The sequence below is a fragment of the uncultured Algibacter sp. genome (genome assembly GCF_947487605.1).
In the GTDB taxonomy this organism is placed as follows: domain Bacteria; phylum Bacteroidota; class Bacteroidia; order Flavobacteriales; family Flavobacteriaceae; genus Algibacter_D.
The window spans coordinates 288,358-346,028 of record NZ_CANKXK010000002.1; the positions used below are offsets into that span (position 1 = coordinate 288,358).

48 protein-coding genes (2 of these 48 only partly in view) are annotated in these 57,671 nt (G+C 32.5%); 26 read left to right on the forward strand and 22 right to left on the reverse strand.

What is annotated here, in order from left to right; genetic code table 11:
* The 5 genes from Q0739_RS03570 to Q0739_RS03590 all read right to left on the reverse strand — a co-directional run.
* Positions 1-1,046, reverse strand: the 5' portion of a protein-coding gene (locus Q0739_RS03570) for a glycerol-3-phosphate dehydrogenase/oxidase (protein ID WP_298237321.1). 631 nt of this gene lie to the left of the window's left edge; only the first 1,046 of its 1,677 coding nucleotides appear in the window; its start codon is at positions 1,044-1,046; its stop codon lies off the left edge, out of view.
* Positions 1,047-1,051: 5 nt separating this feature from the next.
* Positions 1,052-1,891, reverse strand: a complete 840-nt coding sequence (locus Q0739_RS03575; protein WP_298237322.1) for an alpha/beta fold hydrolase — start codon at positions 1,889-1,891, stop codon at positions 1,052-1,054.
* A gap of 2 nt (positions 1,892-1,893) precedes the next feature.
* Positions 1,894-4,650 (reverse strand): PD-(D/E)XK nuclease family protein, encoded by a 2,757-nt coding sequence (locus tag Q0739_RS03580; RefSeq protein ID WP_298237323.1) that lies wholly within the window; start codon positions 4,648-4,650, stop codon positions 1,894-1,896.
* 85 nt (positions 4,651-4,735) lie between these two features.
* The gene (locus tag Q0739_RS03585) at positions 4,736-6,115 is read right to left on the reverse strand and encodes an OmpA family protein (RefSeq protein WP_298237324.1); all 1,380 of its coding nucleotides are present in this window, start codon (positions 6,113-6,115) and stop codon (positions 4,736-4,738) included.
* Positions 6,116-6,308: 193 nt separating this feature from the next.
* Positions 6,309-9,446: a UvrD-helicase domain-containing protein gene (locus tag Q0739_RS03590; protein WP_298237325.1), complete on the reverse strand. Its 3,138-nt coding sequence runs from the start codon at positions 9,444-9,446 to the stop codon at positions 6,309-6,311.
* A gap of 124 nt (positions 9,447-9,570) precedes the next feature.
* Between Q0739_RS03590 and Q0739_RS03595 the strand changes: the two genes are divergently transcribed.
* Positions 9,571-10,179: a superoxide dismutase gene (locus Q0739_RS03595; protein ID WP_298237326.1), complete on the forward strand. Its 609-nt coding sequence runs from the start codon at positions 9,571-9,573 to the stop codon at positions 10,177-10,179.
* A gap of 678 nt (positions 10,180-10,857) precedes the next feature.
* Here Q0739_RS03595 and Q0739_RS03600 read toward each other — a convergent pair.
* Together Q0739_RS03600 and Q0739_RS03605 are read right to left on the reverse strand one after the other, a co-directional pair.
* Positions 10,858-12,756, reverse strand: a complete 1,899-nt coding sequence (locus Q0739_RS03600; RefSeq protein WP_298237327.1) for an amidophosphoribosyltransferase — start codon at positions 12,754-12,756, stop codon at positions 10,858-10,860.
* Between the two features lie 123 nt (positions 12,757-12,879).
* On the reverse strand, positions 12,880-13,806 hold the full coding sequence (locus tag Q0739_RS03605; RefSeq protein WP_298237328.1) for a PfkB family carbohydrate kinase: 927 nt from the start codon (positions 13,804-13,806) through the stop codon (positions 12,880-12,882).
* 144 nt (positions 13,807-13,950) lie between these two features.
* On the opposite strand from Q0739_RS03605, the gene Q0739_RS03610 reads away from it, so the two are divergent.
* Positions 13,951-14,571 (forward strand): hypothetical protein, encoded by a 621-nt coding sequence (locus Q0739_RS03610; protein WP_298237329.1) that lies wholly within the window; start codon positions 13,951-13,953, stop codon positions 14,569-14,571.
* A gap of 3 nt (positions 14,572-14,574) precedes the next feature.
* Here the strand turns inward: Q0739_RS03610 and Q0739_RS03615 are convergent, their stop codons facing one another.
* Together Q0739_RS03615 and purN are read right to left on the reverse strand one after the other, a co-directional pair.
* Complete coding sequence (locus Q0739_RS03615; protein WP_298237330.1) at positions 14,575-15,219, reverse strand: ribonuclease H family protein; 645 nt, start codon at positions 15,217-15,219, stop codon at positions 14,575-14,577.
* Positions 15,220-15,786, reverse strand: coding sequence for a phosphoribosylglycinamide formyltransferase (gene purN / locus Q0739_RS03620; protein WP_298237331.1), 567 nt, complete (start codon positions 15,784-15,786; stop codon positions 15,220-15,222). It lies immediately after the preceding gene.
* 276 nt (positions 15,787-16,062) lie between these two features.
* Here purN and Q0739_RS03625 point away from each other — a divergent pair, with 276 nt between their 5' ends.
* From Q0739_RS03625 to pyk, 5 genes are all read left to right on the forward strand, one after another.
* Positions 16,063-16,296, forward strand: coding sequence for an acyl carrier protein (locus Q0739_RS03625; RefSeq protein WP_007647141.1), 234 nt, complete (start codon positions 16,063-16,065; stop codon positions 16,294-16,296).
* 13 nt (positions 16,297-16,309) lie between these two features.
* On the forward strand, positions 16,310-17,560 hold the full coding sequence (fabF, locus tag Q0739_RS03630; RefSeq protein ID WP_298237332.1) for a beta-ketoacyl-ACP synthase II: 1,251 nt from the start codon (positions 16,310-16,312) through the stop codon (positions 17,558-17,560).
* Positions 17,561-17,567: 7 nt separating this feature from the next.
* A complete protein-coding gene (gene rnc / locus Q0739_RS03635; protein WP_298237333.1) occupies positions 17,568-18,308 on the forward strand; it encodes a ribonuclease III in 741 nt (246 codons plus the stop codon).
* A gap of 116 nt (positions 18,309-18,424) precedes the next feature.
* Positions 18,425-18,910, forward strand: a complete 486-nt coding sequence (locus Q0739_RS03640; protein WP_298237334.1) for an IPExxxVDY family protein — start codon at positions 18,425-18,427, stop codon at positions 18,908-18,910.
* On the forward strand, positions 18,910-20,352 hold the full coding sequence (gene pyk / locus Q0739_RS03645) for a pyruvate kinase (RefSeq protein WP_298237335.1): 1,443 nt from the start codon (positions 18,910-18,912) through the stop codon (positions 20,350-20,352). The genes Q0739_RS03640 and pyk overlap by 1 nt, the downstream gene beginning before the upstream one ends.
* A gap of 255 nt (positions 20,353-20,607) precedes the next feature.
* Here the strand turns inward: pyk and Q0739_RS03650 are convergent, their stop codons facing one another.
* The 5 genes from Q0739_RS03650 to Q0739_RS03670 all read right to left on the reverse strand — a co-directional run bounded on the left by Q0739_RS03650 (position 20,608) and on the right by Q0739_RS03670 (position 23,148).
* A complete protein-coding gene (locus tag Q0739_RS03650) occupies positions 20,608-21,267 on the reverse strand; it encodes a pyridoxamine 5'-phosphate oxidase family protein (protein WP_298237336.1) in 660 nt (219 codons plus the stop codon).
* A gap of 2 nt (positions 21,268-21,269) precedes the next feature.
* Entirely contained in the window at positions 21,270-21,785 is a 516-nt protein-coding gene (locus Q0739_RS03655) for a GNAT family N-acetyltransferase (RefSeq protein ID WP_298237337.1), read from the reverse strand.
* Between the two features lie 2 nt (positions 21,786-21,787).
* Positions 21,788-22,078 carry a DUF1272 domain-containing protein gene (locus Q0739_RS03660; protein WP_298237338.1) on the reverse strand — a complete coding sequence of 97 codons (291 nt, stop codon included), beginning with the start codon at positions 22,076-22,078 and terminating at the stop codon, positions 21,788-21,790.
* Between the two features lie 30 nt (positions 22,079-22,108).
* Positions 22,109-22,609 (reverse strand): GNAT family protein, encoded by a 501-nt coding sequence (locus Q0739_RS03665; protein WP_298237339.1) that lies wholly within the window; start codon positions 22,607-22,609, stop codon positions 22,109-22,111.
* Positions 22,610-22,695: 86 nt separating this feature from the next.
* Complete coding sequence (locus Q0739_RS03670) at positions 22,696-23,148, reverse strand: pyridoxamine 5'-phosphate oxidase family protein (RefSeq protein ID WP_298237340.1); 453 nt, start codon at positions 23,146-23,148, stop codon at positions 22,696-22,698.
* A gap of 82 nt (positions 23,149-23,230) precedes the next feature.
* On the opposite strand from Q0739_RS03670, the gene Q0739_RS03675 reads away from it, so the two are divergent.
* Entirely contained in the window at positions 23,231-24,727 is a 1,497-nt protein-coding gene (locus Q0739_RS03675) for a PLP-dependent aminotransferase family protein (RefSeq protein WP_298237341.1), read from the forward strand.
* Here Q0739_RS03675 and dinB read toward each other — a convergent pair.
* Positions 24,699-25,799, reverse strand: a complete 1,101-nt coding sequence (dinB, locus tag Q0739_RS03680) for a DNA polymerase IV (RefSeq protein WP_298237342.1) — start codon at positions 25,797-25,799, stop codon at positions 24,699-24,701. The two genes, Q0739_RS03675 and dinB, sit on opposite strands and share 29 nt — an antisense overlap.
* Before the next feature lie 57 nt (positions 25,800-25,856).
* Here dinB and Q0739_RS03685 point away from each other — a divergent pair, with 57 nt between their 5' ends.
* The 3 genes from Q0739_RS03685 to Q0739_RS03695 are packed head-to-tail and all read left to right on the forward strand — an operon-like array spanning position 25,857 to position 27,476.
* Positions 25,857-26,459 carry a DUF2238 domain-containing protein gene (locus Q0739_RS03685; protein ID WP_298237343.1) on the forward strand — a complete coding sequence of 201 codons (603 nt, stop codon included), beginning with the start codon at positions 25,857-25,859 and terminating at the stop codon, positions 26,457-26,459.
* On the forward strand, positions 26,456-26,923 hold the full coding sequence (locus Q0739_RS03690) for a CYTH domain-containing protein (protein ID WP_298237344.1): 468 nt from the start codon (positions 26,456-26,458) through the stop codon (positions 26,921-26,923). Before Q0739_RS03685 ends, Q0739_RS03690 begins: the two co-directional genes overlap by 4 nt.
* 13 nt (positions 26,924-26,936) lie before the next feature.
* On the forward strand, positions 26,937-27,476 hold the full coding sequence (locus tag Q0739_RS03695) for a YciI family protein (protein ID WP_298237345.1): 540 nt from the start codon (positions 26,937-26,939) through the stop codon (positions 27,474-27,476).
* 51 nt (positions 27,477-27,527) lie between these two features.
* On the opposite strand, the gene Q0739_RS03700 is transcribed toward Q0739_RS03695, so the two are convergent.
* The 3 genes from Q0739_RS03700 to Q0739_RS03710 form a co-directional block, all read right to left on the reverse strand.
* Positions 27,528-27,989 (reverse strand): hypothetical protein, encoded by a 462-nt coding sequence (locus Q0739_RS03700; RefSeq protein WP_298237346.1) that lies wholly within the window; start codon positions 27,987-27,989, stop codon positions 27,528-27,530.
* Positions 27,990-28,046: 57 nt separating this feature from the next.
* Positions 28,047-30,398, reverse strand: a complete 2,352-nt coding sequence (gene pbpC / locus Q0739_RS03705) for a penicillin-binding protein 1C (RefSeq protein ID WP_298237347.1) — start codon at positions 30,396-30,398, stop codon at positions 28,047-28,049.
* A 64-nt stretch (positions 30,399-30,462) separates the two neighbouring features.
* On the reverse strand, positions 30,463-31,179 hold the full coding sequence (locus Q0739_RS03710) for a DUF2071 domain-containing protein (RefSeq protein ID WP_298237348.1): 717 nt from the start codon (positions 31,177-31,179) through the stop codon (positions 30,463-30,465).
* An 88-nt stretch (positions 31,180-31,267) separates the two neighbouring features.
* Here Q0739_RS03710 and Q0739_RS03715 point away from each other — a divergent pair, with 88 nt between their 5' ends.
* The gene (locus tag Q0739_RS03715; protein WP_298237349.1) at positions 31,268-33,112 is read left to right on the forward strand and encodes a T9SS type B sorting domain-containing protein; all 1,845 of its coding nucleotides are present in this window, start codon (positions 31,268-31,270) and stop codon (positions 33,110-33,112) included.
* A 222-nt stretch (positions 33,113-33,334) separates the two neighbouring features.
* On the opposite strand, the gene Q0739_RS03720 is transcribed toward Q0739_RS03715, so the two are convergent.
* Both Q0739_RS03720 and Q0739_RS03725 read right to left on the reverse strand, forming a co-directional pair.
* Positions 33,335-34,147: an NIPSNAP family protein gene (locus Q0739_RS03720; RefSeq protein WP_298237350.1), complete on the reverse strand. Its 813-nt coding sequence runs from the start codon at positions 34,145-34,147 to the stop codon at positions 33,335-33,337.
* A gap of 156 nt (positions 34,148-34,303) precedes the next feature.
* Complete coding sequence (locus Q0739_RS03725; RefSeq protein WP_298237351.1) at positions 34,304-39,874, reverse strand: MG2 domain-containing protein; 5,571 nt, start codon at positions 39,872-39,874, stop codon at positions 34,304-34,306.
* A 320-nt stretch (positions 39,875-40,194) separates the two neighbouring features.
* Between Q0739_RS03725 and Q0739_RS03730 the strand changes: the two genes are divergently transcribed.
* From Q0739_RS03730 to Q0739_RS03750, 5 genes are all read left to right on the forward strand, one after another.
* Positions 40,195-41,748, forward strand: a complete 1,554-nt coding sequence (locus Q0739_RS03730; protein ID WP_298237352.1) for an aldehyde dehydrogenase family protein — start codon at positions 40,195-40,197, stop codon at positions 41,746-41,748.
* A gap of 138 nt (positions 41,749-41,886) precedes the next feature.
* Positions 41,887-42,822, forward strand: a complete 936-nt coding sequence (locus tag Q0739_RS03735; protein WP_298237353.1) for an OmpA family protein — start codon at positions 41,887-41,889, stop codon at positions 42,820-42,822.
* A 21-nt stretch (positions 42,823-42,843) separates the two neighbouring features.
* The gene (locus tag Q0739_RS03740) at positions 42,844-43,374 is read left to right on the forward strand and encodes a hypothetical protein (RefSeq protein ID WP_298237354.1); all 531 of its coding nucleotides are present in this window, start codon (positions 42,844-42,846) and stop codon (positions 43,372-43,374) included.
* A 141-nt stretch (positions 43,375-43,515) separates the two neighbouring features.
* Positions 43,516-44,895, forward strand: a complete 1,380-nt coding sequence (locus Q0739_RS03745; protein WP_298237355.1) for a DUF1800 domain-containing protein — start codon at positions 43,516-43,518, stop codon at positions 44,893-44,895.
* Between the two features lie 2 nt (positions 44,896-44,897).
* Complete coding sequence (locus Q0739_RS03750) at positions 44,898-46,088, forward strand: DUF1501 domain-containing protein (protein WP_298237356.1); 1,191 nt, start codon at positions 44,898-44,900, stop codon at positions 46,086-46,088.
* Between the two features lie 130 nt (positions 46,089-46,218).
* On the opposite strand, the gene Q0739_RS03755 is transcribed toward Q0739_RS03750, so the two are convergent.
* Both Q0739_RS03755 and Q0739_RS03760 read right to left on the reverse strand, forming a co-directional pair.
* On the reverse strand, positions 46,219-47,352 hold the full coding sequence (locus Q0739_RS03755; protein ID WP_298237357.1) for an ATP-binding protein: 1,134 nt from the start codon (positions 47,350-47,352) through the stop codon (positions 46,219-46,221).
* A 39-nt stretch (positions 47,353-47,391) separates the two neighbouring features.
* The gene (locus Q0739_RS03760; RefSeq protein ID WP_298237358.1) at positions 47,392-48,150 is read right to left on the reverse strand and encodes an SDR family NAD(P)-dependent oxidoreductase; all 759 of its coding nucleotides are present in this window, start codon (positions 48,148-48,150) and stop codon (positions 47,392-47,394) included.
* A 256-nt stretch (positions 48,151-48,406) separates the two neighbouring features.
* On the opposite strand from Q0739_RS03760, the gene Q0739_RS03765 reads away from it, so the two are divergent.
* The 9 genes from Q0739_RS03765 to Q0739_RS03805 form a co-directional block, all read left to right on the forward strand.
* A complete protein-coding gene (locus tag Q0739_RS03765) occupies positions 48,407-49,513 on the forward strand; it encodes a DUF4382 domain-containing protein (RefSeq protein ID WP_298237359.1) in 1,107 nt (368 codons plus the stop codon).
* A gap of 191 nt (positions 49,514-49,704) precedes the next feature.
* Complete coding sequence (locus tag Q0739_RS03770) at positions 49,705-50,706, forward strand: MoxR family ATPase (protein WP_298237413.1); 1,002 nt, start codon at positions 49,705-49,707, stop codon at positions 50,704-50,706.
* A 75-nt stretch (positions 50,707-50,781) separates the two neighbouring features.
* Positions 50,782-51,648 (forward strand): DUF58 domain-containing protein, encoded by an 867-nt coding sequence (locus tag Q0739_RS03775; RefSeq protein ID WP_298237360.1) that lies wholly within the window; start codon positions 50,782-50,784, stop codon positions 51,646-51,648.
* 13 nt (positions 51,649-51,661) lie between these two features.
* Positions 51,662-53,329 carry a hypothetical protein gene (locus Q0739_RS03780; protein ID WP_298237361.1) on the forward strand — a complete coding sequence of 556 codons (1,668 nt, stop codon included), beginning with the start codon at positions 51,662-51,664 and terminating at the stop codon, positions 53,327-53,329.
* Positions 53,329-54,333: a VWA domain-containing protein gene (locus tag Q0739_RS03785; protein ID WP_298237414.1), complete on the forward strand. Its 1,005-nt coding sequence runs from the start codon at positions 53,329-53,331 to the stop codon at positions 54,331-54,333. Before Q0739_RS03780 ends, Q0739_RS03785 begins: the two co-directional genes overlap by 1 nt.
* Before the next feature lie 75 nt (positions 54,334-54,408).
* Positions 54,409-55,446 carry a VWA domain-containing protein gene (locus tag Q0739_RS03790; RefSeq protein WP_298237362.1) on the forward strand — a complete coding sequence of 346 codons (1,038 nt, stop codon included), beginning with the start codon at positions 54,409-54,411 and terminating at the stop codon, positions 55,444-55,446.
* A gap of 58 nt (positions 55,447-55,504) precedes the next feature.
* Positions 55,505-56,329, forward strand: a complete 825-nt coding sequence (locus Q0739_RS03795) for a tetratricopeptide repeat protein (protein WP_298237363.1) — start codon at positions 55,505-55,507, stop codon at positions 56,327-56,329.
* 53 nt (positions 56,330-56,382) lie between these two features.
* On the forward strand, positions 56,383-56,757 hold the full coding sequence (locus Q0739_RS03800; RefSeq protein WP_298237364.1) for a four helix bundle protein: 375 nt from the start codon (positions 56,383-56,385) through the stop codon (positions 56,755-56,757).
* 13 nt (positions 56,758-56,770) lie between these two features.
* Positions 56,771-57,671: the 5' portion of a BatD family protein gene (locus Q0739_RS03805; RefSeq protein ID WP_298237365.1), read on the forward strand. It continues 869 nt past the right edge of the window; 901 of the gene's 1,770 nt are visible here — the first part of the coding sequence; the start codon lies at positions 56,771-56,773; the stop codon falls past the right edge of the window.

Below are 57,671 nucleotides of genomic sequence, written 5' to 3' on the forward strand. Positions count from 1 at the left end.
TCATGAATAAGCGGTCTTAAACCAGCCCAATTAGATTGAATGTCATCAATAGTTAAATGTACCGTTTTAAACATGCTATTTATAGCGTTTAAAAGGTAGCTAGCATCCTCTTTTGTGGCAACAACTCGATCTAAACTTCCAGAATAATCTGTATCGGTAGTACCTACATAAGTAATTCGTCCTCTAGGAATTGCAAAAATCATGCGACCATCTGAAACATCAAAATAAATGGATTGTTTTACGGGTAGTTTTTCAAAAGGAAATACTAAATGTATGCCTTTAGTAAGGTGAAGGCGTTTTTTGTTTAAGGCGTTGTCTCGTTTTCGAACTTGATCTACCCATGGACCAGCAGCAGACACATAGTTTTTAGCTTTTACTATAAACGCATTTTTAGTGTTTAGGTCTTTACAATTTAAACTTTCTATTTTTGAATAGCTATCATAATTAAAAGACATCATTTCACAATAGTTGACTACAGTGGCACCTAAAGCCGTTGCTTTCTTTAAAATTTCAATAGTTAATCGTGCATCATCAGTTCTATATTCTGCATAAAGACCACCTCCAATTATTGTTTGTTTATCGAGTAAAGGTTCTTTATCTAATGTTTCCTCTTTATCTAGCATTTTACGTTTATCATCACCTTTTACATCTGCTAGAAAATCATATACTTTTAAACCTAAAGCTGTCATTAATTTTCCGTAAGTTCCGCCTTCAATTAAGGGTAATAACATTTTTTGAGGCGTTACTAAATGTGGTGCTAAATTGTGTACAATGGCACGTTCAGACCCAGACTCTCTAACCAAACTAATTTCAAAATTCTTTAAATACCGTAAACCACCATGTATAAGTTTTGTTGATTTATTACTGGTTCCTGAAGCAAAATCATTTTTCTCAACCAAACATACTTTTAAGCCTCTTGCCGAAGCATCTAACGCTATACCTGCTCCAGTTATTCCACCTCCAATAATAACTAAATCAAATATTTGAGTACTTAGTTTTTCTATTTGAGAAGGTCTATTTAAAACTGAAAAGGTTGTAGTATTCAAAATGATTATTTTATGAATGATACAATTAAGGAAATTATATGTTTTAATTGAATTGAAAGCTCTTCCTGTTGCCAAGGATGTTTAGTGTTAAATACATGGTCTGCCCCTTTAATAATCTCTAGATGGCTTTTTGGATTCCATTTATGAAGCTGATGTGCCTCATCAATTAATACACTAGTATCCTCATCTCCATGAATAATGAGGTATGGTATTTTTAAATTTGAAACTGCGCGTTTAATAGTTAGTCGTTCTTCATTTTCAATAAAATCTTCATAGAATTGATAAAAATGAGGCATTTGCTGTTTTGTGCGTCCGTTTAAAACATATTTAACACCGTCTTTTTTCCATTGTTCTAAATCCCCTGTAGTAGATGTTCTTTTTCCATAACTAGAAACTCCAGCAAGACTTACAACTTTTTGCACACGATTATCTTCTTCAGCCTTTATGGTTACAATACCTCCAGCTCTGCTATGTCCAATTAAATTAATATTACCAATATCTGCTTCGTTTTTAAAAGAGGCATTGGAGCAAATCCAATCTATTACACTTTCCAAATCGTCTAATTCTTTTGTGTAATTGTTATTACCAAAGGCGTCTAAATCTGGAAAATCCATGGGTTGCTCAAGAGTACCTCCGTTATGTGAAAAATTAAATTTTACAAAAAAGAAACCTGAATTAGCAAAAGTCTCTGCCATTAAGTTCCAAGCACCCCAATCTTTAAACCCTTTGTAACCATGACAAAATATAATAATTGGTTTTGTTTGAGAATTTTCAATATAAAACGTATCTACTACTATTGGTTTTATATGTTTCCCAGGAATAGCATTGTTTTTTAAAATCTTCATATTTACACTTCTTTTTCAGTGAAATCAATTTTTGGATTACAGATTTCCAAGATGAGTTTTTTTAATTCATTTTCAAAAGCAGTTAACGTATTATTGCTTATTAAAGAATCTTTACTTCTACTAAAAACGCTGTCTTTTTTGCTAAATTTCAAAAAACCAGAACTTAAGTTTTTAAATGAAATAATACCCGCTTCAATAGGCAATTGTACTTTCTTTTCTTTACACATCATGTAAGCATAAGTTAATACTTGAAAGCTTTTGCTGTATTTTTTATAATCCGTTGTAATATCTTCCCAATTAACAACTTCTACTTGGTTAGATTCTACTTTACCTGTTTTATAGTCTATAATTCTAATTGTTCCGTTACATTCATCAACTCTATCAACTTTCCCTTTAATTTTTATTGGAAATTTAAGTTCAGGAATATTGATTTCAATAACATTATCAGCTTCAATAGCCATAATTTTAATTTGATCTCCTGCTTTCAACCCTTTAATTTCTAAATCTAGAAAATTAGAAACATATCGTTTTGCTATTTCATAAATAATGAGGTTTTTACCTTTTGAAATATCGCCTTCTTTGTATTCATTTTTAAAATGATGCGTTACTGTTTCTTCAATCTGAGATTTGAGATTTTTTATACCTTCTATAGTTAAAAACTCACCTATAAAAGGAGTGTAAAAATCTTCAAGCGTATTATGTACCACTGTTCCTAATGTATTTGCAGCTACAGTTTCTTCTACATCATCATGATCTCTTATTTTTAAAATTTTCTGATAGTAAAAATCAATAGGATTTCTGATGTAGTTTGTTAATGAAGACGGAGAAAACCCTTTTTTTGCAATATCAATAATTTGTTTTTCTAATGATTCGGTTTTTTTAACAATATTTAATTGTTGCTCGACAACAGGAACGTAAGGTGCTATTATTTGATGCTTGATTTTATGTATGCCTTCTAGTTCTAATTGGGTAATAAATCTGCTTTTTTCACCACCTGTTAGTATATCTGCTTCGGTATTGTATAATATATAAATATTTTTAGCACGTTGTAATAGCCTATAAAAATGGTATGTGTAAACAGCATCCTTTTCTTTGAATGTTGGTAAATTGTTTTCAATTTTTACGTCAAAAGGGATGAATGAATTGTTGCTTTTTCCAGCGGGAAGTATCCCTTCGTTTACTGATGAAATAATAACAGTTTCAAAATCTAAAACACGAGATTCTAACATGCCCATTATTTGTAATCCTTGTAAAGGTTCGCCCTGAAAATCTAAAGTTTCAGTACTCAGTAATTCTTTATAAATGCTATATAAGGTTTGAATATCTTTTATGTGTTTATTCTCTGAATTTAATCTTGAAAGCTCATTAAAAAGTACATTAAAACGGAATAAATATTCTAGCGACAATAAGTTAGAGTCTTTCTCTTTGTTTAAATTGTTTTTTATCGCTAGTATTAATTGAGAACAATTTTTTAATATTTTTTCAATAGATTCAGACCAGTTTGAAAACAATAATTCAATAATACTCTTGGCTTCATTTGCTATCTCTATTAAACGACCCATATTTAAATATACTAAGTTATTGTCATTGATAGTGTCAATAAGTTTAGTAGCATAATCTACATTATTAATAAGTAATAGTGGGCGTATGAATTGATGTGATATAATGTTAATTATGTCTTTGTGGTAGTAAAGTCCAGTAGTTGTTTTATGTAAATGGAAAAGTGAATCAAAAAGGGGAGCTAATGGTATGGATTTTAAAGGCAACCCCATTGTGATATTTAGGGCTTCTATATTTGATGGTAAAGAGTTAAGTAAGGGCATCAATAAATTTTCATCGCCTAAAATAACTGCTGTATTTTGCAACAACTCCTTCTCCTTTTTTATTTTTTTTAAAAGTGAACCAATGTATTTAGCTTGACCTACATTTTTTGGAATACCAAACACAGAAATGTTTTTTTCTTCGGAATAATTCTTAGTTACCCAATTAAAATGATTACTCTCAAAAAAAGCCCAATTTTTTTTATGTCGACGCACGAAGAATGCAGCATCATGCCTTGAATTAGCCATAAAGTGCTTGTCTACATCCCAATATATTTGTGCTAGGTTGTTTTTAAGTAGTTTTTGTATTATGGTTTCTTCTGAAGTGTTTAACGCATTAAACCCTAAAAAAACATGTTGCTTGTTTAAATTATTTTGGAGATAAGATTCTGTGTTTTCAACGGCCTCTCTATAAATTAAACCTTGGTAACCAATACCTTTGTTTAATAGATGTGTGGTAAATTCTTTGTAATAGCTGTGGAGTTTATTCCAAAAGGCTAAGTAATTTTTAACGAAATCTGTTTTATTTTCCTCTAACGACCAATGATTTAAATCTTGTATAGCACTTAAATAATTAAATATGTATTCTTGTGGAATCAGATAGCGATCAATTTCATTAAAGTCTTGAAGTAGTACCTGTGCCCACTTGGAAAAGGAGTCAAAAGAATCAAGAGATTCTTTCTTGGTTAATTTAGAGTAACAAGTGTAAAATTCGAAAAGAAGTTCGGTATTCGAAATGCTTTTAAGCTGTGATAATTCTTCAACAAATTCTTCAATACTTAGAATATTTGGCGAGAATATAGGTTGTTTTATAAAATTAGAAAGTTGGTGTTTTAAAAATAGGCCAGCCCTTCTGCTTGGTAATATAAATGTTACCTCACTTAGGTTTATATCTTTTTTTTTTAGATTAGCTAAAACATCAAAAATAAAAGTTGTCATTATATAAAAGTAAAAAACGCTTCGGATATCCGAAGCGTTTTTTCTAAAAGTTTATTTTAATAATTAACTTCTAACTAAATCTAAATTATTTAGCTAAGTTAATTTCAACACGTCTGTTATTAGCTCTACCAGCTCTAGTTTTGTTAGTGTCGATTGGTTTAGATTCTCCATATCCAAGAGAAGAAAGTCTAAACTCATCAATACCACCTTTAACTAAGTATTCTTTTACAGCGTTTGCACGAGCATCAGATAATTTTTGGTTAGAGTCTTCTCTACCAACACTATCAGTATGTCCTTCAACTGTGAATTTAGAAGTAGGGTATTCTTTAAGAATTTTGATAATATCACCTAATACAGCTTCAGACTGAGATTTGATGCTAGATTTACCAGAATCAAATAAGATAGTTTTAGCATACTCATTTAAAGTATTTTGAATAGCTTCTGTAACTTCTGGACATCCGTTGTTAGCAACAGTTCCTTTAACGTCTGGACATTTGTCGTCTTTGTCTAAAACACCGTCACCATCACCATCAGGCCATGGGCATCCTTTGTTAGCAGCAGGACCAGCAGTGTTAACACAAGCATCATCAGCATCAGTAACACCGTCACCATCAGCATCTGGACAACCAGCTAAAGCTTTTAAACCAGCAACTGAAGGACAGTTGTCATCTTTATCAGCAACACCGTCACCGTCAGAATCAGGACAACCGTTAAACTCAGCAGCACCTGCTTCGTTAGGACAATCATCTTTACTGTCTTCGATACCGTCACCATCAGAATCAGGACAACCGTTGAAAGCCTCTAAACCAGCAACATCTGGACAAGCATCATCTTTATCGTATATACCATCACCATCTGTATCAGTTCCACCAAATTTGATAGAAAGACCAACTGTGTGTTGGAAATGTGTTTGTAAGTAATCTTCGAAAGCATGTTTGTAAGCTGTTTGTACAGTTAAACCAACATTGTCGTTAAACCATAAGTTAAAACCTAAAGTTCCGTTTAAAGTTCCAGCTCCAATTTCATCAATCCAAGTGTAACCACCACCTACACCTAAGTAAGGCTCGAAAGTGTTACAGTTAAGTAATTCAGCAAAACTGTACTTGATAGTACCATCTACACCATAGTATGATAAATCATCTACACTAATAGCTTCAGACGATCCTGGTACCTCTCCCCATTTTGTTATTTTGTTTAAAGAACCAGCAACTCCAAAAGAAAATCCATCTCCTATATATTTAGACACAGAAATAGTAGATAGAGAAGGTAAAATGTTGTAGTTATCAGTATCAACAAATTTGCTAAAAATAGTTTCACTAAATGGTACACCGTCTCCAGAAGGATAAGCGTCAACCGCATTTACCCCAATTGTAATTTGCCATGGGTTGTTTTCGTCTTGTGCATTTACGTTGCTATAACCAAGTACAAGCAACATAGCGAACAATAATCTGCTAAGATTTTTCATATTCAAAAGTTTAATTTTTAAGTGTTAATTGTGAACAAAAGTAAGTTGTTAAATTTTATTAACAAAGACAAATATATAAAAATATTGCAGATTCCTTTTGTTTATAGTTAGTTCAGAATGATTTTAGATAATTTTTGTATATCAACTTTAATGATAATTAGTTCGTAAAATATATTATTTGTGTTTTAGGCTTTTATAATTCTCTTATTGTTATTGAGTCATTTATATAAATAAGAATCTTATTTATAACTTTAATGCCCATGTTTTCTAATATATCTTGATAAACTTGTAATTGTTGCGCATGTTTCTTGTCTTCAGCTCCAGTTTTATAGTCAATGATTGTTGCTTCATTTTTATTATTTAAATTAATCCTATCGGGTCTTAGAATCATTCCATTTCTCGATATAATATCACGCTCATTATATATAGTGTAATTTGAGCTATAATATTCCTGTAGTTTGGGATGTTTAATAATATTTAAAATAGTTTTTTTAAGTAAGGAAGCTTGATTTTTATCGATGGTTGAAGATTTTAAATAGTTATTAATAACAAGTTCAACATCATCTTCAATATAAATTTGTGCCATGATATTATGAATAAGGTTCCCTTTTTCTATTGCTTCTTGCTTATTGGTATCCCATAAATAACCAGATTTTGTTACAACCTTAATATTATGGTCTTCTTTTGAAGTTGAAATAAATTCATGTGCTAAGTTTATATTATTTTCTATTTCTGCAATTGCTGAAACTTTTTGCTGATTTCCAAATGGATATGTTAACTCTAAATTATTCCAAAGGCCTAATTCTTTTAAATAATTAATTAACAAACCTGAATATTTTTTATCGTTTACAACACCTTTTGAAGATATATCTTTAGTAGAGATTATATATAATTGCTCAATAGCTCTTGTTAAGGTTACGTATAATAAATTAATATTGTCTAATTCTAATTCAGATTGGTGTCTATTATATATGTTCAACCCTTCTTCTCCAAAATACTTAAAATCTTTGTTGTAATTTAATAAGGCATAGGAAAAGCCATTGTGTTTTTCTTTATCTAGTTTAAACCATTCCTTAGGTTCTAGCTCGCGATAAATATCTAAATCGGCATAAGGAAATATTACTACAGGAAATTCCAAACCTTTAGATTTATGAATAGTTATAATTTGGATTGCATTTTGCCCTTTTGGAGATATAATACTTAAACTTTCTTTTTTCTTTTCGAAGTAATCTAAAAAGCTTGATATATCAGACCCTTTTTTTTGTGAAAAATCAAGAACTATGTCTAGAAAAAACTGAATATAAGCGTTAGAATTTTTAGCTAAACCGAAACTTCTAATAATAGTCTCTGTTAAATCGTAAAGCGAAAGTTGTAACAAACTGTCACTACTAATAAATATGTTATAATTTTCGAGGCTTTTAAATAATTTAGCTAATGGGAGATTTATGTGGTTGATGAAAAACTCATGCTTATCGTCAATATTGAATAAAGATGCTAGGTAATTTAAAACCTTTATTTTTATTTCATTTTTTTTTGGCTGATTTAAAAGCCCTAACAAGTCATTTATAAAAGTAACCTCTTGAGAATTATTAAGAAGCAGGGTTTCGGAAGATATAATAGGTATATTTTGTTGGCTCAAATAATTAGCAACAGCTACTCCTTCCTTTTTCTTTCTAACTAAAACACAAATATCTTCGAGCATAAACCCGTTTATAAGACAAGTGTTAATCTTGTTTAAAACCTGTTCTGGGAACAATTCGTTTCTATTATCTTCTTTCGAAATATCTAAAAAAGACAGCTCTACATAACCCTCTTTCTCTTCAGTAATATTTTGATGAGATGTTTTATAAAGGTCTTTGTGCGCGTCTTTAATTAGTGCATTATTCGCTAAAAATTTGAAGAAGCTATTATTAAAATGTACAATCTTCTTAAAACTTCTGTAGTTGTTTTTAAGATTTTCAACATTTTGCTTTACTTGAAAAGGGGATGTTTTTTTATTGAATAAATCTATAAACTGTTCTGCTTTACCACCACGCCAACGATAAATAGCTTGTTTTGCATCGCCTACCAACATGGTACTACCATTTATACCCGATAAGGAATTGTCTAGTAGAGGAATTAAGTTTTCCCATTGCATGATTGATGTATCTTGAAACTCATCAATAAAATAGTGTTTAAATTTTTCTCCTAAACGTTCATAAATAAATGGAGTTGGTTGGTTTTTTATTTCGTTACTTATAATAGAGTTAAATTCCGAAATAAGCATTTTGTTTTTCTCTTCTTTAAGTTCTTGTAATTCTTTATTTATCGCATTTAAAACAGATAGCGGTGTAATATTTCTGTAGAATGCTTTTAAGAATTTTAAATGATAAACATGCGTTTTAATTCTCTTGAATTCGACTTCAATTTCAGGTAATAGCAAATCTATAGTGTTTGCTAAGTCGAGGCTTAAGGTTTTATTGTAAATGCTTTTTCTTTCAGATAAATTTTCTTCTAGCTTGTTATCGTAAAGCTTATATAAATCTAATTTTAAAGCTTTTTTAAAATGATTTGGAAGTGTTCCACTAGTAAAATTGGTGTGTTCTAAGCCAGCTTCTGCAATTAAAGTAAGTACATTTTGAGCTTTTTCAATAATAGTTTGTTCTGTGCTTGAAATTTCTACTCGTAATTGTGATTTAAGTTCTTTAAAATTATTTAGCGTTTTGTCTTTTAAAGATGCTATAAAAAACATATCGTTTTCATTAACTAAAAGTTTCGCCATCTTATTAAAATCTAAAGACAGATCCCAACTTTTGTCTTCATCTGCTTTTTCAATTGCAAAATCCACAAGCGTTTTAGTAAGCATTTTATTTGTGCCAGCTTTAGCAATTAAACTTTCTACAGCTTCGTTAAGCAAAGCGTCTTGATCTAGTTCTACTTCAAAATTTAATGGCAGCTTTAAGTCGAAAGCGAATGTTCTAATAAGTTTATGCGTAAAACCATCAATAGTACTAATATCAAAAGCAGCATAGTTATGTACGATGGTATCTAATAACTTTTCTGATTTTTGATGAAGTAGCCCTGGCTCTATTTTTAATTCTTCACAAATTGTATCAAACATGCTATCATGCTGTGCCAGAATCGTTTTATCTGAAAACTTCTTTAATGTGTCAATTATGCGCTCCTTCATTTCGGCAACAGCCTTATTTGTAAAAGTAATAGCTAGTATGCGCTTAAAAATTTCATTGTTATTAGATTGGAATAAAATTTTTAAATATTCTTTTACAAGGGTATAGGTTTTCCCGCTTCCTGCTGAAGCATTATATATTGTAAAAGAATGATTTATTGACATGAAGAATAATTTGCATACAAGATAAAAACTATCGATGGTTTCATAGCAATATATTATTTTTAATTGACCCGTTTTATGTGTAAATTTGAATGAAAATAAATACTAATATTTAAAACAAAAAATTATGGCTTTTGAATTACCAAATTTAGGATATGCCTATGATGCCTTAGAACCTCATATAGATGCAAGAACTATGGAGATACACCATACAAAACATCATCAAGGATATACTAATAACTTAAATAATGCTATTGCTGGAACCGATTTAGAAGGAAAACCTATTGAAGATATTCTTGCAAATTTAGATATGAATAATGGTGCTGTTAGAAATAACGGGGGCGGATTTTTTAATCACTCATTATTTTGGACTGTTATGAATCCTGAAGATAGAGGCTATTTATCTGGCGAATTAAAAGATGCTATTGAAACTGCTTATGGATCAAAGGATGAATTTATTGCTGCTTTTAGTAAAGCTGCTGCTACACGCTTTGGATCAGGCTGGGCTTGGTTATGTGTGCATAAAGGTGGGAAGGTAGAAATTTGTTCTACAGCTAATCAAGATAATCCATTAATGCCAGGAGTAAGTTGTGGCGGCACTCCAATTTTAGGATTAGATGTATGGGAACATGCTTATTATTTAAATTACCAAAACCGTCGTCCAGATTACATTAATGCATTTTTTAGTGTTGTTAACTGGAATGAAGTTGAAAGACGCTACGCAGAGGCAAAATAAAACACAAAATCTTTCAGAGTATAGAATCGCTTGGATTTATCTAAGCGATTTTTTTATGTGCTTATTCCAAAATAATGAAGTAATATAAAATGAAAAAGCTGAACTTTCGTTCAGCTTTTTGCCCCAAATCTACCATAAACTTAACCTACTTATGTTATGGTGACAACAAATTTAGGTAGGAGGTACTGTTTAAAAAAATATTTTAGTTAAACTACTAATATATTGGCTTAAACGGGTTTTGATTAAATCTGTGAGTGCATTTAAAGGAAAAAGATGATATAATAACAAAAAAAAGGTGAACGAGAGTTCACCTTTTTAGCCCCAAATCTACCATGAACTTAACCTACTTATGTTATGGTGATTCGAATATATATTACTACTTAGATACCTTAAAATATTTTAGTTAAACGACTTAAATATCGGCTTAAAAGAAATTGGTTGTTTAGTGAAAGAGCTTAAAAAAAATGTTTTTAAGGGAAGTTTTATAAATAAAAAAAGGCGAACAGAAGTTCACCTTTTTTTGCCCCAAATCTACCATGAACTTAACCTACTTATGTTATGGTGATACCAATGTAGATGTATTTACAATAATTTGATTATTTTTTAGACAAACAGCATTTTTTTCAGATTAAATGTGATTTTTATGGATTAACTGACAAAAAATTTTGTTTTTTAAAATTAATAAGCACGTTCCTTATTACCTTCATAAAAATTGATAAAAGCCTTATTTACAACCCTGTTACCTCCCACTGTTGGATAGTCTCCAGTAAAGTACCAGTCTCCTTTGTTATTTGGACATGCTTGGTGGAGGTTTTCAACGGTTTGAAAAATTATTTTTACCTCTGCATTTATAGAATCATCACTTAATAATTCTGAAATCTTATCAGATATTTGTTCGTCTGTGAAAGAATTGTAAACTTCTTTTACAAAGTTCTTTACATCTTTGTCCTCTAAATTTTCTTGCGCTTTACATTTATTATAAACATCTTCTATAATATGATAAGTATTGTTATCTTTTAAAAGGGCCAATGCCGCCCTAAATGCTACTAAACTTTCAAGGTTAGCCATATCTATACCATAACAATCTGGATATCGTATTTGAGGAGCAGATGAAACAACAACTATTTTTTTAGGGTTTAAACGGTCTAACATTTTAAGGATACTTTTTTTCAGTGTAGTTCCTCTTACAATACTATCGTCTATAATTACAAGGTTGTCTTGGGGTTTTATTACACCATAAGTAACATCGTAAACGTGAGCTACTAAATCATCCCGACTACTATCTTCTGTAATAAATGTTCTAAGTTTTACATCTTTAATAGCAATCTTTTCAACTCTAGTACGTTCAGATAATATCTCAGTAACTTTATTAGCAGAAAGAGAACGTTGGCCATTTAATATTTGAGCTGTTTTCTTAATATTTAATAGTGCTTCGGCTCTTTCAATCATTCCGAAAAAAGAAGTTTCAGCGGTATTAGGGATATATGAAAATACGGTATTTTTGGTATCACTATCTATAGCTTCTATAACTTTAGGCATTAATAATTCACCAAGCTTTTTACGTTCTTTATATATTTCGGCATCACTTCCTCTAGAGAAATAAATACGTTCAAAAGAACAAGCTTTTCGTTCTAATGGGTCTAATATTTTCTTAATACTTACCTCTCCAGATTTCTTTGTAATTATGGCATGTCCAGGTTCAAGTTCTTTAACATCTTCAAAATTCACATTAAACACCGTTTGAATTACTGGGCGTTCTGATGCTACCACCACCACTTCATCATCTTGATAATAAAAAGTTGGTCTAATACCTGCTGGATCTCTTAATACAAAGGAATCACCATGACCAATAAGCCCTGCCATTGCATAGCCTCCATCCCAATTTTTTGCAGCTCTTTTTAATATTTTAGATACTTTTAAACGTTCAGCAATTAATGGAGATGCTTGTCTTTTATTATAGCCTTCTTTTTTTAAATCTTTATAAATTTTGCTTACTGCATCATCTAGGAAGTGACCAATCTTTTCCATAATGGTTATGGTATCGGTATATTCTTTTGGGTGCTGTCCTAACTCAATTAGATTACTAAATAATTCCTTAACATTTGTCATGTTAAAGTTTCCAGCCATAATTAGATTTCTGTGCATCCAGTTATTTTGTCTTAAAAACGGGTGTACACTTTCAACACTATTTTTACCAAAGGTTCCATAACGCACATGTCCTAATAAAAGTTCTCCTATATAGGGTAAATTTTTCTTTTGTGCAGCTACATCTTCTTTATATTCTGGGTGCGTTTCAAATTCTTTATTAACACGATTATTAATTTGAGCAAAAATGTCTTGAATAGGTTGTTGAGCAATGGATCTAATGCGACTTATGTAGCGTTCTCCAGGATTGGTATTTAACTTAATGCTTGCAAAACCAGCACCATCTTGACCACGATTGTGCTGTTTTTCCATCATTAAGTACATTTTGTTTACACCATAAAAAGCAGTTCCGTATTTTTCCTTATAATACTCTAGTGGTTTTAGTAGTCTAATTACTGCAATTCCACATTCATGTTTTAAAGCATCACTCATTATTAAATTTATTTGTTTTTAGATTCCTGCCTACGCAGCAATGACAAATTTTTGATTCCAAAATGGATTCATTTTGGAATTGTATTTTAAATTAAAAACGCACTCAATTTTGAGCGCGTTGGTTTATGCTAATTCTATTTCAAATTGCGTTAGTTGCTTAAACTGCAGCAATCGTTTATGCACTTCCTTGTCAGATAAATTTTGCATTCGTTCAGTTCCAAACTTCTCAACACAGAACGATGCTAAAGTTGAGCCATAAATGACTGCGTTTTTCATGTTTTCAAAAGAAGTATCACCTGTTTTTGCAATATAACCTGCAAAACCTCCTGCAAAAGTATCACCTGCTCCTGTAGGATCAAATACTTCTTCTAGTGGTAACGCTGGAGCATAAAATACATAATCATTATTAAATAATAAGGCCCCATGTTCCCCTTTTTTAATTACCACATATTTTGGACCCATTTCATGAATTTTCCTTGCTGCTACTACAAGAGAATATTCTCCTGTTAATTGTCTTGCCTCTTCATCGTTAATGGTAATAACATCTATTCGCTTTATAACGTTTAGCAAATCGCTAAGAGCACAGTCCATCCAAAAATTCATAGTGTCTAAAATCACTAGTTTAGGTTTAAGTTCCATTTGATCTAATACACTTGCTTGAACTAAAGGATGCAAATTACCCAACATAACAACTTCTGCATCTCTATAATTTACAGGAACTACTGGATTAAAATCTGCTAGGGTGTTTAACTCTGTAACGAGGGTGTCTCTAGAATTCATGTCATTATGATAACGCCCACTCCAAAAAAAAGTTTTGCCTTCTTTTACAATTTCGACACCAGATACATCAATATTTTTATCGGAAAGTAAATCTAAATATGCTTGTGGAAAATCACCTCCAACAACAGAGACAGCGGCAGTATCTACATTAAAATGTGAAGCGGCTAATCCTATAAAAGTTGCAGCTCCGCCTAGAATTTTGTTGGTCTTACCAAAGGGGGTTTCAATCGCGTCAAAAGCCACTGTTCCAACAATTACTAATTTACTCATGAAAAGGAGTTATATTTTTGTGCAAATATAATATGATTAAAATTAAAATGAGCATAAAAATCTAACTCTATCATATGCAAATTCTTATGTTATAAATTTTTTATATTTTCGTACGGTAAATTGTTTTATTTAAAGCCTCTCTCTATGAAATTAAGCACTATTATAGCACTTTTTATGTGTTTTAATGTTTCTATACTTTGGTCTCAAGTTGGTATTGGGACTACTAACCCTTCTGCGGAATTGGAAATAGAAACCACCAATGCGGGTATTCCAGCATTACAATTAAATCCACAAACGGCTCCAAATGGTGATTCTGATGGACAATTATCTGTTATTGGAGACAAGCTTTATATGTATGATTTAACTCGAGATAAATGGTTAAGTATTGAGGCTACAGCCTTGCAATTTGGTAAAAATGGTGGTGCAGATAATGAATTATTGCGCTTTGGAGGAGATGTAAGAAATAATTCAAGTGGCCCATTAATGCCTTTTGACGGGACTATAGTTTATATGACAATTCAATCTTCTGGAGGAGTTGCAAATAAACAATTTGACATCAAAATTAATGGAAGTGATGTTGGTAATAATGCAAATAATACTCTAGATGGTAGAATAAGTCTATCTAGTGGTTCTTTTACTGAAACCGATTATAACATTGATTTCGATGCTGGAGATTACATTAATTTAGAAGTTAGAAATAATGGAGGCGATCTTGAAGATACTGCAGCGGTAATTTGGGTAAAGTGGCGAATAGATAATCCATAAATATTATTTTCTGCCAAAATCTGCAGGAATTTCGCCCCATGCTTTAGTTTCCCATTTGACAATTACTGTTTTGTAAGAATTGTTTTTTAACCAATCTATAGCTCTATCTACCAGATTAAAAAGTGCTTTATTTTTGTCGTTGCGTTTTAATTTGGTGTTGCATTTTTTCTTTTTAACCCAACTTATTGCTGTTTTAGAATCTGTGTAAAGGATTCTGTCGCTATTATTTTTCTTTAAAATGGCTAAGCCATGTACAATAGCAAGAAATTCGCCTATATTGTTTGTGCCTTCTTCAAACGGGCCTTGAATAAATAATTGTTTTTTGGTTTTGGTATCAACACCGCGATATTCCATTTTTCCAGGGTTACCACTTGATGCCGCATCAACAGAGATAGAATTGTAATTGGGTAGTCCTATTTTTTTTAGCTGAACTTCGGATAATTCACTTTTAAATTTTGAGGTTTTTCCAATATAATCTTTGTAATTGCCTTTTAGAGCTATTTTAGCAGCCTCGAAAGTTGAAAACGATTTATAAATAGCGCCTTGAAAATCTTTTATTTGAGCTTTGCAGTCGTCCCATGATTCAAAAACACCAGTGTGATGTCCTTTCCAAACGGTGTAGTATTTCTTTTTCTTTTTAGATGTCATTTACTTTTTTAATAGTTCATCAACCACCTTCGGAAAATACTTCATTTCCAATTCATGAATTTTAGCCGCTACATCCTCTGCTGTATTATTTGGTAATACGTTACACTTTGCTTGAAAAATAATAGCACCTTCATCATAATTTTCATTTACATAATGTATGGTGATACCAGTTTCGGTCTCATTATTAGAAACAATAGCTTCATGAACATGCATACCATACATGCCTTTTCCACCATATTTTGGCAATAAAGCAGGATGTACATTAATTACTTTATTTGGGAACTCGTTCAAAATATGTTCTGGAAATTTCCATAAAAAACCTGCCAAGACTATTAAATCTGGATTAGATGCTTTTAGTATATTAAGCACATCATTGGTTTTTGTAAAAGCTATTCTGTTGAAATATAACGCACTAACTTTTAATTTTTTTGCACGTTCTAAAACTTTGGCATGAGGATTGTTAGTAAGTACTTGAATAACAGACGCATTATGGCTGTTGTGAAAAAACTTAATTAAATTTTCAGCATTAGTACCATTTCCGGACGCAAAAATTACAATACGTTTCATCTGTTGGTTTTTATTTTAAAATTAATGTCAGATGTAATTCGTAAATCGAAATTACCACAATGTTCAGCAAAATTCATAAGCTCATTTCATTTTATAGTCTATAGTGTCATTTTTATTCAAACAAAAAAAAGAATAAATATTAACAATTAGAAGGTAAAAACTAAATACTTAAAGGTTATTTTAGTAAATTACCAGCACATTTTTATAGTAAAGATGTGTTTTAAAAATAAAGTTTTTTATTTTTGCCAACTAATTAAAACTTAAAATTAAAAGATTATGTCAGACATTGCATCAAGAGTAAAAGCGATTATCGTGGACAAATTAGGAGTTGATGAGAATGAAGTTGTTACTGAAGCTAGTTTCACAAACGATTTAGGAGCAGACTCATTAGACACTGTTGAATTAATAATGGAATTTGAAAAAGAATTTGATATTCAAATACCAGACGATCAAGCTGAAAATATTGCTACAGTTGGTCAAGCTATTTCTTATATAGAAGCAGCAAAATAAGCAAAAATACTTTATGGAATTAAAGCGAGTTGTAGTCACAGGATTAGGGGCTTTAACACCTATTGGCAATACCAAAGATGAATATTGGGAAGGCTTAATTAGTGGAAAAAGTGGTGCTGCGCCTATAACATATTATGATACCGAGAAGTTTAAAACGAAATTCGCATGCGAATTAAAGAACTTCAATGCAACCGACTTTCTAGACAGAAAAGAGGCTCGAAAAATGGATAAATTTGCACAATACGCTATGGTAGCTGCAGATGAAGCTATTGAAGACGCCAAATTAAATCTAGAAGAAGTCAATAAGTTGCGAGTAGGTGTTATATGGGGAGCAGGAATTGGAGGATTAGAAACTTTTCAGCAGGAAGTATTAAACTTTGCTGATGGTGATGGATCTCCAAGATTTAACCCATTCTTTATTCCTAAAATGATTGCTGACATTGCGCCAGCAAACATTTCTATTAAGCACGGTTTTATGGGGCCTAACTATACTACGGTTTCAGCGTGTGCTTCTTCGGCTAATGCCATATTTGATGCTTTAAACTCAATTCGTTTAGGGCATTGTGACGTTGTTGTTACAGGAGGAAGTGAAGCGGCTGTTACTATAGCTGGTATGGGAGGTTTTAATGCGATGCACGCCTTATCTACAAGAAATGAAAGTCCAGAAACAGCATCTCGTCCATTTGATGGAACAAGAGATGGTTTTGTTTTAGGCGAAGGTGCAGGAGCACTAGTTTTAGAAGATTATGAGCATGCAAAAGCAAGAGGAGCAAAAATATATGCTGAAGTAGCAGGGGGTGGATTATCTTCTGATGCTTACCATATGACGGCACCTCACCCAGAAGGCATTGGTGTAATTGCAGTGATGAAAAACTGTTTAGAAAACGCAGGACTTAAACCAGAAGATGTTGACCATATTAATACACATGGTACATCTACTCCTTTAGGAGATGTGGCTGAGTTAAAGGCGATTTCTAATGTATTTGGAGAACATGCAAAAAATATAAATATTAATTCAACCAAATCAATGACAGGTCACCTCTTAGGTGCGGCGGGAGCTATTGAAGCAATTTCGGTTATTTTGGCTATGGAACACGGTGTTGTTCCACCAACAATTAACCATACTACCGTTGATGAAAACATTGATCCAGAATTAAATTTAACACTAAACAAAGCTCAAAAAAGAGATGTTAAAGTAGCTATGAGTAATACATTTGGATTTGGCGGTCATAACGCTTGTGTAGTATTCAAAAAAATTAATTAAATCCCGAATGAATCTCATTCGTAACATACTAAATTCCCGTTTTCAAAAAAACGGGAGTTTTTTTATGGAATTAACTAAAATACTAGGGTTTAAGCCTAAAAAAATAAAGGTTTACCAAAAAGCATTTACACATCGTTCAATGAATATAAAAGACAGTAAAGGAAATGCTGTTAATTACGAACGATTGGAGTTTTTGGGTGACGCTATGTTAAGTTCTGTTATTGCTTCGCACTTATATCTAGAAGTCCCAAGTGGTGATGAAGGTTATTTAACTAAAATGCGATCTAAAATAGTAAGTAGAGAGCATTTAAACGAATTAGGTAAAGATCTTAATCTTATTAACTTAGTCGAAAGTAAAATTCCTTCAGGACAGTTTGGAGACAATATACATGGTAATTTATTTGAAGCTTTGGTTGGAGCTATCTTTTTAGATAAAGGATATAAATATTGCGAAAATTTTATTTTTAAACGCGTTATTATTCCATACGTAGATATTGAAAAACTAGAAGGTAAGGTGATAAGTTATAAGAGCTTACTTATAGAATGGTGTCAAAAGGAAAAGAAAACTTTTGGCTATAATGTTTATGAAGACACTGGCAATGATGAAGCACGACATTTTTCTGTTAAGCTATCAATAGATGGCAAAATTGTTGCTAAAGCGAGAGCAACATCAAAAAAGAAAGCTGAAGAGAAAGCTTCAAAACGAGCGTTTTTCGTTTTTCAAAGTAGAATGTCTAAAATGATATAAATAATTTTTGTTATAATCATACTATAACGTTTTAGTTACATTTCTTCTTATCATTGTATCGTTGGTATCATCTATAAGTTTTAGAAGTACTATATTTACGCCGATAATTATAAGTTATGGCTGTTCACAAACTTATTCTTGATGATGTTTTTAATGAGGTAGATTATACCTTGATAGGAATACATTGTACCGTAGAAGATTATCGAGTGGCTTATCTTTTAAATAAATATTTAGGGATAAACTTAACAAGAAAGAAACACGATTTAGATTTTAATAATAGTAAATCAAATTATGCTATTTTTGAGTGGGAAGATAAAAAACATTTAACTACTTGGAACTTGGTTTCAAATATATGTAAGCGAGAAGAGTTACAAAATAACATTGCGGAATCATTATTTGATTTACATGCATCAATTACAAAAACTTTTAATTTAGTGCCTGAATATAAGCAGGTTAATTATTTTTTAAAAGTGGATAATGAGTTCAATCACACAAAAGAAAAATACATACTAAATCGAGTTTTAAGTATTCCTCAAATTGTAACAGCCTACTCTATTGACATAAGTCAATTAAAATCTAAAGACAATTTAATTTTTTACTAATGCCAAAAACAAAGAAAACCAAAATAGTAGCAACGTTAGGTCCTGCTTCAAGTACCCGAGAGGTATTAAAAGGCATGCTAGATGAAGGGGTTAATGTATTCAGAATAAATTTCTCTCATGCAGATTATACAGATGTTTCTCAAAGAATCGAAATGATACGTTCACTTAACGATGAATTTGGATACAACGCGTCAATATTAGCAGATTTACAAGGCCCAAAACTTCGTGTTGGAGTGATGAAAGAGGAAGTTGTAGTTAATCCAGATGATGAAATTATTTTCGCTACAGGCGAGCGTTTTGAAGGAACTAAAGAACGTGTTTATATGACATATGATCGTTTTCCTCAAGATGCAAAACCAGGAGAACGTATTTTATTAGATGATGGAAAGCTAATATTTGAAGTCGTTTCAACAGATAAGAAAAGTGAAGTAACGGCAAAAGTAATACAAGGAGGGCCTTTAAAATCTAAAAAAGGGGTAAACCTGCCAAACACAAATATATCACAGCCTGCACTTACAGAAAAAGATATCGAAGATGCTATTTTTGCAATAGGTCAAGATGTCGATTGGATAGCATTGTCTTTTGTAAGACATGCAGAAGACCTTATGCAGCTTCGTGATTTAATAAATGAACATAGCGATCATAAAATTCCAATTATTGCAAAAATTGAAAAACCAGAAGCTGTAGAGAATATAGATAAAATTGTGGCACATTGTGATGGTTTAATGGTAGCACGTGGTGATTTGGGTGTGGAAGTACCCGCTGAGGAAGTCCCATTAATTCAAAAACAATTAGTACTTCGAGCTAAAAAGGCTAGAATACCTGTTATCATTGCTACACAAATGATGGAAACCATGATTTCTAGCTTAACGCCTACTAGGGCAGAGGTTAATGACGTAGCAAATTCGGTTATGGATGGTGCAGATGCTGTAATGCTTTCTGGAGAAACTTCAGTAGGGAGTTATCCAGTTGAGGTTATCAGACAGATGTCCGATATTTTAAAAAGTGTTGAGGACTCGAACCTTATTCAAGTCCCGCAATTACCACCACACATTAGAACCAATAGGTATATTACAAAATCCATTTGTTATCATGCAGCAAATATGGCAAACGAAATAAATGCGAAAGCTATTTCAACCTTGACTAACAGTGGTTATACCGCATTTCAAATATCTGCTTGGAGACCGTCATGCCATATTTTAGTATTCACTTCTAACAAACGAATTTTAACAAGACTCAGTTTGCTTTGGGGTGTAAAAGCTTTTTATTATGATAAGTTTGTAAGTACAGATGAGACTATAGAAGATGTAAATGCCATAGCTTGTAAAAAGGGATATTTAGATGTTGGAGATATGTTAATTAGTTTAGCTGCAATGCCTATTCAAGATAAAGGAATGGTGAATACTTTAAGAGTTACCGAAATAAAAACCTGTAGTTTTTAAAGTTATTATAAATATATGGGCGCCTGCCTGCTAGTAGGCAGGTTACCACAAGGGTCGCGCTTTTATTCATGGTTTTTAATTTTAAATTAAGGGATTCATGAATATAAATGTTTCACTATATCTTTTAAATAGAAAAAAACTGCTTTTAGGCAGTTTTTTTCTATTTAAAAGGATAAGTTTATCCTGAGCGCAGTCGAAGGGTTTCAATCGCTAACGCATTTATTTGCTAACTTTTATTTCAAGCATCAAGCGTCATTATTTATTTTGCTGGTAATAATCTAAAACATGTTTCGGGATTTCCATCTTTTGAGGTAATCCTTTATCAGGTATTGGATATTCAGCTACCTGTTTTAAGGGTACTAAACCAGCCCAAACATCCAAATTATAATCTTCTGGTTCATCCCCAACACCAACATCTCTAATTTTTGCAGAAGCCGTTTCAATAGTCATTTCAACAACCATCGTTCTGTCTAACTCTTTTTTATGCATAGGCCTAATACCATCCCAACGCCCAGTCATCATATGTTCCATAAAACAAGCAAGAGCAGCTTCTTTTTCTTTAGGATTTTCAAGATTTTTAATAGAACCAAATAAAGTAGCTGAACGATAATTTACAGAATGATGTAATCCAGAACGTGCTAAAACTAAAGCATCTAAATGCATAACGGTCATACTCATTTGTTTTGCTTCTAATAAAGCCAATAACATGCGGTTAGCTTGAGAGCCATGTAAGTAAATTTTATCTTCTTTTCTTCCGTATGCCATTGGTAGCGTAATGGCCCTTTCTTGGTATATATAGCTTACATAGCCTATAAAACCTGCATCTAATATTGAATTGATTTTTTCAACATCATAGGTAGCTCTAATTTGTCCACGTTTTATTCTGTTCAGTTTTGATTTTGAATAGTCTTTCATTGTTATAATGCTTTAGCAAAAATTTGATTTGGGTAATTACTGTCTCCAACAAAATAATTAATGGTTCCAATATCTTTGAAGCCATTTTTTTTATAAAAATTAATGCCTCTTTTATTTTTATAATAAGCAGTTAACCAGATGTCTTTGTATTTTAAATCCATTGCTTTTTGTAATACAATGTCTTGTAGTTTAGAACCTATTTTTAAACCAATAAAATCATTCAGAATATAAAGTCTTTCTAGTTTGCAAGAATTAACATCTAATTTTAATGGATGTTTCATGTTCAAACAAAGTTTTGCAAAACCAATTGGTAATTCATCAGAAAAAACAATCCAAAATAAGATATCGTCATCATTCAATTCTTCTCTTATTTTAGAAACCGAATGGTGCTGATTAAAAAAATCAAGTAAATGTTTTTTATTCTCTATATATTCTCCGTGAGATTCTGAATAGGTAACCCTTCCTAATAAAGCAATATGAATTGCATCAGATGGTATTGCTCTTCTTATTTCTATCATTTCTATCTGTTTTCTGGAGGACTATTTTTAAATCTATTTGAATTTATTTTGGCTTTTTCTAAATCTTTTGGTTTAAAAATGCGTTTTATTGACGCAGGATTATTTTCAATTTCCTTTTGTGGTCTAATAGGACGTTCAACAAAATTTCCTGAACAACTCGGACATACATTTTCAAATATCTCAAGAGCACATGTTTTACAGTAAGTGCATTCAAAAGAACATATCATTGCTTCAGAAGATTTGTTTGGTAAATCTTTGTTACAGTGCTCACAATTTGGTCTTATTTCTAGCATACTAGAACTATTTATTTGGTGTTATTTTAACTATTCATCTTTTAACTTTACCCATATATAATCGTCAATTATTTTTCCGTTTTTTATAACAGCATTCTTCCTGATGCTTTCTAAATAATATCCATTTTTCTTTAACACCTTCATTGAAGGTTTATTAAAGTCAAAAACTCCAGCAACAATTCTTATAACATCAAAATGTTCAAATACATATGCTGTCATTTTTTTAACAGCTTGCGTAGCCAACCCCATTCCCCAGTATTTTTTTGAAATAAAATATCCAATTTCTGCATTTAAACGAAAAACATCATTTTTTAATGTAATTCCTATCTCTCCAGCAATCTCATTATTCCAATAAATAAGAAATCGTTCTTCTGGGGTTTTTCCAATAACTTCAGTTATAAATTCTACCGCGTCTTTTTCAGTATATGGATTTGGTGTACTATCATATCCGTTATCAAGTATTTCAGGCACATTTTTCAGTTTTGCAAACTCTTTTGCAAACTCAATTTTATGTGGTTTAAATTCCATCATAGGCTTACTTTTAATAAATCATTTCTTATTATGAGGTTTATTATAATTCATATTAAGCCTTAATAATACCTGTTTCTTTAACTTTTTTAAATCTTATATGCTTTTTTTGCACTTTCAATTTGTTCTTTTTCTGTTGTTTCAGGATACAAAATATATTTAGGTGCAATAATTGGTTTGACCTGTTCTACTTCGATTTCTGTAATAGTTTGGAAAGGAAATTTTCCTCCAGTCATTTCAGTTAATATTTGTTTCATTTCAAAAAAATTAAGATCAGTTTTTCTAATAATTTTTGCTTTTCCCTTCATTTGAAATCCTTTTTGGATTAGAATATCAATAAAACTAATACATACATTTTCGTTTTGTTTAATATTACTAACGGTTTGTGGCGAAGCGATATTTGCAACAATTATTTTGTTTTTCCTGTAATAGCTAAAAATTTCTTTTGGCGAAACATTCGGAATGTTTTCAGATGATACTGTAGCAAGCCAACATAAAACACTTCTATTTATATATTTTTTATTTTCTGTAGTTAAGTCCATTTATTTTGTGCTTTTACATTTCAAAAATATTATATTTATGGACTGTTGTAGTCATCCAGAATTAATATAATTAGTAGTCCAGATGTTTCCGTTTAAAACCAGTATTCAATTTAATAGAAAAAGTAATCAGGCATTGTATCTGCAGTTAGCAAATCAGATTATTCAATTTATTAAAAATCAAACTTTATCGCCTAATACTAAACTCCCAGGAAGTAGAACTTTAGCAGAACTATTAAATGTTCATAGAAAGACAATTGTGGCTTGTTATGAAGAATTATTGCTACAAGGATGGGTAGAAAGTATTCCTAAAAAAGGAACGTTTGTGCTTAGTAATCTACCCGTATTACATCAACAAAAGTTAGATGATTCTGTAGTCTCTGATTTAATAACACAAACTGGTTTTTCTTTTTATAAGAATAGTATTTTACCTGAAAAATCTGTTAAAAAGATTGATGGTTTTATGTATTTGAATGATGGAATTTCTGATGGAAGATTAACACCAGTTGATGAAATTGCAAGAACATACAGAAGAATATCCGCTAAAAAAAATGTGTTCGAACATTTGTCTTATGGCGCAACTTACGGTAATGAGTCTTTACGTGAAGTTTTAGTCGATTACTTAAATACTACAAGAGGCTTACATATTGCTAAAGAAAATATATTGATTACCCGTGGCAGTCAAATGGGAATATGGTTATCGTCGCAATTATTACTTAAAAATGATGATATTGTTGTTATTGGAAATACCAATTATGCATCTGCTGATTCTACTTTTTTATACCAAAAAGCAAAGTTAGAACGTGTTATGGTTGACGAAAACGGCATGGTAACTGATGATATTGAAAAGCTTTGTAAACAAAAGCAAATTAAAGCTGTTTATGTAACATCACATCATCATCATCCAACAACAGTAACGCTTTCTGCAAAACGAAGAATTCATCTTTTAAACCTTTCAAGAACATATAATTTTGCCATTATTGAAGACGATTACGATTACGATTTTAACTATAACCACGCTCCAATTCTACCATTGGCTAGTCATGATACAAACGGAAACGTCATTTACATAGGGTCTGTTTGTAAAACGGTTGCCCCAGTTTTTAGAATAGGCTATTTAATTGCCTCAAAAGAATTTGTAGATGAAGCTTCTAAGTTAAGAGGTTATATAGATAGACAAGGTGATGCTCTATTAGAATTAACATTTGCTAGTTTTATAAAATCTGGTGATTTAGATAGGCATATCCGTAAAGTGATGAAAATTTACAAACAACGACGGGATTTATTTTGTAAACTTTTAAAAGCGCAATTAAACGATTGTTTTGAATTTGAAATTCCAAAAGGAGGAATGGCCGTTTGGGTAAAATTAAACCCAAAGTATTCATGGAAAAACATTTCAGAAGAAGCAAAAAAGCACAACTTAGAAATTGGTAATTGGCAACGTTATGATAGTGCTAAGTTAAACCATAATTGTATAAGAATTGGTTTTGCAACATATAACGAAAAAGAAATTCATGAATTGATAAATCGATTTAAGAAAACAATAGACGGTATTAAAACTCAAACCTCAACTGCACACTAACATGCTTTTTTGCCTCGGGTTTCTTCTTTTTTTCAGTATTCAAATTAGACATAGAAATCCCTAATAAACGCACAGAATTATTCAACTTTTCTTGATACAATAAATCTTTTGCAGTTTCTAAAATAACGCCTTTATTACTTATATAATATGGCAATGTTTTACTTCGTGTTTGTAACGTAAAATCACTGTATTTAATTTTTAAAGTTACCGTTTTTCCAGCTACGTTACTTTTTAATAATCTACGCGAAACCTCTTCAGCAATATGCTCTAATTTTTCAAGCATAAATATTTCAGATGATAAGTTTTCACTAAATGTACGTTCTGCAGCTAAACTCTTTCTGGTTCTGTGTGGTTTCACTTCACTATTATGAATGCCTCTAACAATGTAGTAATAGTAGCGTCCTGATTTTCCAAAGTTTTCATCCAGATATTCTAACGATTTCTGTTTTAAATCCAACCCAGTAAAAATGCCTTTTTGATACATTTTTTCGGCAGTTACTTTACCAACGCCATAAAATTTTCTAATATCAAGCTGTTCTAAAAACTCTAGGACTTCTTCTGGATTAACGGTTTTTTGGCCGTTGGGTTTATTATAATCACTTGCTACTTTGGCTATAAATTTATTAATTGAAATTCCAGCAGAAGCGGTTAAACCTACTTCGTTAAAAATACGAGATCTAATCTCCTCTGCTATCATAGAAGCACTTGGGTTTCCTTTTTTATTTTTAGTGACATCTAAATAGGCTTCATCTAACGATAATGGTTCTACCAAATCAGTATAATCATAAAAAATACTTCTAATTTTTTTGGATATTTCGGAGTATCTATCAAAATGAGGACGTACAAAAATTAGTTCTGGACACAATTTTTCAGCTAAACGTCCAGCCATAGCACTTTTTACACCAAATTTTCGCGCTTCGTAACTTGCAGCACTTATAACTCCTCGCTTTCCACCTCCACCAACAGCAATAGGTTTTCCTTTTAAATCAGGATTATCCATTTGCTCTACAGACGCATAAAACGCATCCATATCTACATGAATAATTTTCCGTATTGGTGAATTGATAGACATTATTGATTGTTGTATCTACCAAAAATAAGATATCTTTGATAGAGATTATCCCAATAAATGAAACTAATTTATACACTTCTTGCTTTAATCATATTATTACTTATTTGGTCTGCAATCAATCCTTTTGAATACTTTACATGGTTTTTAGAAGTCTTGCCAGCTATTATTGGCATATTGGTTTTAGCATTCACTTTTAATTCCTTTCGGTTTACAAATCTTATTTATGTTTTAGTTTTTGTGCATTGTATCATATTAATAGTTGGTGGCCACTATACATATGCAGAAGTGCCATGGTTTGATTGGATTCAAGAAACATTTAATCAAACCCGAAATAATTATGATAAACTAGGACATTTTGCCCAAGGTTTTGTTCCAGCTATGATTACTAGAGAGCTACTATTGCGTAAAAACGTTGTAGAAAAAAAAGGGTGGTTACATTTTATTGTAGTTTGTATTGCTTTAGCCATTAGTGCAGCTTATGAATTTATAGAATGGGGCGTATCTTTATCAACTGGTGAAGGCGGAGATTCATTTTTAGGAACTCAAGGCTATATTTGGGATACCCAATCCGATATGTTATATGCAACCATTGGAGCAATAACAGCATTAGTTTTGTTAAGTAAAACGCATAATAAACAATTAAAAGAAATCAAAAATTGATAGAAATAGAACGTAAATTTTTAGTGCTTTCTAATGGCTTTAAAAAAGAGGCTTTTAAATCGACTAGAATAATTCAAGGGTTTCTAAATACTCATAAAGAACGAACGGTTCGCGTTAGATTAAGAGGAGAAATGGGGTTTTTAACAGTAAAAGGAAGATCTTCTACAGATGGGTTATCTCGATTTGAATGGGAAAAAAAAATTAGCGATACAGAAGCCAAGTCGCTTTTAAATTTATGTGAAAAAGGAATTATTGATAAAATAAGATACGAGATAAAAGTTGGGTTTCATATATTTGAAGTTGATGAGTTTTTTGGTGATAATGAAGGGTTGATAATTGCTGAGGTAGAATTGAATGCTAAAAACGAAACTTTTAATAAACCTGATTGGCTAGGAGAAGAAGTAACAGGAGATATAAAATACTATAATTCACAGTTAAGTAAACAACCTTATAAATATTGGTAATAAATGTAATATTATGAAAAAATTGATTTTCCTTTTAGTCTTTTCTATGATTCTTTTTTCTTGTAAGGAAGAAGCCAAAGCAGTAACCCCCGATTTAAATGACATTGAAACAGCGACTATCGAAGAAAATGATAGTGATGTAGTTAAAAATCAAGAGATTAAAAAATCAACAAAACAAATAAAAGAAGCGCTTACTCAAAAGGGCTTCAAAATATTTGATTATGTTGATGAAGAAACCAAGGATACTATTTTAATGCAACAATATTTTATGGCTTTTTTAAAGAAAGGACCAATTCGAGGGCAAAATGAAGAAGAATCAGCTGAATTACAAACACAACATTTAGCACATTTAACTAAAATGTATGAATTAGGGTATGCTGATATTTCTGGACCTTTTGGGGATGATGGCGACATTCGAGGAATTACCATTTACAATGTGCCAACTTTAAAAATGGCGGATAGTCTAGCAAATTCAGACCCTATGGTAAAAGCAGGACGTTTGGAAATAGAAATTCATCCTTGGTGGGCTGCAAAAGGGTTTCCTTTACGATAATCTATATGTAAAATATAATTCTACAATTATAAAAACTTTAATTTACAGTAATTACTTAGTAATTGTTACTAAATAATTCCAAGTATCAAAATCTTCTAATGTTTGGGCTATACCATTATAATGAGCAGTATTTGGTTTAAAAAAAATGCTGCCACATGCCTCTGATCCAATAAATTCGCCACTTAAATTTAACGAAAGGATATCCGTTGTAGAATTAGATAATTGAATTTCATATGTATTATCTCCCTCATTACCTACAACTGTTACTAAAATAAGATTTTCGAATTCTGGATTGTTTTTAAAAAAAGGATCTGGATTTGTATAACCATTAAAAGTAACTTCAATATCGTCGGAATTGTAGGTTCCATTTTCAATTAAATTATTACCATCGTTATCAACTAAATTAATAAAAACGATTCTAGATGGAATGGGGTCGCCATAGCAAATTATATCATCATTCGTTTTACAAGATTGTACTAGCAGAAAACAGAATAGTAAAATAAAATATCTCATTATTTTTTATTTTATAGATAAGTATTTCTTTTTAAGGTTGCGTCTAAAATCAAATTATTATTCCGAAATCTCAAACCAACGCTTCGCCTCATTACCAAATTCATCTACCACAGTAATTTTATGTTTTCCTTGTTTTGGCTTCACAGCCAATTCATGAATCTCTTTTGTGCTACCAACATATGTCTCGTCAACATACCAAAACACTGTGCTTTCCCGTTTGGAGTGGGCAATTTTTAAAATAAGATCATTTGTTTCTCCATCAAAATCTTTAGGTAAGAAAATAGTGTTATTCGCTTTGGGATAAATAAACTCAATTGAAACGGTATGTTCACCTAAACAGTCATTTCTAAATTTTGGTAAAGGTTTGTAAAAAGGGTTTTTAGTTTTGTAATAATAAGCCATTAAAGGAGGTAAAACAAACCATGATTTATGCCTTATATTTGATAAATCTTCGCATGAAGCATTCACTTGAAAGTTTTCATTTTTATCCACATGAACTAAAATATGAAACGGACAAGGTTTCGTTTTTAATCCGCTAAGTTGAATATATTTTTCTTCAACCTCATCACAATTCTGTAATGCACGATAACCACTTTGTTTGCATATTGAAACCTCCTGCATCTCATCAAAAGGTTTTGCAAACCAATCGCTATTTGGTAATACATCAAACACATCAAAAAGTATAGGAGCGGCCGTTTGTACGCCTACCAATCCTGGTCGTCCTTCACCATCTGCATTTCCTACCCAAACACCAACAACATAATCTTTGGTGGTACCAATAGCCCAAGCGTCTCGAAAGCCAAAACTGGTGCCAGTTTTCCAAGCAATTTGTTTAGAGTCATCAAAAAAGGCCCAACTCTCATCGCTTTCAGGACGGTTTACTTCTTTTAAACTTTCATAAGTCAAGTATATGGAAGCAGCATCAAAAAGAGTTTTATCGGAGGTTTTCTTTCCAAAATCAATAGTTTCCGAAGCCAAAAACGTAGGGTCGCAAAATTCATTTGAAAAATATTCACTAGAATTTTCAGAAAAATGATTTAAGGTTGAAGAGAGTGCTGCATAACTTTTGCATAAATCCCACAAGTTACTTTCAGCGCCACCCAAGGCTAAAGATAAACCATAATGATTGGCATTGTATTTTAAATCTTTAAGATTTAATTGCTTTAAATAATGATAGAAACGATCCAAGCCAAATTCCTGTAACATTCTAACCGCAGGAACATTTAAAGACCGCGATAAGGCACGACTTGCGGGCACCGCACCCGCGTAACTTTTATCATAATTTTCTGGATTATAACTTCCAAATTGTGTGGGTATATCTGCTACTAAAGTATTTGGTAATAAATCGCCACTGTCTAACATGGCAGCATATAGAAAGGGTTTTAAAATACTCCCCGTGCTTCTTGGTTTATCAATAATATCAACATCTTTTTGATGGCTTTTATCAGTTGGTGTATTACCAACATAAGCTAAAACATGTCTTGTTTTTACATCTAAAACTAAAACCGAAGCATTATAAATTTCATTTTGACTTAATTGATTGTAATGTGTTTTTACAATACGATTAACACGCTCTTGAAGGCTTTTGTCTATAGTTGTTTCTACGTATTTTCCATTATGAGTTTGCGCTACTTTATGCAATAAATGCGGAGCTATTTGAGGTAACGGATAGGGTTTTTGTGGTAAACCTTCTGCTATCGAAAGCTGATAAGTAAGCGAATCTATAATCGTGTTTTCTAAAAGTTTCTTTAAGAGTCTGTTTCGTTTTTTTAATAAACGCTCTTGGTTTTTCCCTGGATATATTAAACTTGGTGCATTGGGCAATACAGCAAGAGTAGCACTTTCTGCCCAAGATAAATTGTTAGCATTCCTATTAAAATAACGCCATGAAGCAGCATCTAAACCAACCACATTTCCCCCAAAAGGGGCATTGCTAGAATAATAGGCTAGAATTTCATCTTTAGAATCTCGAAGTTCTAGTCTGGTGGCCAAAATAATCTCTTTTATTTTTTCAAAATATGTTCTAGATTGCCCTTTTCTAGACAAGCGAATTACCTGTTGAGTTAAAGTACTGCCACCACGCTTTACGCCCCCAGACTTTAAATTATCTCGTAACGCCTTAAAAATTGAAATAGGATTAAACCCAGGGTGTTTGTAAAAATAAGCATCTTCAAACTGAATGATACAGGTTTTAAATTTTTTAGGAACACTATCATTATGCGGAAATCGCCACTGTCCATCTTTGGCAATTTGGGCACCTAACAATTCATTCTTTGAACCCGTAATAACGGTTGCTGTGGGGTCTTTAAAAAGTTGATTTGGTAAGCAGAATAGATAAACAATAAACAGAACAACAATAATTGCTGATTTAACCTGATGCTTTTTTATGTAGTTAATTAACCTTGCCACTTAAAATATATACTCGAAGCATTTATGTTTAGATGTATTTTAAGATAATTTTATAATAGTGCGGTTAATATTTTTTCTTATCCCAAGTTAATACCTGAACACCACTAGAATAATGAACCTTGTCGGGTTGATTATTTATTAAATGACTAAATCTAGGATAATTCAAATTTAGGCTCTTAATATTTATTTTTAGCATGGGCCATTCCACATGATGCACATCATATTCAATTAAATAATTTTTATAATCTTGAAAAACCGCATAACGTTCTGTAAGCCATAAATCGACGGCATCTTTTTTAACAGGGGCATTTATTAATTCGTATTCGATATTAAATGTGTCTTTAAATTTATTATTTTCTGAATTAAAAATAAACTTAGTTCTCCTCATTTTTGAAAAACGATAAGGAAACTTAGAAAGTGCTTTTAAAATAGTACAAGATGCTTTTTTACTCCCCTCCATACTCAAAAAATAAACACTAGGCTTTCCTTCACTAACAATATAAACGCGGATGTTTATCTCTTGAAAATCTGAAATATGGGGTATTTTAGGTAAGCTTCTAACGCCAATGTTGTTCATGTTAAATGCCACTAAACTAACCCAAGTTTTCTCGTTAATAATATCTAGTGTAATACCTTTTGGAAGACAAGGTTCAATTAATTCTGGAGCGACTTCCCAATGTAAAAAAATGGCTTTATTCCATTCTTGGTAGAACTTCCATGATCGTTTGGGGTAATCAAAAGGTCTGTGTAACTTATGTTCTAATATTTGAGTCGAATTCATAAATTAAACGCTATATTTCACTAATATAGTAGATTCTATTATTTAAAGCATCATTAATAAAAAGGTAAACATACTATTTTTTGTCTTTTTGTGCATTTCAGTTTCTCAATTGAATGCACAGTTAGGGTTTTGTACAGGGAACTCTGGGGATCCTATTTTTACAGATAATTTTGGGGCAGGGACAACCAGTACACAATTACCTGCAGGAGCCACAAGTTATATCTTTAATCCAAACGATCCATTTGACGGACAATATAAAGTATCAAACAACACGAATTCTTTTGGATGGTTCGATATTAACGATCATACACCCAACGATACCAATGGTAAGATGCTTATTATTAACGCAGATTTTACTGCTGGAGAGTTTTACAGGACAACAATTAATAACCTTTGCGAAAACACTTCCTATGAGTTTTCATCTTGGATGATAAACTTATCACCTTCTTTTGATTGTAGCGGATCTCCAATTCCTATAAATGTTAGATTTGAAATTTGGGATATAACAGACACCAATTTATTGGCAAGTGGAGATACTGGAAACATTAATGGCACATCAAGCCCCAATTGGCAGCAGTATGCTTTGGTTTTTCAAACGGTTGTTAGCCAGTCTTCAGTTATTTTAAAAATGCGAAATAATGGTGTTGGAGGCTGTGGAAATGATTTAGCTTTAGATGACATTGTGTTTAAAACTTGTGGAGACACAATAACAATTCAAGATACTATGGGAGTTAATTCTATTTCAGTATGCGAAAACAATGTGCCATATTCAACCACTTTAATAGCCACACCAGATTTTACAATTTTCTCATCCCATTTTTACCAATGGCAAGAAAGTACAGATGGTGTTAATTGGATTGATGTGATTGGAGAAACTAGCGACACATACACCACAACTCCAGTAAATAATACAACATATTATCGCGTAAAAGTAGCAGAAGATGTAGTTAATGTAAATAACGATTCTTGTAATTCTTCTTCAGAAATTTTCGAAATAAATATCATCCCAATCCCTAATGCACCAATAAGTAATGGTGATTTAACAATTTGTGAAAACGACACAACACCGCTTTCTGTTACTGTGCCCAATACTGTTTTAGTAAATTGGTACGATGCACCTGTTGCAGGTAATCTGCTCCTAGCAAATAGCACAACTTTTAATCCAACAACTTCAGGAATTTATTATGCTGAAGCAGAAACCATAAATAGTGCTTGTCTGTCAATTTTAAGAACACCTCTCGAAATTACATTTTTTGAAACACCAGAAGTGCAAGATGAAACTTTAGATTTTTGTGAGAATACAACCACCACTATAAATGCAGATGTTACTAATGCATCATCAATTAACGAAGCCTATTTTTGGAGAGAAACCCAAGAAATAACTGAAAGCATCGATGTTTCTATCGCAGGTACTTACACCGTTGAAGTCTCAAATGGAAGTTGTATAGTAACCAAAACAATTGTGCTTTCTCAAATAGATAATCCTATAATTGATTCTGTTGAATCTGATGGTAAAGATGTTATAATTACAACCACTAATTCTGGAGATTTTTTATATTCCTTAAACGGAATTTCATATCAGTCGAGTAATATTTTTAAAACTGTTGAGGGCGGATTGTATACAATTTATGTGAAACACCGCGATTGTGATGAAGTAATAAGAACAAATCATATTCATTTTTACATTCCTAAATTCTTTACACCAAACGGCGACCGTATTAATGATGCATTTAACTTAAAAGGTATTGAGTTTTATAGCACATCAAGTGTTTCAATTTTTAACCGCTATGGCAAATTATTGAAAAGCACTGCTAATAGTGCCTTTTCATGGAGCGGAGTGTTTAACGGCGAGCGTTTACCAACAGACGATTATTGGTATGTAATTGTTATTGATGGCCAGAAGTTTACTGGGCATTTTACATTAAAACGCTAAATTATTTGGGCGTTTCCTCAAAGGTCGGGCTTTACTCATTGGCTTTTACTTTAAACTAATGAATTCATGAATATAAATATTTCATTACTCAATCCCTCCTGCGTCGCGGATTTCAAACATGCCGTTCAATCCCTAACGCGACTTATCTACTAAATTGTTTTATATAATTAAAGGTGGATTTATTTTTTGAAAAAGTTCGTTTCCCCCCATTTATATGAACAATTAATAATCTGAATATTCGGTAGGAAAAAGGAAAGTTATATCAAATTTAGAAACATTGTTTTGGTATTTAGAAATATCTTTCATTTCCTTCCATTCAGGAGAAGCAACAAAATCTTCCCAATGTTTATCCCTACTTACTTGATTAGAGAAAGTAGTCATGTACATTAAATTTGGCATTATAGAGCCCGAAATGACCTCTCCATAAAAAACTGCATTAAACTCGAGACGCTCAAAGAGTTTTATTTCTCCAGCATCATTAAACATTTCGACTTTATTTTTCAAGTATGTTTCGGTAGGCGATCCATAACTCCGTAATTCATAGATTCGTTCTGCTCTTGGATTATTCAATGTAGATGGTCTCATTGCTGGAAAGCCTTTAAAAGCAAACATTATTGTTGACTCAATTCGTTCATAAGGTTCTTGCTCATAAGATGCATTTAAATAATCGCTTCCAGCTATTAAATATTGTTCATCGCTATTAAGTTCATCTTCAAGGTTAATTAATTGTTCAATCGAACTAAAAGGAGTTAATACATACGTTTTTTGAATAGTATCAGTATCTGTAGGTCTTAATTTGAATACACCAATATTATTTATGCCCAACCTTTTTACCCCAGGCAAATAAGCTTCTTTAAGGTACTTATCAGTTATAATTACTTGGTCCTCTGAATCAAAGGTGTAGACCTTAAGTTGATAATACTCTCTATTAGTCTCTGGTGGTTTGTTTTCTGTGACCTCTTTAGAATTCCAATCCTCACAGTTTGTAAGAACTAAAATGAAGAGCATTAGCGGAAGAAGTTTGATTATTTTCATTTTTTTGTGTTTTATTAATGACCGGTAACTAAGCGAATATGCGTTGTTTTAATGACTTAATCCAACGGCAAACGAATTTATCTCTTTTTTCTGACAAATTCAAGTTAATTAATAGTATAATACTTTGGGTAAGATTCCTGCATTTGCAGGAATATATCACTTCTCAACCACAACCCACTTCCCTTTAGTCCGTACCAAAAACTCATCATCATACATCGCTTCCGCTTGTACGCCTGGTAAATAATACGTTCCTAAATACGAGGCATTTAGCATCACATTAAACGTTTTGGTACTATGTTTGCCTTTTGCGGGTAAATCAAAATAGAAATTCACGCGGTCGTCTCTAATATCGGTATGTCTTGCGGCACTTGTGGTGGTATTCCCAAAAGCTGTAAAACGCGTATTTACAATTTCCCAACCCGATGGAAAAATTTGTGTTAACGCCACATCATTAACCGATGCATTTTTTAAGTTACTCACGCTTACCGTAGCTACAAAATCTTGACCTTGCATCAATTTTGAAATATCAATTTTGTTCCCTTTTAAATCTTTGTATTGTACAGAAACACTTAATCCACGCTGTTCAACCAATTCTTGTCCAAGTGGTAATTTTCCAGAATTCAATACGCGAACATAAACCACGTTATCTTTAGTATTTGTAAAGATTAAATTATTAGTACCGTCAACAATTTGTAATTCACGTTGCGCAATCGCACTTTTAGTATCTATACTTTCGGTTTTTCCGTTAATAGTATAATTCACTTTTAAAGCTTTTCCGCCATTAGCGTTTACTAGTTTTGCTATGGCTAACAAACTATAAGCTGTGGTTTGGGTACTCATCCATCGGTTGCCTGATAAATCTCTAGCAATACTTTCAGCCAGTTCTCTGGTTTTAGAATTTTTAGTTAACACCATAGTTTCTAATGCCATTGCTCGGTTTCTATCTACTGAGCCATAGGTATAATAATTATAACGCTGCGGCTTAAAATTGATGTTGGCCGATTGCGAAATGATATCACTTGCTTCTTTCTGCCCCGCCAAAGCATAAGCTGCAGCTAATCGCCATTTGGCTTCGTTTGAAATTTCAGAGAATTCTCTAAGTCGGTTCATACTTGCTAAATCTGGACTGCCAGCCAAAGCCAAAGTATATAATCGATACGCTTGTGCTAAATCAGAATTATAAGTTCTATAACTCGGTCGCCAGTTTCTAGCGGCTTGTTTTTGGTATTTCAACCAATTACTTTTAAACGTTAATGGTAACACATAACCTTTCTTTTCGGTTTCAATCATAAAATGCCCCGCATAACTGGTACCCCAATCGTTGGCACTAGCTTCTCCAATCCAATAGCTGAGTCCGCCATGTGCGCGCTGAAAATGTCCTAAACGTTTGATGCCATTTTCAACATTCGTCTGGATTTGTTTCTTTTTATCAGAGGTTAAATCAAAAATATCTGCTAAAAATAATTGCGGAAACACACTTGATGTGGTTTGTTCCACACACCCATGAGGATAACGGATTAGATATTGTAATCTTCTGCTAAAATCCATCGGAGGCAATGTTGAAAACTCAACGGTTGCCGAATTTGTTCCTGCAACTCCAAAGGTTGAAAAGTCTAGCATTTCAGATGCATTTGCAACCAAGGTTTTATCCAATACTTTTGAGGTTATTGGATTAGTATTTATTACATCCAACTCCACTTTATAAGTCGATTTCTCGCCATTACCTGTTGCAATTACTTCAACGGTATTAATACCCTTAGCTTTACTAACATCCAATTCAAAATACGCCATTTGCTCATCAGGTTTCGCAAAACTCAACACTTTTGATTTCTCTCCAACAACCGAAATACCATCACTTAATTTCAAACTGATATTAACATGCTTCACTTTGGGTTCCATAGCAAAAACAGTAACAGGTAAAGTTACTTTTTCACCTGGACTTAACTTCCGCGGAAGCGTTGCTAAAACCATGAGCGGTTTTTTTACTTCAACAGTTTTATCGGTACTTCCGTAAGCTTCATTAGTGTTGTTTCCCGCAACCACCATAGTACGTACCGAACCAATATAATTTGGTAGTTTAATTTGATGCGTTTTAGTTTTTCCTGCATCCAATTTATAAGGTCCTAAATAAGTAACTACAGGTTTAAAACGGTTTGCTTTTTTGTTTTTACCTCCTGTGGCACTTCCATCGCCTCCAATAGCAAATACTTGGTCGATGCTTCCAGAATACGCCCCAATAACATCATCAAACACATCCCAAGTTTTTACTCCAAGTGCTTGACGTTTATAAAACTCATGCCATGCATTTGGGGTTTTAAATCGGGTTAAATCTAGCAGCCCTTCTTCAACCATAGCAATAGTATAAGTCATGGCTTTGTTGTTTTTTTCAGAGACTTTCACTTCAAAAGTTTGCTCAGGACGTAATTTATCTGGCATGCTTAATTCAGGGTACAATTTTGTATCTGGGTTTTCAACCATAATAGGAATAACGCCATATAAACGAATAGGTAAATCGTTTGCAGTAATGGCATGTGGTTGTAATAATGAAATATTTACAAACACATTTGGTGCCATTTCTTTGGTAATAGGAATGTCAACCGTAGTTTCGCCTTTACTTGTTTTTACCCATTTATAATCCAAAACTTCGGTGCCGTTTTCAATACTAACCAAAGCACGACCTTCATTTCCAGAAGCAAACGTTACTTTAGCAGTTTCGCCAACATTATAGTTTTCTTTATCCGCAGAAAAGACCAACATTTTAGCAGCTTCTTTATCAGAAGATGGTGCTTTTTGCCACCAGTTTTTATAGAAATATGCTGTTCTTCCAGTAGCGTGTCCACTTACTGGGTCAACCACCCTAATGAGGTAACGTCCTCGATCATTATCTGGAATTTTCACATTGAAGATAGCTTTTCCAATAGCATCTGTATTCACTTTTAACGATTTGTAGGGTCTGTGATAACTACTAGATACATAACTCGCCAAATCATCGTAAGACGAATTCCACCACCAGCGCCATTCTACTTTATAAATTTTTACTTCGAGATTATTACGCTTAATAGGTTTCCCATTTTCATCAACCACAACCACATCAAAGGTTTGGTTTTCATCTGTAAAAAATGAGCCATAAGCATTTCCTTTAGGTGATTGCAAACCAACAAACGAGCTGTAGGGCGCATATTTTTTGGTAAACGCATCCATAGAGAAATCACCACCATTTTCGAAAGCACGGACTAAAAATTGCACATTAAGCATCCCTGGAGCGTTTTTGCCTAAGTTTAGTTTTTTGTTTATTGATGCTAAGCCTTCTTCATTCACTTTACCTTCAAACACATTAATTTCTTCAGTATTAAATTTCCGTGTTGGGTCATTAAACGTGTGATTTTTATAATTCTCAAAAGCGGTATAAGCGGAAGTGAATTTCGCTTTAATTTCAGCTTTTAAGTTTTTTCCTGGAGCGCCATGAAGCCATTTTACATCTAAATCGCCTTTTAAAAGAGCGTTATTTGAAAGTATTTCATTTTCAAAATCAACCTTAATTTTTAAACGATTTGGCTTTACGGTTTCAATTTTTAAGCCTTTATAAAAGTTGGCACCACCAACAGAAATTTTGGCATTGTAATTTCCTGTTTTACCTTCTGAAGATGTGGGAACCGTAAACTTGTAGAAGTTATTTAAGTTATCAGCAGTTACATTTTTGTAAACCAATTTCCCATTAGGATCGGTTATTTCTAGTTTTACAGGATGCCGTTTTGGAAGTTTGTTCGCCTTGTCATTCAACATAAAGGTTAGATGCAAGGTGTCTCCAGGTCGCCAAACACCACGTTCGCCATAAATATAGCCTTTCAGTCCGCGTTGTAGGCGATGTCCAGAGACATCAAACTTACTAAGCGACAACGAATTCCCATCATGAAGTTTTACATACGTAGTGTTTTTTCCTTTTGAAACAATGGCAAATGCAGCATTTTTATCAGAATCAATTAATGTTAAGCCTTGTTCGTCTGTAGTTCTACTTGCCAGTTCTTGCTGCTGAAAATTGTAAATAGCAACTTTTGCACCTGCCTCTGAATTGGTATTTAAAATATTGGTAACTGCAAAATAATACGAGTTATTTGCCCCTTGTTTAGCAATAACACCCAAGTTTGAAGCGAGTAAATTTTGAGACACTATTTTACGCTCATTGTAATAAGCATCATGACATGGGTTTTGCTCTTCGCGCCAATTGTAAACATAATTTTTGTAACGATAGGCTTTATTATCCCAATAGGCTTCCTCTCGTAATTCTTCATCTTTACTATCTATTTCGGTATAATCGCCTTCATAATAATCTTCCTCGTAATAGTCATCGTAATCATCATTTTCAAAATTTGAAATACTTGCATTGGCTTCACAATCGTATAAGGAATACCCTTTGGTGTAGCTTAATTCCACGCGATAAATGGCTCCAGCATCTGCTTTAAAAAATTTGGATAAATCGATACTATACGCTTTCCATTTTCCTGTGTTTTCTGCTGCAGTTTGAAGTTGAATGGTTTGTTTTGCAATGCGTCTGCCAACTTTTTTGATGTCGTATGTATTATTACTGTTTAAGTTATTGTCTTGCAAAAATTGAAGCACGTTATCTTCAAAAATCTTAATCACACGAACATCAACCGCACTTAAATTAACCGCTTCAAAATTAAATTTTAATTGCTCAGAATTTGGTAAAATAGTACCGTTACTAATTAGTTTTACTTGTGGTTTTAAATCTTCAAAAGCAATGGTTTCAGAAAATGGTTTTTTCAATTTATAACCTTCTGTATTTTTTATGCCTTGAAACACATCTACTTGAATATTGCCCACCAATTTGGCATCGGGATACACTTTCAACACATTTCCATCCACAACATATTTAGGGTTTTTAATATTTTGAATAGACACCAACCCATCAAAATTTTGCTGTTTTTTAAGCGGGTCTGAAAAGTTGATGGATAAATGTTGTTCGGGAGATTGCGTTACGTTAGTTTCAACAATCGTGAAGTTATTTATCCCTGGAATTAAAACAGTATTTTCACCTTCATTATCTGCTTTAATGGCTATTCCGTTCCATTTTACAAGGATTTTATCGTCTTCAATTTTTCGATTAATGCTGTCAATTTTAAATTCAAAAAGCTTTGAGCTTGTGTTTGCTTCATTAAAAACCAGTGCTAATGTTTTACCATTTTGGGAGGCTTCAACCAATGTTTTTGCTTCTTTAATTGAAATAACATCTGCCGATTTTATAACTCCTTCAAGGTATTGCCAATTTTTACTATACGATTGTAAATGGTTGGTTTCAATATTAAAACTTGGTGTAATGGTTTTAAACTGAAAGGTATAATCTTTAAACCCATCTGGCATGTTTTTATAAATATCGTTTAGCTTCACAATAACTGTGTATTCCGTATTCGACTCTAAATGTTCATCAGGTTTAAATAGTAATGTATGTTTGTTGCCGACCGTTAGTTTACCTTCAACATGAGGTTTAATGCTCACGATGTTATCTGTGATTTCTTGTCCCATTTCCCAGCCTTCAACTTCGTTTGCTAAATTAATTTGAATAGGACTTGCTACAGAAGTTATTCCTGATGTGGTGTAACTTATATAATCTCGGAATTTGAAAAGATTATCGGTTTCTACGGCTTTCTTTTTACACGAAACAGCCAACGCAATAAACACTACGAAAGCAAAACACTTTTTTAATGACATGAAGATGAAATTTAGAATGAACAAATTACTTAAAAAACGAAAGCGTAGGTAGAATCTCGTTAATTAATTTACGCTAGAACAATGTTCTTTAGATTCTCAGGACTGTTAAAGTGTTCTTAAAAAACAAGTCTTCTAAAGTTGTATGATGTTCATGGTAATTATTGTCTAGGATGCCTAGAACAAATACTTGATTTAAAAAAGTCTAACACAATATTTAACAAGCTAAGGAGCCTATTTAAAAATATATAAATTTTAACAAAAAATACTTTTAATTAGTATATTCGCAAATAATTTCGATATAAATAACAAATCAATAATTAATGAATACGATAGCGACTGGTTTTGGTATAGATAAAGCACTTAAAGTTTTAGGGATAAAAGCTGTAAATGAAGGCACCTCTACAGGGGCAAATAATTTTTCTAGTGGAGAAATTATTGAAAGTTATTCACCTGTTGATGGTCAATTAATAGCGAAAGTAAAAACGACTACCAGAGCAGATTACGAAAAAGTTATGGATGCTGCTAGTAGCGCATTTTTATCTTGGAGAGATATACCAGCACCACAACGTGGCGAAATAGTACGTCAATTTGGAAACAAATTAAGAGACTTAAAAGAACCACTAGGGAAATTAGTCTCTTATGAAATGGGGAAATCTCTACAAGAAGGTTATGGCGAAGTTCAAGAAATGATTGACATCTGTGATTTTGCTGTTGGTTTATCAAGACAGCTAAACGGGCAAACCATCCCATCAGAGCGTCCAGGACATGTTATGAGAGAACAATGGCATCCCATAGGCGTTGTTGGTATTATATCTGCATTTAATTTTCCTGTAGCGGTTTGGGCGTGGAATACTGCTTTAGCATGGATTTGTGGTGATGTATGTGTTTGGAAAGCTTCTGAAAAAGCACCTTTGTGTGCTGTGGCTTGTCAAAATATTATTGCAGCAATCTTAAAAGAAAATAACTTACCAGAAGGTATTTCATGTATTATCAATGGTGATTATAAAGTTGGAGAAATGATGACGACTGATGCTCGTATTCCTTTAGTGTCGGCTACAGGTTCTACAAGAATGGGACGTATTGTTGGTGCTACTGTAGCTGAACGTTTTGGGAAATCGTTGTTAGAATTAGGAGGAAATAATGCTATTATTATTACACCCTCTGCAGATTTAAAAGTGGTTGTTCCTGGTGCTGTATTTGGTGCGGTTGGAACTTGCGGACAACGTTGTACGTCAACAAGACGATTGATTATTCACGAATCTGTTTACGATAAAGTAAGAGATGCAATTGTTGGTGCTTATGGACAATTAACAATTGGTAACCCCTTAGATGAAAAAAATCATATTGGGCCTTTAATTGATACAGATGCTGTAAACACCTATTTGGCTGCTATTAAAAAAGCAAAAGATGAAGGCGGAAATGTATTAGTTGAAGGTGGTGTTTTAGAAGGTGAAGGTTATGAATCTGGTTGCTATGTAAAACCAACAATTATAGAAGCAGAAAATCATTTTGAAATTGTACAGCACGAAACTTTTGCGCCTATTTTATACTTAATGAAATATTCAGGTGAAGTAGAACATGCTATTGCTAAACAAAATGGTGTTGCTCAAGGCTTATCCTCAGCCATTATGACTAACGAAATGAAAGAGGCTGAGAAATTTTTATCTTATGCTGGTTCAGATTGTGGGATTGCCAATGTAAATATAGGGACATCTGGAGCCGAAATTGGAGGTGCTTTTGGTGGCGAAAAAGAAACAGGAGGCGGTAGAGAATCAGGCTCTGATGCTTGGAAAGTCTATATGCGCAGACAAACAAATACAATTAATTATTCTGATGAATTGCCTTTAGCTCAAGGTATAAAATTTGACTTATAAGATTAAGATAAGTTACGAGTATTTTAAAGTCACATTTCAAGAAATGTGACTTTTTTAGTTTTTATGGTTCTTATTGTGTGAGCTTAAAGTGTTATCTCGTAGGCACTTATATTTTCATTAACCATAAACTATAATAAAATGAGTAAAAAAACATCCTATCTTTTAGGAATTCTGCTCACTATTATTCTCGGTACAATCTTGTATTATTTTCTATGTTGCAGTGTTTGCTGTAGTGAAGAAAGTTGTAAACACAAACAAGATGAGACTAAAAGTGTTTTAACACCAAACATTAAAGAAGCCACTAAAAATGCATTCATGATTAGTGATGCAAATGGCAACTTTAATTTAAAGTTAAATAACAACTTCAACTTTAAAACATCAAATTTTTCAATTTTAGAGCCAGTTTCTGGAGATGTAGAAAATGGGGTTTTAAAACTTAAAGATTATTTATTTGCAAACCCTTCAAAAACACTAAAAATAACAGGGTTTTATAAAAGTGATGAAGTCAATAATTCAGCCTATCCAAATTTAGGGTTAGCACGAGCAAATTCGGTTAAGAATTATTTAGTTTTACACGGTGTAGCTTCTAAACAAATTGATACTTACGGCAAATTAAACGATGCCATTAATCCAGATAATAATCGCACGCTATTTGGACCACTTGAATTTGGGATGCTTACTACTGATGCATCAGATACTTCATATATCGAAGCTCTAGAAAAAAGTTGTGACGCTGTTAGAGCAAACCCATTAGTACTTCATTTTAAAACAGGAGAAGCTGCAATAGCATTAACTTCTGAACAACGTCAAAAAATAGCTGACATTTCACATTGTGTTGATAAATTAGGCGTAAAAGTTCAAGTCGTTGGGCATACAGATAATACTGGAGATGCAACAAACAATGTTGTTCTTGGTCAACAACGTGCAGATTTTGCCAAAGGTTATTTAATTAAAAACGGCATTTTAGAGGGCAACATAGAAACATCTTCTAAAGGACAAGCAGAACCCATTGCCGATAATGCTACAGACGAAGGAAAGTCACAAAACAGAAGAACAGTAATTACAATAAACTAACAACTTAAAAAATATAAAATTATGAATTGGTGTATATTAATCCCATTATTAGTCGGTGCTATTTGCGCATTATTAGGTTACTTATTAGGAAAACTTTTAGGAGGTGGAGATCATGACGATTACAGTAATAAAATTGGAAAACTACAAACAGAATTAGACGCCTGCAAACTAAGTAAAATCTCTTTAGAAGGCGATTTAAAATCAGCGAAAGCCTCATTAGCATCATCATTGGCATCTACCTCGGTAGCTTTATTACCTTTTGATGCCGCAGCAGCAAAAGCAGTTTTTGGAAAAAGCATTAAAGAAAATGACTTAACGGTTGTTGAAGGTATTGGCCCAAAAATTCAAGAATTATTCCACAATCATGATGTAAAAACATGGAAAGCGCTATCAGAATGTACAGTTGATAAATGTCAAAGTGTATTAGATTCTGGAGGAGAACGCTTTAAAATCCATAACCCAGGCACATGGCCAGAGCAAGCTAAAATGGCTTACGAAGGTAATTGGAAAGCTCTTCTAAAATGGCAAGACGAATTAGATGGTGGTAAATAATTACTTAAATCTAAAAGTTAAATATCAAAACCGTTTCAATTTAAGAAACGGTTTTTTTGTATCTTCAAAACTCAAATTAAACCTTTTTACTAAAATGTAGTCCAAGTAAGCAAACCATCCCTCTTTCCTAAATTTTAAAATATGAAGCGCAAACACATTCAACATTTATATTGGCGGATAGGTTTTGGTATTACCCCCACTAAACTTGAAACCCTTTCAAAAAAAAGTAAAGAGCAGGTTGTTAATCAACTTTTTAAAGTTTCAGAAACCATAACACCTTTAGAGTTAGATACTACTGAATTTGAAGCATTAATGGTTGACTCTTATGAAGCGCGAAAAGCCAACAGAAAAAAAATTCAAACGTTAAGTAGAAGTAAGACCAAAGAATTAAATGCAGCATGGATTGAGAGGCTTGCAAAACCAAAAGAATTATTGAGAGAAAAAATGACTTTGTTTTGGGCAAATCATTTTGTTTGTGAAGACAATAATTACATCTACACCCAGCAGTTTCATAATACATTACGCACACATGCCTTAGGAAGTTTTAGAGATTTTGTTGTAGCTATTTCTAAAGAAGCAGCTATGACTAAATATTTGAACACCAAACAAAACAAAAAGCAAAAACCTAACGAGAATTTTGCTAGGGAATTGATGGAGTTATTTACTTTAGGCGTGGGTAATTATACCGAGCAAGATATTAAAGAAAGTGCCAAAGCCTTTACAGGGTATGGTCATAACTTAGAGGGAGAATTTAAGTTTAGGGAACGCCTTCATGATACAGGACTTAAAACATTTTTTGATAAAACAGGCCATTTTAAAGGGGATGATATTATTGATTTCATTCTAGAAAAAAAACAATGTGCGAAGTATATCTGTGGAAAAATATACCGCTATTTTGTAAATGACACTATTGATGAAAACCATGTAAATGGCATGACAGAAGTGTTTTATGCAGATTATAACATTGAAAACCTTATGCGCTTTATATTACTTTCAGACTGGTTTTATGAAGAAAAAAATATAGGTACAAAAATAAAATCGCCTATTGAATTTTTGGTAGGTTTAAAAACATTTGTTCCTGTTAAATTTAATAACCCAAAACAATTATTATACCTACAAAAAGTACTGGGGCAAATATTGTTTAACCCACCCAATGTAGCGGGCTGGAAAGGTGGAAAAAACTGGATTGACAGTAATACCATTGTTATGCGTTTAAAATTACCATCCATCCTTTTAAATAATGCTTACATTTCTAAAATACCAAGCGGTAAAGATGATAATATGATGGCTATGCAAAAAGCAAGGTTTGAAAAAGGCGCAGGCAAACGTTTTAAAACTGAAAGTAACTGGAGTTATTTTAATAAGCAGTTTAAAAATGTTAATATAAATGATTTAAAGCATCATATATTGGCTTGTCCATTAAGTGAAAATGCAAGTGCGTATTTAGATGCCTTGAACAAAACTTCTAAACAGGAGTATTGTGTACAACTCATGTCGTTACCTGAATATCAAATGTGTTAATTATGGACAGAAGAAAATTTTTAAAACAGTCATCCTTAGCCAGTAGTTTATTTTTTGTTCCAAGCTTTGTTAAAGCTTTTGAGCAGGTAGCAAGTAAAAGTCTAGGCTACAAACGATTAGTAATTATACAATTATCTGGAGGAAACGATGGGCTAAATACTGTAATTCCTTTTCAAAACGATTTATATTATAAAGCACGCCCAACTATAGGGCTAAAATCCAATAAACTCATCAAACTTACCGATGAGGTTGGTTTAAACAATAGCTTAACCCCTTTAAAACGTTTGTATGATAACGGGCATTTAACCATTATTAATAATGTAGGGTATCCAAACCCAAACCGATCACATTTTAGATCTATGGATATTTGGCAAACCGCTGTTGATTCTAATGAGTATTCTCAAAGCGGATGGATAGGACGTTATCTAGATAGTTATGGAAAACAGCCACATACCGCTATAGAAATAGACGATAGTTTGTCTTTAGCCATGAAAGGCGAAACCAAAAATGCCATGGCTACCCAAGACGCCAATGTGTTATATAAGCTATCAAAAGACCCCTATTTTAAGAACATCCATAAGCATCAAACCGATGCCCATTTAAGCGAACATAATTTAGGATATTTATACAAGTCTATGATTGCTACGCAATCTTCTGCGAAATATATCTATGAAACCAGTAAAACGGTTAGAAGTAAAAAAGAATATCCAAATAATGCGTTTGGCAAACAATTAAAAACCACCGCACAGTTTATCAATTCAGGCTTAGAAACCAAGGTGTTTTATGGATCTTTAAATGGATTTGACACACATACTTCGCAACATAACAGACAAGCAAAATTGCTTTCAACCTATGCAGAAAGCATTGAAGCTTTTGTTCAAGACCTAAAACAAAATAATATGTTTAAAGATACGCTAATTTTAACCTTTTCAGAATTTGGGCGTCGTGTTAATCAAAATGCTAGTTCTGGTACTGACCACGGTACAGCAAACAATGTATTTATTATAGGCGATCAATTAAAAAAACAAGGTTTGTACAACAATATGGCAAACTTAAACGATTTAGATGCAAATGGCGATTTGAAATTTGAAATAGATTTTAGAACCATTTATGCCACCGTTTTAGACAAATGGCTAGAGGTAGATGATAAAAAAGTGCTAAATAAATCCTTTAAACATCTCGATTTTATTTAAAATGAAAAAACCTTGCTTTAAATTCAGTTTCCCAAAATTAGCAAGGTCTATCTCATAAAAGATTAATAGCAATACAAATGTAAGTATAATAAATTAACAAATGTTAATTTAATGTAATATTACTGTAAAACTAACTGTATTTTACTTTTCTTAGTATGCGCATGGTTTCTTTATAAAGATTATATATAGCTTCACTATGAGTTTTCAAATATGGTTTTGCTTCATTAAGCTTGTCAATAGCATTAGGAAAAGAATTGAGGTAACAAATTAAATAGGTTATAGGTAAGTTGTTTAAATCCTTTTCTTCATTTTTTGTAAAAACTAACCCCTTTTTCAATTTATTAAGAATGGCGTTATTATTGTTATAAATATGAAAAAGTGTTTTTTTATCAAATTGCGGTGCTTCAAATAAAAGCTTTGTTTCAATATTGTAATTAGCATTATTCTCAAATTTTATAATGGTTTCTTCTAATTGATAATATTTATTCGTGTTTTGAAGACCTAGATTTACATACTCAACAATTTTAAATGTATCGTCATTAAATGAAATTGAGACTTCATCTAGCGCAGAAAAAAATAATCTTACTTGCTCATTTATTAATTCAATATCTACCCGGGAGAAAAAAGTTTCATCTTTTACTTCTTTTTTTTGACCAGCCCAACATACAACAAAGTATTCTTTAAAAACTTTGTATTGTGGATTGTAATCCACCCGTTTGTTCATAAAATCAAAAACACCATTTAAAGTATGCTCTATATTATTTTGAGCATGATTTTCTATAGCTGAAACAATACTGGAATTGATGTCTTTAATTTCAATATCAAAAACTTTAGGCATGCTCATGCTACCATCTCTAAAAAAAACCGAACCTCCATAATATTTCCATATGTTTTTTCTTAGCGAGGTTATTTCATCAATTGGTCTAATAGTAACTAGGCCAACTACTTTATCGTCAGGTAGATGCGGAAATGGGATGTTTTCGTATTGTACAATTGGCGGATTTGATAAATAGGCGTTAATGAGGTTTTGAATTTTACTATCATCAAAAAAATCAACCCCTATAATGTTGTTGTCTTCATCTTCAACTCCTATTACGATATAAGAATTGTTTTTTGGGTTACTATTAGAGAGTGCACAAATATGTTTTAAGAATTTAGCCTTACCTTCTTTATGGCTAATATCTATTTTACGCTTTTTATCATAAAAACTGTTCTCGTCATTATGAGCTAAGAGGTGTTTAATAAGTAGGCGTTTGTTAATCATAATTGTCATTCCTGCTAAGGCAGCAATCTCATCTTAATATTATTCCTTTTTCACAATTATACTATTAGCTTGAGCAGTACAGAACATTAAAACATCGGCTATATTTACATGTGCTGGTCGCGACACAGCAAAGTAGATTACTTCTGCAACATCTTGTGCTTGTAATGCTTTAAAACCTTGGTATACCGTATTGGCAATTTTATCTCCTTTAAATCGAACTTTTGAAAATTCAGTTTCTACCAATCCTGGGTTTATAGCGCCAACTTTAATACCATATGGATTTAAATCAAGGCGCATCCCTTCGGTTATAGCTAGAACAGCATGTTTACTACCACAATACACATTGCCTTTTGGGTAAACTTCTTTTCCAGCGGAAGATCCAATATTTATTATATGACCAGATTTTCGAGCAGTCATTCCTGGTATAATAGCCCGACTTACATAGAGTAGTCCTTTTACATTTATGTCCATCATGGCATCCCAATCGTCAATACTTCCTTCATTAATAGGGTCTAATCCATGAGCATTACCTGCATTGTTAATAAGAATGTCTATACTTTTGAACTTATCGGGAAGTGATTCAATAGCTTTAAAGGTGTCCAGTTTATCTCTTACATCAAAATTTAAGATATGCACATTAGCCAATTTGCTTAAAGCCTTTTGTATAGTTTCTAGTCTATTTAATCTGCGTCCGCATAGCACCAAATCTATTCCTTGCTTAGCAAATTCGAATGCTGTAGCATGACCAATACCACTGGTTGCGCCTGTAATTAGGGCTACTTTTTTTGTTTTCTTCATCGTAATAAATTACTCTTTATCGATAGGCTTTGCGACTTATATATTTTTTTATACCATTCACATATAAAAATACTTTAAGCAACTATTATTCAGTATCATTGTTTATAATATATTGTTGTTCTTAATAGTGGAATATTAATTAAAATCTTGAACAATAAAGTTACATTTTAATAGTTAATATTTGGACTTTTTTCTGGAATTAGTAATCCGAATGAATCAATTTAAACGTAAATAGAAGTATATAAAAAATTAAACTATGAATATGTTAAGCAAACTTAAATTAATTGTACCGTTACTATTTCTTTCATTTTTAATTTCTTGCAACGATTCAGAATCTTCAAGTGTTAATCAAGGTGCTCCAACTATTTCCGTGAGATTAGTTGATAGCCCAGGAGATTACGAAGCTGTGAATGTAGACGTTCTTGATGTTATGATTAAAATGGATGATGATAGCGATGATGATAACGGTTGGATGTCTCTAAAGGCAGAAGGTGATATTGTTAATTTACTCGAGTTTACTGGTGGTGTGAGTAAAGTTTTAGTAGAAAGATTTCCTATTCCAGCAGGAACCTTAAGCCAAATGCGATTGGTGTTAGGAGATAGAAATACTATTGTTATTGAAAATGAAGAAGGCGAAGATCCTTCAGAATATGATCTTAAAACACCAAGTGGACAACAGTCTGGATTGAAAGTAAAAATTGATGCCCTTATTGAAGAAGGATTTACTTATGATTTTGTTCTAGATTTCGATGTCGATAAATCTATTGTTCATGCAGGTAATTCAGGGAATATTATTTTAAAACCTGTGCTTTATGCAAGTGCTGAAGCAAGCTCTGGAATTATTGAAGGAACAGTTTCTCCTACAGATGTGCCATCTATAGCTAAAGTTTTGGTAAGCGATCCAGATGGCAATTTCGAAATCACAGCTTATACCAATGATTTAGGTGCTTTTGCTTTGTGGGGTGTTCCAGCAGGAACTTATGACGTCATTGTTATGCCAGAAGATGATAATTCAATTTATAGTTATGGCAGTGCAACGGATGTTGTGGTTTTTAATGGTGAAATTACCACTATAGCAGATCCTATTGAACTTATGCTTAAACCAGGTTCTATTACTGGAAAAATTACTAATGAAGGCGATGCAGTGGTTACAGCTTCCGTTGAGGTTGGCGGCGAAACTTTAAGTGCTACTACCGATGAAAATGGTGTTTTTCTTATTGAAAATGTACCTCCAGGATCGTATATTGTTACTTTAACACCTGCCGAAGGGTCAGGTTTAGAAACATATATGATGAATAATGTTGAAGTAAAGCCAACAGAAGTTACCGATTTAGGAAATATTGAACTTCAAATGACGCCTTAATTCTAGAGAATTAAACATAAAAAATGCTAAAGAGTTGTATCATACTGATGCAGCTCTTTTTTTTAACCTAGAATTAACGGGGTTGATGAAATATTTTAACCAAATGTTAACAAGATTTGATTAAAAATTTTAACAATTTGCAATGCTCAAATATGGGCAGTATATTCGGGCTTTGAATTAAAAAAATAATGATGGAAGAAACAGGTACAATTGATATTAAGACAATTAACGAGAAAATTGAAAAGGAGAGTGCTTTTGTTGATTTACTTACCTTAGAAATGAATAAAGTAATTGTTGGCCAAAAACATATGGTCGAACGTTTACTTATTGGGTTGTTAGGACAAGGGCATATATTATTAGAAGGTGTGCCAGGATTGGCAAAAACACTAGCAATTAACACACTGGCTCAGGCAGTAGACGGGAGTTTTAGTAGAATCCAGTTTACACCAGATTTATTACCTGCAGATGTTACAGGTACATTAATCTATAACATGAAGGTTAATGACTTTTCCATTAAAAAAGGGCCAATTTTCGCAAACTTTGTATTAGCAGACGAGATTAATAGGGCACCAGCAAAAGTGCAATCGGCTTTATTAGAAGCTATGCAGGAAAAACAAGTGACTATTGGAGACGAAACATTCACTCTTGATAAACCATTTTTAGTAATGGCAACTCAAAACCCAGTTGAGCAGGAAGGAACATACCCTTTGCCAGAAGCACAGGTTGACCGTTTTATGTTAAAAACCGTAATTGATTATCCTAAAATAGCAGAGGAACAATTAATTATGAGAGCCAATATGAAAGGTGCTTGGGAAAAAGTAAACCCTGTGGTATCTATAGCACAAATACTTAACGCCCAAAAGGCAGTGAGAGAAGTGTACATGGACGAAAAAATTGAAAAATATATACTGGATATTATTTTCGCAACGCGTTATCCTGAAAAATATAAACTTGCCGATTTAAAACCATTAATATCATTTGGAGCATCACCTCGTGGAAGTATTAATTTAGCAACTGCTGCTAAGTGTTATGCTTTTATTAAACGACGTGGTTATGTTATACCAGAAGACGTTAGAGCTGTGGTATATGATGTTTTAAGACATAGAATAGGTATAACCTATGAAGCAGAAGCAGAGAATGTCACTTCAGAAGACATCATTAATAAAATTGTGAACGAGATAGAAGTACCATAGGATTTTAGATTTTAGAATAGCGAATAACGATTTCTGAAATCGTAAATCAAAAATCTACAATCGATAATTGAATAGATGGATACTAAGGAATTACTAAAAAAAGTACGAAAAATTGAGATTAAGACACGGCGCTTGTCTGATCATATTTTTGGAGGAGAATATCATTCTACTTTCAAAGGACGCGGTATGACTTTTAGCGAAGTGCGCCAGTATCAATTTGGTGATGATGTAAGAAGTATCGATTGGAATGTTACAGCTCGCTATAGCGAACCTTATGTAAAGGTTTTTGAAGAAGAACGAGAGCTTACAATGATGCTTATGGTAGATGTTTCTGGTTCTGAGTTATTCGGAACATCTATTCAGTTTAAAAATGAAGTAGTTACCGAAATAGCTGCGACTTTGGCGTTTTCAGCTACTCAAAATAACGATAAAATTGGACTCATCTTATTTTCAGATCAAGTCGAGCTTTTTATTCCGCCAAAAAAAGGACGTTCTCATGTACTTCGAATTATTCGAGAACTTATAGAATTTAAGCCAGAAAGTAAACATACTAATGTAGCCGAAGCCTTAAAGTTTCTAACCAATGTTATGAAAAAGAAGGCAATTGTATTTGTACTATCAGATTTTATTGCAGATGATTACGAACATACCATGAAAATTGTTTCAGGAAAACATGACGTAACAGGCATTCGAGTTTATGATAAGCGAGAGGAAGACATTCCAAATTTGGGAATGGTACAAATGCAAGACGAAGAAACAGGCGAACTTATGCTAGTAAATACATCATCTAAAAAGGTGAGACAAAATTATGGCAAATTTTATCAAGATAAAGTAGTTTATTACAAGGAAAGTTTTTCGCGTTCAGGAGCTGGAACTATTGACTGTAGAGTTGATGAGAGTTATGTGAAAAAATTGTTAGGATATTTTAAAAGAAGAGGGTAAAAAGATTTTTAGAATGACGAATAACGATTTTAGATTTATGAATTATACATCAAAGAGAGATGAAAGTTTTAAAAGGAACTTACTTCTGTCTTCTATCTTCATACTTCTGTCTATATTTTCATTTTCCCAAGTAACATCAGTAATCGATTCAACAGCCATAAAAATTGGAGAACAAATTACTTATAGTATCCAAGTAGAAATAGATACAACTAGTTTGGTGGTTTTTCCAGAGGGACAAACATTTTCACCTCTAGAAATGATTGAATCTTATAAAACAGATACTTTAAAAAATAATGATAAGTATAACCTTATTAAAAAGTATGGATTAACCCAGTTCGATTCTGGTGCGTATACTATTCCGCGTCAAAAAATAATTATTGGAGATAAAACCTTTTTTACAGATTCTCTAAAAGTAGAAGTTAATAATGTTGTTGTAGACACTGCCAAACAAGGACTTTACGACATCAAACCAATAATTGAAGTAAACAAAAAAGGGAGCGATTGGTGGAAATATTTGTTAGTTACTCTTTTAATAATAGGCGTTATAGCTTTTATTATGTATTGGTTTATTTGGAGGCAAAAACCATTAACAGAAGCCGAACAAATAGCCTTACTCCCTCCTTATGACAGGGCAAAATTAGCATTAAAGAAACTAGATGAGTCCCATTATTTAGAGCATCAAGAAATTAAAGAATATTATTCTGAGCTTACGTTTATTATTAGAAAGTATCTAGACGAAAAAGTTTATGATCGTGCCTTGGAAAGTACGACAGATGAACTTATTTCACGACTTAAACTACTTAAAGAAGGGAATCAAGTTGATATTAGTAAGGATGACATTAAAAACTTAGAAAGCATTTTAAAAAGAGCCGATTTAGTAAAGTTTGCTAAGTCTGCTCCAGATATTGAGTTGGCTAAGTTAGATCGAAATACGATTGATGTAGAAATTGATCATGTAAAAGAAGCGTTGCCTGAACCAACTGAAGAAGAAAAGCTTCTAGATGAAAAGTATAGAGAAGAGCTAGAACGTAAAAAGAAGCGCAAAAAAACCATTATTACCATAGTTATAGGCGTGCTTTTACTTATGATGACTTTTGCTGGCTTCTCAATAAAATATGGATTTAACTATGTAAAAGACACAATTATTGGGCACGATAGCATTGAGCTTTTAGAAGGTGATTGGGTTACGAGTGAGTACGGATTTCCTCCAGTAACCATCACTACTCCAAAAGTATTGAAACGTACAGAATTACCAATGCCTGATCAAATGAAAGGTCAGGTAAAAATGTCTTCATTTATGTATGGAACATTACTAGATGTTTTTAGTGTTACAGTTAATACAACAACGTATCCAAATTCTGGTGATAATAAATTAAATCTTGAAGCTATCTCTGAAAGTGCTATTAAAAACATGGAGGCTGTTGGAGCAAAAGATATTGTTGTTTTAAGAGATAAATTTACGACACCTAATGGTGCTGAAGGTTTAAAAACATCTGGAACAATGAAGATACCAGGAATTGCTTCAGAAGAATTACGCAATGCAGAATATGTTTTACTTCAATTTGCTTCAGAAAATGTACTGCAACAAATTATAATGACTAGTCCAGAAGATGATGTGTATGCCGATCAAATAATTGAACGTATTATAAATTCAGTAGAACTTAAACCTGCAGAAGAATGATGTTAGAAGGGATTGAATTTTTAAATAAGGAATTTTTCTGGTTATTTTTAATACTACCATTAGTTGTAGTTTGGTATTTATTTAAATACAAAAAGCAAACAGCAGAACTTAAAATACCTAGTTTAAAAGGATTTAAACTTACAAATTCATTGTTGCCTAAATTCAGACATGGCTTATTCGTTTTAAGATTATTAGCTTTGGCTTTATTAATTATGGCATTGGCAAGACCTCAAACGGTAGACGTATCCACTAAAACCAAAACAACTCGAGGAATAGATATTGTTATGGCAATTGATGTTTCTGCAAGTATGCTGGCTAAAGATTTATCGCCAAACAGGTTAGAAGCGTTAAAAAATGTAGCTGCAGATTTTATAAAAGGACGACCTAACGATCGCATTGGGCTAGTAGAATATGCTGGAGAAAGCTACACAAAAACGCCAATAACAAGTGATAAGGCAATAGTACTTCGCTCACTAAAAAGTATAAAGTATAATACCATTATAGAAGGTGGAACTGCCATAGGTATGGGTTTGGCGACTTCGGTAAATCGACTAAAAGATAGTAAGGCAAAAAGTAAGGTTATTATTTTGCTTACAGATGGGGTTAATAATTCTGGTTTTATAGACCCCAAAATTGCCAGTGAACTAGCTTTAGAATATGGTATAAAAACATACACTATTGGCTTAGGAACTAATGGTATGGCGCTTTCTCCTGTAGCGATTTTACCAAATGGCGATTTTCAATATAGCCGTGTGCAGGTAGAAATAGACGAAGCATTGCTAAAAGAAATTGCTGAAGTTACAGGCGGTAAGTATTTTAGAGCGACAAATAATAAAAAATTAGAAGAGATTTACGAAGAAATTAACAAACTTGAAAAAACAGAAATAGAAGAGTTTAAGTTTTATAATTATGAGGAAAAGTATAGACCATTAGCCATTTTAGCTGGTTTGTTATTACTTTTAGAACTGCTTTTACGTTTCACCTTTTTTAGAAGCTTTGTTTAATATATTTTAATTAACGAATAGGATAGATTATTTGGGGATAAACGATTCCACAAAAAACAAATAAACATTTAGAAAGTGTATCAATTAGATGAGAAAATATGGTTTTGGGTTTTAGGAATTATTCCTGTTATAATCCTATTCTTTTTGGTGCTGCAAGCCTGGAAATATAATGCACAAAAAAAGTTTGCAGACAAGGCATTGCTTAAAAAATTAAGCCCTAATAAATCGTTGTTCAAATCTGTTTTAAAAATAGGGTTGTTAAGTTTGGCATTTGCCTGCTTAAGTTTAGCATTAGTGAACCCAAAGATTGGTACGAAATTAGAAACCGTAAAACGCGAGGGTGTCGACATCGTTTTTGCTGTAGACGTATCAAAAAGTATGTTAGCCGAAGATATTGCGCCAAATCGTCTGGAGAAATCGAAACAACTGGTAACACAAATAGTCAATAATTTGGCTAGCGACCGCATTGGTATAATTGCTTATGCAGGAAAAGCGTTTCCGCAATTGCCTATAACTACAGATTATGCATCGGCTAAAATGTTTTTACAAAACATGAATACCAATATGTTGTCTTCTCAAGGAACCGCAATTAATGAAGCGATTAATTTAGCAAGGACTTATTTTGATGATGAGGAGCAAACCAATCGTGTTTTAATTATTATTTCAGATGGAGAAGACCACAGTGAAGAAGCTGCTGTAGTAGCAGAACAAGCACATGACGAAGGCATAAGAATTTTTACTATTGGCGTAGGTGATGTTAAGGGAGGTCCCATTCCAGAGAAAAGAAACGGTGTAGTAATTAGTTATAAGAAGAACAATGCAGGAGAGACAGTTATTACAAGATTAAACGAAGAAACCTTGCAAAACATAGCAAAAGAGGCAGACGGAGCTTATATAAACGGTAAAAACACTAATGATGTTGTAGAAGCAATTCGAGAGATTTTGAATAACATGGATAAAACCGAATTTGAAGCGAAGCAATTTGCCGATTTTAAAGATCAGTTTCAATGGTTTTTAGGTTTTGTCATTTTCTTTTTGGTGTTGGATATTTTCCTTCTAGACCGAAAAACAGCATGGTTAAAGAAGTTGAATTTATTTAATGAGAATTTATAAAATTTTTAACTAACAAAAAATCAAGGTTTTATATCTTAGAGTGCATAATTAAGACATAATGAAACATTTAATTTTATTATTAATTTCTGTTATCACAAGCATTTCTTTTGCTCAAGAGAAAGAAGAACTTCTTGCATTAAAAAAGGCAAATAATTATGTGTACGAGGGGAATCAGTTAGTAGAAGAAGATTTTGTTTCCGCAGAAATGGCATATAGAAAAGCGCTTTCAAACGAACCAACTAGTGTTGCTGGCGTATACAATTTAGGGAATTCCTATTACGAATCAGGAAATTATGAAGAAGCATTATATCGCCATCAACAAGCTATAAAAAATACAACTTCAAAAAGCGAAAAGCACAAGGCTTTCCATAATATTGGGAATATTTTAATGAAAAACAAAAAATGCAAGGAAGCGGTTGAAGCTTTTAAAAATGCATTAAGAAACAACCCGAAAGACGATGAAACTCGCTATAATCTGAGTTTAGCTAAAATTTGTGCAGAAGAACAAAAAGATCAAAACAAAGACGATAAAGAAAACAAGGACGATAACAAAGATCAAGAGAATAAGGATAATAAAGACAAAGAAGGAGAGGATAAAGAAGACAAAAACGATAAAGGCGAAGAAGATAAAAAAGAAGGTGATGATGAAAAAGATAAGGATGGCGAGCCTAAAGACGAAAAAGATAAAAAAGAAGATAAAGGAGCAGGCGATAAGGATGAGAAAAAAGAACAGCAAAAACCTAAACCACAACCTGGACAATTATCGCCACAACAAATTAAGAGTTTGCTAGAGGCTATGAATAATCAAGAACAAAAAGTTCAAGAAAAAATGAATGCCGAAAAGCAAAAAGGTGTTAAGGTAAAGACCGAAAAAGACTGGTAGAGGAGAAACTTGCTTAACGAACAAGGATTAACGATACTTGAATTAAGAACACAATGAAAACGAACGATTTAGAGGAAAGAGTAATTGAATTTGCAGTTTTTATAATAGGTATAATTGAAGATGTGAAAAAAAATTATACAGGGAACTATTATGGAAATCAATTAATTCGTTCTTCGGGATCACCTGCCTTAAATTATGGAGAAGCAAGAAGTGCAGAATCTCATAAGGATTTTGTCCATAAAATGGGTATTTGTCTAAAAGAATTAAGAGAAAGCCACAATTGCTTGAGAATTATTTATAGAGCTAATTTATATACGGGAAATAAAGAAAAAATAATAAAAGCTATGGATGAAAATAATCAACTTATTTCAATTTTTGTAGCTAGCATCAAAACATCTAAGAGCAATAATTCAAAAATCGTTAATTGATGTTCGTTAATTTATGCATCTAATAAAAAACATATATTTCATTCTATTCATACTTACTACAAGCTTTGCTTCAGCACAAGTAAAGTTTGAAGCCAAAGTTAGTAAGAAACAATTGGGGGTTAATGAACGCTTGCGTGTTGATTTTGAAATGAATCAGGATGGCGATAATTTTAATCCACCAAGTTTTAATGGTTTTACAGTTGTTGGTGGCCCTAGTCAATCTGTAAAAAACTCATGGATAAACGGTGTTAGGACATATAATAAAACATATACTTATTTCTTAGCTCCTAAAAAGCGAGGTAATTTCACTATTAGTCAAGCAAGTATTTCAATTAAAGGAGAAACCTATAAAACATTACCTATAAAAATTGTGGTTACAGCTGCTGTAGATAAACCTAAAGACCCTAATGATCCCAATTATATAGCATCAGAGAATATTCATTTAGTAGCAGAGGTTTCTAATAGAACACCGTATTTAAATGAAGCGATTACCGTTGTTTATAAATTGTATGTTTCTCCAAATACTGGTGTCGATAATTGGCGCGAAATAGACACACCGCGGTACAACGATTTTTGGAGTCAGAATATAGACATGAAGGGGCAGAAAGTGCAAAACGGTACTTATAAAGGGGAAGATTATCGGTATTTAATTTTACGAAGAACGGTGTTATACCCTCAAAAAACAGGTAAATTAAATATTGAACCGTTAACACTTGATATTTCTGTTCAAGTTCCTACAAATCGACGGGATATTTTTGGCAGTCGACTTATGTCTCGTGTTCATAAAACAGTTTCAGCAGGAAATGTAAATATTAATGTAAAAGCACTTCCAGAAGCTGGTAAGCCTATAGATTTTAATGGTGCAGTTGGGGATTTTAATTTTAAGGTTTCAACCTCTAAAACAGAACTGGATG

What these genes read in the sequence shown, in the direction of transcription:
- Q0739_RS03795 (WP_298237363.1), top strand. Translation starts at nt 55,505, where the DNA reads ATGAAACATTTAATTTTATTATTAATTTCTGTTATCACAAGCATTTCT.
- Q0739_RS03700 (WP_298237346.1), bottom strand. Translation starts at nt 27,989, where the DNA reads ATGAGATATTTTATTTTACTATTCTGTTTTCTGCTAGTACAATCTTGT.
- Q0739_RS03770 (WP_298237413.1), top strand. Translation starts at nt 49,705, where the DNA reads ATGGAAGAAACAGGTACAATTGATATTAAGACAATTAACGAGAAAATT.
- Q0739_RS03665 (WP_298237339.1), bottom strand. Translation starts at nt 22,609, where the DNA reads ATGATGGAATTTAAACCACATAAAATTGAGTTTGCAAAAGAGTTTGCA.
- Q0739_RS03660 (WP_298237338.1), bottom strand. Translation starts at nt 22,078, where the DNA reads ATGCTAGAAATAAGACCAAATTGTGAGCACTGTAACAAAGATTTACCA.
- purN (WP_298237331.1), bottom strand. Translation starts at nt 15,786, where the DNA reads ATGAAACGTATTGTAATTTTTGCGTCCGGAAATGGTACTAATGCTGAA.
- Q0739_RS03600 (WP_298237327.1), bottom strand. Translation starts at nt 12,756, where the DNA reads ATGAGTGATGCTTTAAAACATGAATGTGGAATTGCAGTAATTAGACTA.
- Q0739_RS03760 (WP_298237358.1), bottom strand. Translation starts at nt 48,150, where the DNA reads ATGAAGAAAACAAAAAAAGTAGCCCTAATTACAGGCGCAACCAGTGGT.
- rnc (WP_298237333.1), top strand. Translation starts at nt 17,568, where the DNA reads ATGAATCTCATTCGTAACATACTAAATTCCCGTTTTCAAAAAAACGGG.
- Q0739_RS03655 (WP_298237337.1), bottom strand. Translation starts at nt 21,785, where the DNA reads ATGATAGAAATAAGAAGAGCAATACCATCTGATGCAATTCATATTGCT.
- Q0739_RS03765 (WP_298237359.1), top strand. Translation starts at nt 48,407, where the DNA reads ATGAATATGTTAAGCAAACTTAAATTAATTGTACCGTTACTATTTCTT.
- Q0739_RS03640 (WP_298237334.1), top strand. Translation starts at nt 18,425, where the DNA reads ATGGCTGTTCACAAACTTATTCTTGATGATGTTTTTAATGAGGTAGAT.
- Q0739_RS03800 (WP_298237364.1), top strand. Translation starts at nt 56,383, where the DNA reads ATGAAAACGAACGATTTAGAGGAAAGAGTAATTGAATTTGCAGTTTTT.
- Q0739_RS03590 (WP_298237325.1), bottom strand. Translation starts at nt 9,446, where the DNA reads ATGTCAATAAATCATTCTTTTACAATATATAATGCTTCAGCAGGAAGC.
- Q0739_RS03740 (WP_298237354.1), top strand. Translation starts at nt 42,844, where the DNA reads ATGAATTGGTGTATATTAATCCCATTATTAGTCGGTGCTATTTGCGCA.
- Q0739_RS03775 (WP_298237360.1), top strand. Translation starts at nt 50,782, where the DNA reads ATGGATACTAAGGAATTACTAAAAAAAGTACGAAAAATTGAGATTAAG.
- Q0739_RS03755 (WP_298237357.1), bottom strand. Translation starts at nt 47,352, where the DNA reads ATGATTAACAAACGCCTACTTATTAAACACCTCTTAGCTCATAATGAC.
- Q0739_RS03605 (WP_298237328.1), bottom strand. Translation starts at nt 13,806, where the DNA reads ATGAGTAAATTAGTAATTGTTGGAACAGTGGCTTTTGACGCGATTGAA.
- Q0739_RS03595 (WP_298237326.1), top strand. Translation starts at nt 9,571, where the DNA reads ATGGCTTTTGAATTACCAAATTTAGGATATGCCTATGATGCCTTAGAA.
- Q0739_RS03685 (WP_298237343.1), top strand. Translation starts at nt 25,857, where the DNA reads ATGAAACTAATTTATACACTTCTTGCTTTAATCATATTATTACTTATT.
- Q0739_RS03675 (WP_298237341.1), top strand. Translation starts at nt 23,231, where the DNA reads ATGTTTCCGTTTAAAACCAGTATTCAATTTAATAGAAAAAGTAATCAG.
- Q0739_RS03730 (WP_298237352.1), top strand. Translation starts at nt 40,195, where the DNA reads ATGAATACGATAGCGACTGGTTTTGGTATAGATAAAGCACTTAAAGTT.
- fabF (WP_298237332.1), top strand. Translation starts at nt 16,310, where the DNA reads ATGGAATTAAAGCGAGTTGTAGTCACAGGATTAGGGGCTTTAACACCT.
- Q0739_RS03720 (WP_298237350.1), bottom strand. Translation starts at nt 34,147, where the DNA reads ATGAAAATAATCAAACTTCTTCCGCTAATGCTCTTCATTTTAGTTCTT.
- pyk (WP_298237335.1), top strand. Translation starts at nt 18,910, where the DNA reads ATGCCAAAAACAAAGAAAACCAAAATAGTAGCAACGTTAGGTCCTGCT.
- Q0739_RS03745 (WP_298237355.1), top strand. Translation starts at nt 43,516, where the DNA reads ATGAAGCGCAAACACATTCAACATTTATATTGGCGGATAGGTTTTGGT.
- Q0739_RS03585 (WP_298237324.1), bottom strand. Translation starts at nt 6,115, where the DNA reads ATGAAAAATCTTAGCAGATTATTGTTCGCTATGTTGCTTGTACTTGGT.
- Q0739_RS03785 (WP_298237414.1), top strand. Translation starts at nt 53,329, where the DNA reads ATGTTAGAAGGGATTGAATTTTTAAATAAGGAATTTTTCTGGTTATTT.
- Q0739_RS03580 (WP_298237323.1), bottom strand. Translation starts at nt 4,650, where the DNA reads ATGACAACTTTTATTTTTGATGTTTTAGCTAATCTAAAAAAAAAAGAT.
- dinB (WP_298237342.1), bottom strand. Translation starts at nt 25,799, where the DNA reads ATGTCTATCAATTCACCAATACGGAAAATTATTCATGTAGATATGGAT.
- Q0739_RS03575 (WP_298237322.1), bottom strand. Translation starts at nt 1,891, where the DNA reads ATGAAGATTTTAAAAAACAATGCTATTCCTGGGAAACATATAAAACCA.
- Q0739_RS03725 (WP_298237351.1), bottom strand. Translation starts at nt 39,874, where the DNA reads ATGTCATTAAAAAAGTGTTTTGCTTTCGTAGTGTTTATTGCGTTGGCT.
- Q0739_RS03710 (WP_298237348.1), bottom strand. Translation starts at nt 31,179, where the DNA reads ATGAATTCGACTCAAATATTAGAACATAAGTTACACAGACCTTTTGAT.
- Q0739_RS03610 (WP_298237329.1), top strand. Translation starts at nt 13,951, where the DNA reads ATGAAATTAAGCACTATTATAGCACTTTTTATGTGTTTTAATGTTTCT.
- Q0739_RS03650 (WP_298237336.1), bottom strand. Translation starts at nt 21,267, where the DNA reads ATGAAAGACTATTCAAAATCAAAACTGAACAGAATAAAACGTGGACAA.
- Q0739_RS03735 (WP_298237353.1), top strand. Translation starts at nt 41,887, where the DNA reads ATGAGTAAAAAAACATCCTATCTTTTAGGAATTCTGCTCACTATTATT.
- Q0739_RS03695 (WP_298237345.1), top strand. Translation starts at nt 26,937, where the DNA reads ATGAAAAAATTGATTTTCCTTTTAGTCTTTTCTATGATTCTTTTTTCT.
- Q0739_RS03750 (WP_298237356.1), top strand. Translation starts at nt 44,898, where the DNA reads ATGGACAGAAGAAAATTTTTAAAACAGTCATCCTTAGCCAGTAGTTTA.
- Q0739_RS03670 (WP_298237340.1), bottom strand. Translation starts at nt 23,148, where the DNA reads ATGGACTTAACTACAGAAAATAAAAAATATATAAATAGAAGTGTTTTA.
- Q0739_RS03615 (WP_298237330.1), bottom strand. Translation starts at nt 15,219, where the DNA reads ATGACATCTAAAAAGAAAAAGAAATACTACACCGTTTGGAAAGGACAT.
- Q0739_RS03625 (WP_007647141.1), top strand. Translation starts at nt 16,063, where the DNA reads ATGTCAGACATTGCATCAAGAGTAAAAGCGATTATCGTGGACAAATTA.
- Q0739_RS03780 (WP_298237361.1), top strand. Translation starts at nt 51,662, where the DNA reads ATGACGAATAACGATTTTAGATTTATGAATTATACATCAAAGAGAGAT.